Consider the following 54,838-nt stretch of genomic DNA (forward strand, 5'->3'; position numbering starts at 1 on the left):
CCCGGGGTTTCCCGGTGAGCACCCTGAACGACCGAGAGGAACAGCGCATGACACGCGCGGTGAGCACGGCGGAAATCGCGCCGAGGACCTACGCCCACGAGATCCGGGCCGCCGGGCTGAGGATCCGTGTCGGGCGGACCCGGATGGCCGTCGACGGGCTCGACCTGTCCCTCGGCACGGGTGTGCACGGCCTCCTCGGCCCGAACGGGGCGGGCAAGACCACTCTCATCCGGGCGCTGGCCACCGTGCTGCGGCCCGCCGAGGGCACCCTGGAACTGTTCGGCGAGTCCGTGGCCTCCGCGGGTGAGCACCGCTCGGTGCGCCGCCGGATCGGCTACCTGCCGCAGGAGTTCGGCTACTACAAGCGGTTCACGGTGCGCGAGTTCGTCGAGTACATGGCCTGGCTGAAGGAGGTCCCCGAGGCGGACGTCCCGGCGGCCGTCCAGCGGGCCGTGGAGCGGGTCGGCCTCGCGGACCGCGCCGACGAGCGGATGAAATCCCTGTCCGGCGGCATGGTGCGGCGGGCGGGCATCGCCCAGGCCGTCGTCAACGACCCGGAGGTCCTGCTGCTGGACGAGCCGACGGTCGGCCTGGACCCGGCGCAGCGGATGCGCTTCCGCGAGCTGCTTCAGGAGCTGGGCACGGACACCTGTGTGGTCGTCTCCACGCATCTGGTGGAGGACGTCGCGGCGGCCTGCACCGATGTGGTGCTCTTCGCCGAGGGTCGGCTGGTCTTCCAGGGAACCCCGGACACGATGGCGGCGGCGGGCGGCGACGGCCATCCCGGGGACAGTCCGCTGGAGCGCGGCTACTCGGCCCTGCTCGCCGGGTCCGCCGCCGGCTCCTCGCAGGAGAGGGGTGCCTGGTGAACTTCCGTGTACTGCGTATCGAACTGAGGCGCTCCGTCGCCCCGTGGACCGGAATCGCCGTCCTGGTGACCGGCCTGCTCTTCCTCCTCCTGATCCTCGGCCCGGGGGACAGCGCCGCGGACTGGACGGCCCAGTGGACGCCCATGGCCCTGACCGTCCGCGGCCTGCTGTACTACCTGTGGCCCGTCGCGGTGGGTCTCGGGGCCCTGCAGGGGCTGCGCGATCCCCGCTCCCGGGTGACCGAGCTGATGGCGACGGTGCCCCGGCCCGCCTGGCAGCGCGTGGCGGTCCCGGCGGTGGCCTCGGCCGTCACACTGGCATCGGCCTTCCTCGTCATCGTCGCCACGGGCGGAGCCTGGGTGGTGCTGGGCGACACCGTGTACATGCCTCCCGGCTGGCTGCCGATCGTGCTGGTGGCGGCGTTGGCCCTGGTCGCGGGGGCGCTGTTCGGCATGGGCGTGGCGCGCGCGTTGCCCTCCGTGCTCACCCCGCCGCTGACGGCGGTGGCCGCTCTCGTGATGACCGTCCTCCTCCAGCAGCACGCGGACGAGGCACTGCCCACGGGTAACGCGCCGAACCTGCTGGCGCAGCTGGCGCCCGGGGTGGCGCTGCCCCGCGAGGAACTGCTCACCCTCGCCTCCTCCGTGCACCTCGGCCAGACCCTGTGGCTGGCCGGCATGCTCGCCACCGGATTCGCCCTGCTGGCCGCCACCTCGGCGCGCGCCCGGCTGCTCGCGCCGGCTCCCGTCCTGGCGGGTGCGGTGCTCGCCCTGCTGATCCTGCCCGCCGAGCCGCGCGACACGTACGTGATCGACGAGGCCGCCGCGGAACTGGTGTGCGACGGCCCGGTGTGTGTGACGGAGATGCACCGTGACCGGCTGCCGGCCCTCGCACCGCACGGCAAGGAGACGCTGCGCGTGTTGCGGGAGGTACTGGGCGAGGACGCGCCGGACGTGGTGCGGGAGGAGACGGCGCTGCACGGGTCCACGGGGACCCGGAAGCTCATGGGCGAGGCGGTGCTCGTCGACTTCGACGACCCGGTGGTCGTACGGGCGGAGGGTGAGCAGCTGACCCGGGCCCTGGTCAGCCAGGGCCTGGCCCCGCACTGCACCGAGCGCAGCAGCCGGATGAACTCCATCGGTCTGGACGAGATCGCTCAGAGCGTCGCGGCGGGCTGGGCGCTCGGCGACTTCCGGCTGATCGACTGGGCCGGTCACTTCGACGGGCCGGAGCACCGGAAGGCCGGGCAGGCGGCGTGGGGCCGGCTGACGGCACTGCCGCCGGCGGAGCAGCGCGCATGGATCACCGACACGCGTGCCGCCGCCCTCTCCTGCGACCTGCGGGACGCGCGCGGAGTGCTGACGGGCGAGGCGTTCCGATGAGGTGGTCGATGCTGTACGCGCGGTCCCGGCAGGTGCCCGCATCGGCGGCGGCGGTGCTGGGCGCCGCCCTGGCGGTGTGGCTCCTGGCCCGGGGGGAGGGCACCGACCCCCGGCTGCCGGTGCTCGCCCTCACCGCGGCCGTGACGGCGGCCTCGATCGGCCTGGGCGGGCAGGACTCCGCGCTGGACCGCACGGCGGCCATCCGCTGGGTGTCCCGCCGCGCGGTGCACGTGCTGCTCATCGGCGTGGTGGTGGTCTCGGCGCTGCTGGCGGTGCGGGCGCTGGGAGCGGACGTGGGCGGCACCGCCTCCGTCGTCCGGAACAGCGCGGGCCTCACCGGGCTCGCCGCCGCCGGAGCGGTGCTGTGCGGCGCGCAACACGCGTGGACGCTGCCGGTCGGCTGGCTGACGCTCGCCCTTTTCCCGTCGACCCTGCCGAAGGGCGTGAACGAGGTCCTGACCTGGCTGCTGCTGCCGCCGGGCACGGCGACCGCCACGTGGGTCGCCGTGATCCTTGCCGTGGCCGGCACCGGGGCGTACGCCGTCGTCGGGCCGAGGCACTGACATCAGCCCTCGAACGGATCGGGCCCACGCACGGACGAGGCGGGTGAAACCACTGCCCTCGGTGGCGTGGCGTGGCCTCGGGGCCTTCTCGGCGGATCCGGCGAGGAGGAAGGAGCCGCCGGGACGGTCAGGGGTTCCAGAACACGGTGGTGAACACGCGCTCGAAGCGCCGTGCTGCCAGGTCCTCGCGCTGGATCACCCAGTGGACGGTGGAGCCCTCCCGATTCCTCACGTGCCTGCCGGCGTACCAGTCGGCGAGGAGCACCCAGTCGGCGGCGCCGGCCGGGACCGGTCCGTCCCAGCGGCCCGCTTCCACCGCGTCCGCGGCGGTCGAAGCGGCGATGTCGACCGGGTCGAACTCGACGGCCTCCTCGTCCGCGTACCCCCCGATCTGCAGCGGCCCCGCCGGGGCGATGCCGTCCTGGGTGTTCTCCCAGATCTCGACGAGTTCCGAGCAGTGGGGGTGCCCCGGGAGGTACACGGCTTCCCGTTCTCCGGGGGGAACGACGAATTGGTGATACGGGAGCGATACGTCGACGCTCGCCCGCAGCGGGCCTTGTGGGTAGCTCGCGAACAGTTCGTGGTACTCGTCGTTGTCCCGGGCGTTCCAGGAGCGTGTGTCCCGTCGCGTGACGGCTGCGCCTGCCGGGACATGGACCACGCTGCCCACGGGCCGGCCGTCGCCGGGCTCCGGCAGGGCGAAGAACAACAAGTGGCCGTCGGGTGGCAGGGGCAGATCCGTCGCGTCGGCCGGCAGTGCCGACAGATCGACAGAGGCGACAAAGGGGTGTGCGGGATCCGGGATGTCGGCCGGAAGCAGAAGAGGGCCACCGAACCGTCCCGCCACAGGACCGGCCTCGTCGCCGGCCGGCGTCAGCGTCGTGCAGGGGCGGGCCATGGCCAGCCACCGCTCCACGTCGTCGGCCGGTATGCCTTGTGCCGCGGCCTCTTCACGGAAGGGTCCGAACCGAGCCCGCATCTCAGGTGTCATGGGTGGACCGTAGCGGAGGGCGTTCAAGGCGCGGATGCGGGCATGTCCCGTGAACGGATGGTTCGTTGGGGGGACTGCCGAGAAGAGGAACAGGCCGCCGAAGGGCCGTGTCCGACGACCTGCCGTCACGATCACGGCCACCGGGAACGACGTCCCGCCGATCGGTGACGCGGGCTTCGGGCACGGCGGTGACATCGCCGGCCACGGGACCGGGACGGACATCGGCGTGCGGCCGGCCCGCACCGAATCGGCCCGGTGCGCCGCCGGGCGCCTCACCTGGCGGTCGGCGGCCCGCGACCGGGTGACCGCCCGCACCCTCGTGCAGGAGATCCGCGCGAAGGCGCCCGGGCACGTCGCACCGGTCTCCCTCGACGGCCCCCAGCTGATCCCGGAGCGCCTGACGAGGAGTTACGTGAACCACGGCCACCACCTTCACATCCGCTCCGGGCAGTCCGCCGCAGGTACCGGAGCACCGCACCGGCACTCCGGCGCCTTGCGTGCCCGTATTCCTCAACAGGGATGCCGGAAGCGCGAGTTGTCGTCGTCCTGGTTGTCAGACCCCCCTGCGAGAGTGTGTTCCGCCTCCCCGGTCCGGCCGTCGTCCCCGCCGGACCGGGCCAGGCAGGTGAACCCGTCGCACGACCCGATCGCAGTGGAGCGCCCATGCCCGGTACGACCGTCCCCCGCCCGACCGAGTACGCCGTCGGCGTCTCCGACGTCCTCCCGGCCGTCTTCGACACCGAGGTCGGTGTCGAAGGGCAGTGGCACAGGGCCCCGCGGCTGGCGGTCCGCCTCGACCGGGGAGGGCCGTCCGGGCAGGGAGAACCGTCCGAGCCGGTGGAGCTGGCCTGGCGGTCCGAGGGCGGCGCGGAGGCGACCGTCGTGTTCGACGAGGAGATGAAGTCCTTCCACGGGCACCGGCGCACCGTCGACGGGACACTGCAGGAGTACCGGGGGACAAAGCACCCGCACCGGCCGGCCGCCGACGAGATGGCCCTTCACCCGGTGCGTGTCTTCACCACCGAGGAGGAGAGTGCGCACGGCCCGGCGGCCGAAGGCGTGCTGCGCCTGGTCCTGGACGACGGTGGGGCCCCTGCCGAGCGGGTCACCTGGCGCGACCGGCGGGGCACCTTCATATCCGTGGCCCTGCGGACCGTGCCGTCCGCCGGCGGCACCGTGGCGGTGAAGGTGGACGAGGTGGTGGCGAGTGACGAGCACCCCGAGGCCGGTGAAGTCGCCGAGAACCTCCTCACGGCAGGGCCGGACAAGTGGCTGGGCTGGGACGAGGCCGTCACCCTGGACCTCACCCCGGCCGAGCCGGTCGCCGTCACCGCCTACACGCTCACCTCCGGGAACGACTGCCGCGACCGCGACCCCCGGAGCTGGAGGCTCCTGGGATCGATGGACGGGATGACGTGGTACACCCTCGACTCACAGGTGGACCAGGCCTTCTCCGAGCGCTTCCAGCAACGCACGTTCCCCGTGGTCAACTCCACGGCGTACCGGGTGTACCGGCTCGACATCAGAGGCAACTGGGGTGGGCTGCCCGAGACGCAGCTGAACCAGGTGCGGCTGCTCACCGCGGATCAGGACGGAATCGTCGGCGCCGTCGTGCCCGTCTCCGAGGTCACGGCCAACGACGAGTACCACGCCGCCGGGGAGGTGGCGGCCCAGGTGCTCCACTCCGGCGAAGGCAAGTGGCTCGCCCGCACCAGGCGGGCGTGGTTGCGGTTCGACCTCCCCGAACCGGCCGCGGTCTCGGCCTACACGCTCACCTCGGCCGACGACCACTGCGCGCGGGACCCGAAGGACTGGGTGCTGGAGGGGTCCCTCGACGGAGAGAGCTGGGTGCCCCTCGACCGCCGCGCCGACGAGACGTTCGCCGGGCGCTTCCTGGTGCGCGAGTTCGCCCTCGCCTGCCCGGCGGCGTATCCCCACTACCGGCTGCGCGTCACCGCGAACGAGGGCGATGCCGGTGAGGTCCAGCTGAACCGGGTGCAGCTGCTGGTGAAGAACGACGGCCGTTTCCCCGCCCCCGGCCGGTTCTCCGGGTTCCTGCGGCACGGCGACGGCCCCGCCGTCGGCTACCGGGGCAGGAGCAGCACCGGGGAGACGGAGCTGACCGATCCGGACGTGGCGGACGACAAGGTCACCGGCGCACTGGTGTCGAAGCTGGAGGAGCTCACCCGGGCGATCGAGACACTGTCCTCCCAGCTCCGGAACCGCTGACTTCCCCCGCTCCCTCGGTGGCGTGGCGTGGCCTCGGCCGGGCCGGTCACGCCACCCCCGCGCCGGCGGGCCGCCGTCCGCGCCGGCCCCCGGCCGGCACCGCGCACGCCCTCCCGTGCCGCGCACGCCCGCCTGTGCGCCTGGCTGCCGCATCACCGTGTCCGCTCACCACGAAGCTCACCCGGCGAGTGCGGACTGTGGTATTCGTATGGCGCGCTGTAATCGGTTGCTCTAGAGTCTGGCGCCTCACAGCAACCATTTCGCCGCAACTCGCGGCTTCGACGAGGGATCGGGGCCACCTTGACGGTTCCTGCTCAGCCGAACCCACCTCCAGGCCCGCCGGCTCCTGGCGGCCCGTCGCAGCCGTCCCTCAACCGGTACTCCCGTACCGGGACCACCCGCCTGCTCTGCGCGGGCCCGTATCTCCAGGCGCGTTTCCGGCGCCGTGTCGTGGAGGAGCTGGTCGAGCACGACGGGAGGGCGGTGGCGCCGTCGACCGGGGTGGACGTGGTCCCCGTACTCGCGCACGCGTTACGGGCCCGCAGGCTCGAACTGCAGGCCGGTGGCTTGATCGCGCTCCTGTGGACGCTGTTCTGGCTGGCCGACCTGTTCGGGGACGGCTTCGGCTGGATGACCTCCTGGAGTCTGGCCGACGCGTACGGTCAGAGCTATACGGAACGGCACTTCTTCCTCCTGACCGATCTGTTCGAGGAGGGGGACAACGTCCGGCGCTATCCGGGCTCCGGTGTCTGGGCGCTGAACTACGCGATCATCAGCGGACTGCTGTGGCTGGTCCGGAACGTGTCGGGGCGCGGCACAAGCGTGTACTCACTGGACGGCCTGCTGCCCCAGGGCGACGGCTGGGCGCGGTTCCTGCCTTTCGCTCCCCGGATTCTGCTGGCCCTGTACTGGGCCGCGGCGCTCGCCGCCGTGTGGAACGCCTCCGCGAACTGGATGGCCGTGGTCTTTCCGCTGCTGCTGGTGATTCCCGTGTGGAGGCATCGCAATGCGGTGGAGGCGGTGATGTGCGACCGACTCGGCGCCGAGGTGTTCGAACAGCTGCCCCGGGAGGAGCTGACCGGCCCCGAGTGGCTGCGGGAGACCGGCCTGGCCATCGACAGGGAGCAGAACTCGGGGATCGTCCTGTACGAACCGGCGCGGCCCTTCGTCGGGTCCGGCCGCGCCCTGAAGCCCTGGTCCCTCGTGATGGATCTGCGCCGCAGACCGGAAGCCGGCTCCGAGCCGCTCACCGCCGCCGGGGTGCTGAACTGCGTACGGGAGCGGCTGGCGGATCTCGGCCGGCTTCCGGAGCCCCCGTCCGGTCTGGACCGCCTCAGGGATGTGGAGATCGACGAGCTGGTCTACCTGCCGTCCGGGCCCCCGAGGCACGAGGTCGACCACGGGGAGAACGCGACGGCGACGCACCGGCTCGCGTCGATCGGGGAGGGTGGCGAGGCCCGGCGGCATTTCCTCCGGGTCCGGGTCAGCGCGTGGGAGCACCAGGTGGTGGTCTCCGTACTGGTCCGGGTGCACACCCAGGGCGAGTTGCTGGTGCTGGAGGTGGTTCCGCACGTACTGGACCCGCTCAAGCCGGAGTTCGGGCTCGTCGACGCCATCGTCGAGCGGGGCCGCGCGTATCCGGCGATCGCGGCGTGGCGGGCCCTGCTGACGGCTCCCGCCGCCGGAGCGGCGGCGGCCTTCTCCGCCGCACGTTCGCTGGAGGGCGCGGTCCGCTGGGCGCAGCGCCGTGCCGGACGCGTGGGCACGCCGGGAGCCCCTGCCGAGGGAGCCGCGGCGTCCGTGCGCGAACTGGCCTCCGTACAGGGCGATTCACCGCTCCAGCGGATGGATGTCAGCCGCTACCTGAGGACGGTCCAGGAGCGCATCGGTACGGGCGCGCTCCAGGCGCTGAGCGAGAAGGGCCATGACACCGGGCAGTTGGAGCAGCAGATCGTCCAGGTGAGCAACGGCGGCGTCTTCATCGGGACGATGAGCGGCGGTGCGGTGGCGACGGGCCGAGGCGCCAGGGCGCGGGCCGACGGAGCGCTGCAGCAGGTCCTGGGCCGTGGCGACGGCCGGTGACGGTCCGGCGGGAAGCGTCTGATGAGCCGTGGGGACCGTGGGAACGGCGGACGAGAGAGCAGGGGAGCAAAGACATGGGCGGAAGTGGCGAGGCGGGGCGTGCGGACCGGGAGCCGGGCGCCGGCGAGGAACCGACCGGTGCCGAGCCGGCGGGTGCGGATCCGGCGGGCGGCATCGTCGTCGGCGAGTTCGACGGAGGGGCCGTCGCGGCCGGGCGGCGGGCGGAGGCCGAGGACGCCGGCAGGCGGATCGGCCGGCCGCGCGGCGCGGACCTGCCCCCGCCGCCGGTCGTGGCTCCGGTCCCGGGTGGCATCGCCATCGGGCGGATGACCGGCGGTGCGGCGGCGTCGGGCCCCGGTGCGCGGTCCACCGACCGGTCGGAGCGGTTCGTCGAGGCGACGCCTCAGCTGGTCGACGCCCTGAAGCTGTTGCGTGGCGAGTCGGGTGAGCTGCGCACGGAGGCGGCCGAGGCCGAGCGGGACGTCCAGGCCACCGGCGGGGTGGGAGCAGGCCGGCTGCGGCGGCTGGCGGCGCTGGCGGGCCGGGCGGCAGGGTCCGTGGGCGGGCAGACGGCTGCCGGGGTGGCCGCCGGGGTGATCACGGGAATGCTGCCATGAGGGGGTGGGACGCCGGGGGACAGCGGTGGCAGCCGTCCCCGGCTCCGGACACCGGCCGGCCGCAGGCCGTGGAGCGTGCTCTGCGGGTCGCGGCCGTCGCGCTGGCGGTGGCTGTGGTGGGCACGGTGGCTTTCGGCGGCGGACGGCTGCTGTTCCGCGACGACGAGGCGCAAGGGGTCGAGGCGTCCGCGGAGGCCACCCCCGGCGGGACGGACACCACCGGAACGGCTCCGGCCGCCGGGGCGACCGGGGAGGGTGACGCCGGGAGCGGGACCCCCACCGCCGAGGAACCGCCGCCCGGCTTCGTCGCCGAGGAGGACACCGAGGGCTTCGGCGTGCAGGTCAGGGAGGACTGGCAACGCTGGGAGGACCCACGCCCGGAGGGCGACGTCGTCTTCTACGAGACGGACGACGGTGAGGGTTTCCTGCAGGTCTACCGGATCTCCGAGCCGGGCTACACGCCGTACGACGCCTTGGAGGAGACGGATCGGCTGGTGGGCAAGGCCAACGGGTACGAGCGTCTGAGACTGGAGGAGCCGGACCCCGCCGACGGATCGCAGGCCGCTGAACTGGAATACCGCGTGCCACGCGACAACGGGACGGTCAGGCATTCGCTGCTCCGGGCGTTCGTCGCCGAGGACGGAGTGCCATGGGTGGTCCTCGTCGCCGGGCCCGAGGACGAATGGGACACCACGTACGCGGAGGCGGCCTCGGTCGCGGCCGCCTCGTTCTGCCCGCAGGGCTACTGCCCGGCCACCCCCTGAGCCCGTGCGCCGCCCGGCGGCCCGGGAACGGCGGCATGCCCGCCCCCGCCCCCGCGCCTCACAGCCAGCCGTGCTCCCGGGCGATGCGGGCCGCGACGTGGCGGTTCTCCGCGCCCAGCTTCACCGCCGCCGCCGAGAGGTAGTTGCGGACCGTTCCGCTGGACAGCGAGGCGCGGGCGGCGATGTCCGCGACCGGGGCGCCGTCCTCGGCGTACGACAGGAGTTCCGCCTCGCGGGGCGTCAGGGGTGATTCGCCCGCCGCGATGGCGTCGGCCGCGAGTTCCTGGTCGACGTAGCGGCCGCCGGTGTGGACGGTACGGATGATCCGGGCCAGGTCGTGTGCGGACACCGTCTTGGGCACGAAGCCGCGCACCCCGGCGCTCAGCGCACGCTTCAGGGCTCCCGCCCGGGCGTGGCTGGTGACGATCATCGCGGCGCACCCGGGCACGGCGTCCCGCAGGTGTACGGCGACGGCCACGCCGTCGAGGCCGGGCATCTGGAGGTCGAGCACGGCGACGTCGGGGTGGTGCGCCCTGGCCATGGCCAGGGCTTCGTCGCCGGTCCCGGCCTGCGCGACGACCGTGATGTCGTCCTCCAGGGTGAGGAGGGAGGCGAGCGCGCCCCGGATGAGGTGCTCGTCGTCCGCCAGCAGGACCCTGATCATTCGCCGTCCTCCCAGGGGACACGTGCGGTGAGGCGGAAGTGTCCGCCGGAATCCTGTCCGGCGGTCAGTGTGCCGTTCAGTCCGGCCAGGCGTTCCTTCAGCCCGGCCAGGCCCGTGCCGGTGCCGGGGGGTGCTTCGGACCCGCCGTCGTTCTCCATCACCAGCAGGGCCTCGGCCGGTCCCGCTGTGCGCAGGGACATGGTGCAGCGGGAAGCGCCCTGTGCGTGGCGGAGCACGTTCGTCGTCCCCTCGCGCACCACCCAGCCGAGGGCCGACTGCACGTCGGAGGGCAGGCGGGCCGCGGGGCCGTACTCGATGCGGCAGTCGATGCCCCCGGCCTCCAGGACGGAGCGCGCTCCGGCGAGTTCGGTGTGCAGGTCGGCGGTGCGGTAGCCGCGGACCACCGAGCGGATCTCCCGCTGCGACTCCCGCGCGATGCGCTGCACCTCCACCATGTGCTCGACGGCCTCGGGCCGGCCGCGCTGCGCCAGCTGTGCCGCGAGTTCGCTCTTGAGCGCCACGACCGCGAGGTTGCGGCCCAGTACGTCGTGCAGGTCGCGGCCGAAGCGCAGGCGTTCCTCGGCGACGGCCAGACGCGCCTGCGTCTCGCGTGCGGCGGCCAGTTGCTCGATCAGCCGGACGCTCCAGGCGGAGGCACGGGACGCGAGGGCCATGAAGGGCACCATGACCACGGTGGCTCCGGCGACGAGGGCCAGGGACGGCCCCGCCAGCCCTGCCGCGAAGGCCCCGGTCAGGCAGCCGGCCGCGACGGCCGCCAGGAGCGCCGCTCCTGCCCTCAGCGGCAGCGCCAGCGCGGGCGGTCCGGCGAAGAACATCAGCAGCCACACCATGAGGGACGCCAGGTCGCCGCCGTCGATACGGCCGGACGACAGGAGCCCACAGCCCAGGACCGCGATGGCCACGGTCACCGCCGTGTACACCACCGTGAGCCGGACGGGCCGTGGGCCGACGGTGAGGTAGTGGTCCAGCGCGGCACGCCAGAGCAGGAACTGGAGGAGGGCGTGTACCGCGCCCAGCGCGGCCACGGTTGCCGACGAGAGCGGGCCGGTATCCGTCTGCGCCACCCAGACGGCCCACAGGCCGGCCTCGCTGACGGCGAGGAAGCCGATGCTGCCCAGGGCGTACCGGCGGTAGCGCTCAGGGCCGTCCCGGCCGCCGAGCCGCTCCACCCAGTCCTCCACGCTCATGCTCATGCTCATGGACACCGACTTCCCGCATCTGACGGCTCCCCACCCGGCAGCCGTCGTGTTCAGTGGCGCGGTCCCCAACGGAACCACCGCCGCACACCGGCGGCCGCCGCCGCCGTCCACGCCAGGGCCACGAGCAGCGCGCGGACCTGGTCCATGGCGCCGAGGTCGCCCGTCCAGCCGCCGCGCACGAGATCCATCACCGGGGAGAAGGGCAGCCAGGCGCTGATCCCGGCCACCGCGTCGGGCAGGACCTCGCGCGGCACGAAGAGCCCGGAGCCGGCCATGCTCACCATCATGAACGGCAGGAACGTCAGCTGAGCGCTCTCCGCCGTCCGGGTGAAGGCGGCCGTCAGCGCGGCCCCGATCACGAGCAGCGCCACACCCGCGAGCAGGCCGACGACCACCAGGTGCGGGGCTGCCGGTGCGGGTGCGTCCAGGACCGCCGTCAGTCCGACGGCCAGCAGCACGCACTGCACCAGCGCCAGCACCACCGCGGGCAGCGCGCCGCCGGCGAGGATCTCCCAGTCGCGCACCTCCCCCGTGCGCAGCCGCTTGAGCACCAGGCTCTCGCGGCGCGTGACGTACACGCCGACCAGGTTGGTGTAGACGGAGAAGAACAGGGCCATGGCCAGGGCTCCCGGCAGCAGGACGGTCGCGATCGCCAGCCCGGTGCCGCCCAGGTCGAGGTTCTTGACCATGCTGCGCATCGAGAAGGCCATGAGGGCCGGCAGGGCGACCGCGGTGAACAGGGCTGCCCGGCTGCGCAGGAGCAGGGTCAGCTCCGCGCGGCCGAGGGCGGCCATGCGGGCGGCGGGGCCGCGCCGTACGGGCCCGGTGGTGGTCGCCGGCCGGGCGGGGGCGGTGGTCGTCATCGTGACTCCTCGTTCTCGAGGCCCTTGGCGATCTCCATGAAGGCCTCTTCCAGTGATGCGGACCGGGCGTCGAGGGCGTGCAGCGTGACGCCGGCGTGGTGGGCCCAGGTGAGCAGTTCGGTGGCGGTGCGCTGCAGGTCCCGGGTCTCCAGGAGGACGGTCCCGTTCTCGGTCGTGTGCCGGGTCACGCCCATCGCCGCGAGCGGCGGGAGTTCGCCGAGGAAGCGGTCCCGGGGCAGCTGGAAGGTGATCCGGGAGGGGCGCTCGGCCACCACGTCGGCCACCCGCCCGGTGGTGGCGATCAGCCCCTTGTGCATGATCGCCAGCCGGTCGGCGAGCTGTTCGGCCTCCTCCAGGTAGTGCGTGGTGAGCAGCACGGTCGTGCCCTGGAGCTTCAGCTCGCGGATCAGGTCCCAGGTGTCGCGGCGGGACTGGGCGTCCAGGCCGGTCGTCGGCTCGTCGAGGAACAGCACCTCGGGCCGCCCGAGGAGGGCCAGCGCGAGGTCGAGGCGACGGCGTTCGCCGCCGGAGAGCTGCTTGACCCTCACCTTGCGCCGCTCGGAGAGACCGGTCAGTGCGAGGGCCTCGGCGGCGGGGCGGGCGCCGCTCGTGCAGCCCGCCCACATCTGCACGGTCTCCAGGGCCGTCAACTCCGGCGGGAAGCCGCCTTCCTGGAGCATCACGCCCATGCGGTGGCGTACGGCGGCACGGTCACGGAACGGGTCCCGGCCGAGCACCTGGACGGTGCCGCCGGTGGGCAGGGCCTGGCCCTCCAGGAGTTCGAGTGTGGAGGTCTTGCCGGCACCGTTGGTTCCCAGCAGGGCGAAGAGCTCTCCGCGGCCGACCGTGAAGTCGATGCCGCGTACGGCGTCGAAGTCCTGGTAGCTGCGTTTCAGTCCGACGGTTTCGATGACGGTGTCCATGCGTTCCACACTCCCGTCGGAGCGGGTGCGGGGGCAGTACGCTCTGTCATCGGCTTCGTATGACACCTGTCATACGGACCCATGACGTACCGCGCTGCCCAGGGACCCGGCACCGGGAGGGCGTGGAGGACCCGGACGTCACCGCTGGGCCCGCCACCGCACGGCTGCGAAAGCAGGAAATCCCCGGCCCGCAATTGCGGACCGGGGATTTCCTCACGTATATTGAGTGTTTCTGTGTGCCCACAGAAAAGGCCCCTCACCGGGGGCCACTAGAAACACCATATCCGGCTGGGAGCGATTTTGTCAACTCGCGAAAACGTCGAATTGCAGAAGGAGCAGGAATTCATCGACCGGCTCTACGACCGTGTCGACACGCTGCGCGGGGTCACCGCACAGCACGTCGAGGACGCGTTGACGCCGGTCGGGAACGGCCTGCAGGCCCGTCACGAGCGTGATGTGCTCGTCGCCGAGCGCTCCGGTCTGCTGGCGGCCCTGAACGCGGTGGACGGCTCGCTGTGTTTCGGCCGCATCGATCTCCAGGACGGCGCGGCGCACCATATCGGCCGTATCGGAATTCGTGAGGACGACACCGAACACACGCCCCTCCTGATCGACTGGCGGGCGCCGGTCGCCCGGCCTTTCTATCTCGCCACCGGGCATACGCCGATGGGGCTGCGCAGGCGCAGGCACCTCACCACCGAGGGCCGCACGGTGACCGAGCTGCACGACGAGATCCTCGACCTGGGGGACCGCGAACGCAGCGGCTTCGAGGACCCGAGCGGTGACGCCGTGCTGCTCGCCGCGCTGAGCTCGGCCCGCACCGGCCGCATGGGTGACATCGTGCGGACCATCCAGGCGGAGCAGGACCGCATCATCCGCGCCCCGCACCGGGGTGTCCTCGTCGTCGAGGGTGGTCCCGGCACCGGCAAGACGGCGGTGGCACTGCACCGGGCGGCCTTCCTGCTGTACGAGCACCGTGAGCTGCTGGCCAAGCGCGCGGTCCTGGTCGTGGGCCCCAACCCGGCCTTCCTGCGCTACATCGGCGAGGTGCTGCCCGCCCTCGGCGAGACCGGCGTCATGCTCGCCACCCAGGCCGAGCTCTTCCCCGGTGTCCACGCCCACGGCACGGACACCCCGCGCGCGGCAGCCGTGAAGGGCGGCGCCGCGATGGCCGAGGCGCTCGCCCTGGCCCTGCGCGACCGGCAGGCGCTGCCCGAGCCCGGCGCGCCGGTGATCATCCCGCACGACGACGGTGACCTCGTCCTCGACTGGGAGATCGCCTACGAGGCCCGGCAGGCGGCCCGCGAGACCCGGCTGCCGCACAACCTCGCCCGGCCGTACTTCACGTTCCACGTCATCGACGCCCTCACCGCGCAGCTCACCGAACGCCTCGGCGCGGACCCGTACGGCGGCCCGAACTTCCTCGGCCCGGACGACGTCGCCCAGCTCGGCAAGAGCGTCGCGGCGAGCGAGGAGGTGCACGCCGCCGTCGGGGACCTGTGGCCGCTGCTCACCCCCGAGGAGTTCCTCGCCGGCTATCTGGCGGAGCCGGTGTACGTACCGGACGAGGACGCGGAGGCCATCCGGCGCGCTCCCGGCGACGGTGACCCGGCGTGGACCCCGGCCGACGTGCCGCTCCTCGACGAGGCGGCCGAACTGCTCGGGTCCGACGACAGCGCCGAGCGGGCCGCCGCCGAGGCCGAGCGCCAGGAGCGGGTCGCCTACGCGCAGGGGGTCCTGGAGCTGTCCCGGGGCTCGGAGTCGTACGAATTCGAGGACGAGGAGTCCGAGTTCCTGGCCGCCCACGACATCATCGACGCCGAGCGGATGGCGGAGCGGCAGGAGGAGGCCGACCACCGGAGCGCGGCCGAGCGGGCCGCCGCCGACCGGACCTGGGCGTTCGGCCACATCATCGTCGACGAGGCGCAGGAGCTGTCGCCGATGGCCTGGCGGCTGCTGATGCGCCGGTCACCGACCCGTTCGCTGACCCTGGTCGGCGACCCGGCGCAGACGTCCGAGGAGGCGGGCGTCGGCTCGTGGGAGCGGATCCTGGAGCCGTACGTCGGCGACCGCTTCGAGCATGTGCGGCTGAGGGTCAACTACCGTACGCCCGCCGAGATCATGGAGCTGGCGGCCAGGGTCGTACAGGCCGAGGACCCGTCGTTCGAGCCACCCGGCTCGGTGCGGTCCACCGGCGGGACACCGTGGACGCGGGACGCCGGCACGGATCTGGCGGGCGCGGTGGCGCGGGCCGTCGAGGAGCTGACGCCCGAGGAGGGACGTCTCGCGGTGATCGCGCCGCGTGAGCTGCACGAGGAGATCGCGGCTCCGCTCGACGGGGTCACCGCGGGCGCAGAGCCCGACCTCACCCGTCCCGTGGTGCTGCTCGGCCCGCGCGAGGCGAAGGGGCTGGAGTTCGACCACGTGCTGGTCGTCGAGCCCGGCCGGTTCGGGACGAGCGACCTGTACGTGGCCCTGACCCGCGCGACACAGCGCCTGGGCATCGTCCACCGGGAGGAGCTGCCGGAGCCGCTGCGCTGAACTGTTGCACCGGGTGATCACGCTCCGGTGCTCCTCACAGGAGAACGCGTCCCCTGCGCACCCGCCTGTGCGCAGGGGACGCGTTCGGCGGGTCAGTCGCAGAAATGGCCCCACGAGTTGTCGGGGCGCCAGGTCTTCTCGCCGGTGGACGCCCCCTTCCAGCTGAAGGTCGCCACGACGCCGAAGGTCGACTTCGGCCAACTGCACGGATTGACGGTGGTGGTGCCGGCCAGGTCCTCGGTGCCGTGCCAGCCGTCGCCGTCCTTCGCGGTCCTCATCGTCACCCAGCCATTGCCGCTGAAGCGCTGGAGCTTCACGTCGGTGACCTTGACCTGGTAGCTGCCGCCACCGGCGACGTCGGTGATCTTCGCCCGCGCCCGGTAGGTGTCGGCGGTCTCGTCCCACCAGACGGTGGCACACCGCTTGACCTGGGTGCCGTAGCACTCCCACGCGCTGTCCGCGGATGCCGGCGCAGGAGTGAGGACGATCGACGCGCCGAGCGTCCCGGCGGCCAACGCGCCGATGGTGGCGGACCGGCCTGCACGCTTGAGCCCCATGAACATCCTCCCGTTGGGGTCAGTGATTCCGGGAACCGTATCCACCAATTCGCACCAGCTGGACAGACGTGCGAAGCGGTCGCATGGCTGTGACGAAGTCAGGATGCGGTTCCTCTTCCCCCACGGCTCCGGCGACGGGAGCGGCTGAAGGGCCCGGAGCTCGGGAAGCGGGACCCGGGAGCCGGTCCGGCCGGTTCACACGTTCGGGGGGCCGGAATCAGCGCTCCGCCCGACGCCCGGGCTTCGGGGTCCGGGCGTCGGGACCCGGGAGCCGGGAGCCGGGATTCGAGCGGTGCCTTTTGACCGGCAGGGAAAGAAGGGGGTCAGGGAAGACCTCCCCGACCTCCCCGACCCGTCACGGCCAGCAAGTATGACTAATCGTGACCAAGTTGCGGCGGAGCGTGGCGACTGTTTACGGTGCGGGAACCGAACGACCCCGACGCGGTGTAGAAAGCACCAGGCCGGGGTCTCACCGCACGATCGAAAGAAAGTCGATCCCGTGGTTATCCAGCAGGTTAGCTCCGCCCCGCGCACCCCCGCATCCTCGCGCCCGTACCCGATGGCCAAGCCCGGTTACGGCAAGCGCTCCATGCCTGGCCAACTCCCCCGCAGCGCGGATGACTTCGCCCTGCTTCCTGCCCGCGAGCGGTACATCGCCGGGTTCATCGACCATCTGCCCGACGGCGCCTCGATGGACGTCAAGAGCCTCGCCAAGCAGCTGCCGCTGTACGGCCAGCAGGCCGTCGGCTCCGCCCTGAGGGCACTGGCCACCGCCGGGCACCTGCGCCGCGTACGGTGCCTCGTCGGCGAGCCGGGCCAAGTGCGCTGGGTGTCGCGGACGTTCTGGTCGCGCACCGCCCGCGACAACGAGTGGTGGGCCACCACCGGGGTCACCCCGGCGCCCACCGCGGAAGTCCCCGCACCGGCGCCCCTGGCAGCCACCGCAGAGGCCCCTGCCCCGGTGCCCGCCGCCTCTCCCGCACCCGCCGTGCCCCCGCAGCGGTCCCCGGCTCCCGCCGCGCCCTCCCCCGCCTACCTCGCGCTGGCACGGCTCGGCCGCGCGGACTCCCGGCTGGCCCTGTCCGCCGCCGACTGCGCGGCCCTGGAGGCCCTGGCCGCCGAATGGTTCGCACGCGGCGTGGACACCGGCTACCTCACGCAGGCCCTCACCGCCGGGCTCCCGCCCCGGGTCGGCTCGCCGGTCGGCTTCGTACGCCGCCGCCTCACCGACAAGATCCCGGCGCACGTCCCCGCCGCGCCCGCTCCGCCCGCACCGGGCGCGCCCGTGCACCGCGTGATGCTGGAGTGCACCAAGTGCGGCACCCCGGGCCGCCCGGAAGCCCTCCCCGACGGCCTCTGCCGCCCGTGCCGCACACCCGGGCAGGGCGACACCGCCCCTGAGGCCCCTGGCGGCCGGCCCAGCGAGGAGGATGTCCGTACCCTCACCGCCGGACTCAGGGACCTGCTCAAGTCACCCTGAGCAGAGGGCAGTCACCTCTCGGACCGATCAGGCGTACGAGTTCACGCTGACCGGGCGGGTCCCGGTGTACGGCGTCCACCCCTGGAGGGTGGCGGGCAGGCCCACGCGGCTGTTGCAGTCGATCACCTGGAAGTGCAGGTGCGGCCCGGTGGAAGCGCCCGTGCTGCCCGACCAGCCGACGATCCGGCCCTGCGGGACCCAGTCGCCCGGCTCGTAGAACGACCTGTTCAGGTGTGCGTAGTGGGTGCACTGACCGTTCGAGTGCCGGATGATCACCTCGATGCCGTTCTGCCAGTACGGTGACCAGTTCGAGATGACGATGGTGCCCGCCTGCGCCGCGGACACCTCGTAGTCGACGGGGAGCCCGAAGTCCCAGGCGTACTCGTTGTAGGGGCCGGTGTGCGAGTACGTCCCCTCCGGCCCCTGGGTGACCGTGTAGGCCTCACCCGCCGGGTAGGGAAGCTCGTAGTAGTAGTCCACGGCAGCGGCCGGGGACGCCCCCGTCATCGTGATGCCCACCGCCGTCAGTAACGCACTCGCCCCTGTCGCCACGCGGCGCAGGACCCTCTTCTTCCCGCCCATGTGCGTCTCCGTTCGTGTGTCACGAGCATCGGACTCCGCGTCCCGTCCGGGGCGGAGGAGTGCCAGGATCCGGCCCCGGACGCCCTTCCTTCAAGGGCCGCCGGGCCCAGGCCCGGGCCCTCCGCCACCTCACCCGCTCTGCCGCCACTGGGCCCCGCACGGGGCCTCAGGGCCCTTGACGAACTCACGGCCGGCCTCCCCGTGTTCACGAGGTGAGCGTCGAAGGACCCGGCGAGGGGTGCCGTGAGGGCTGGTGGACGCCGCCGGAAGGCGGGCCGCGCACCGCCTTCCGGCGGCGTGGCGGCCGTCGCGGCAGGCGGACTCGGCGGCTTCGCCCGCCGCGGCACCACCGTGCCGGGAACACCGCGGCGGGCCGTCTCGTTGATCTGGGGCCCACTGCTCCGAGCCGTGAACCGAGGGAGTACCGAGTACCTTGCCCGACACCTCGTCCACCGTCACCACGCCCCCTCTCCCGCCTCTCCCTTCGATCGCCGCCCAGGCGGAACGCCTGATCGGGCTCGGGGTGCACGAGCTCGCCCGGATACCCGCCGATGACCTGCGCGCCTTCGCCGTGGCCGCCGGCCCCGGAAGCGACGGCGCCCTGCTGGCCGTGCACCCGGACCGCGTCCCGGCCTCCGCCCTCGCACCGCTGCTGCGCCGCGACGACAAGTCCGGCTTCGTCGTCACCGACATGCCCGACGTCGACCTGTTCGCCCCCACCGCCGTGGAACCGCCCGACGCTCCGCTCTACCTCGTCACCGGCGTCGACCGCGGCGACCACATGGCCAACTGGAGCCCGGAGGAGGCACTGCCCGCCCTCGGCGGGGAGGACCGCACCCCGCTGCTGCTCACCGAGGGCATCCACTGGGTGCTCCAGCAGCCGGCGGCCCTCGAACGGAACCGCTGCTTCATGACCATCGGGTCCCGGCTGCGTAAGGCGAACGGCACCATGGACGCCCGCACCCCGGCGATCTGGATCAGCAACGGCACGGGGCGGGACGGCCGCGAGCGGCGCAACGCGCCGAAGGTCGGCTGGTGCTGGTGGGGCAACCGCCACACCTGGCTGGGCTTCGCCTCGGCCACGGGCCGCAGGAGCGAGTAGCCCACCGCACCCCACCGCAACGGGCACAGGACGCCGGGTCCCGCAGGGCCGTTCCTTCCTGACGTGAGGAAGCGAAGGAGCCCAGGAGGCCGGACCGGCTGAACCGGGCCGTGGAGCACCTCGGGTCCCCCCTCGACCAGCCGCTCGACGTGGCGGGCCCGGCGCGCGTCGCGATGACGTCGGAGTGCCGCTTCCGGCGGATGTCCTCCGCACGGGCGGGTCTCCCGCTGCCGGAGTACGTCCGGCACAGACGGCTCACCGTGGCGGGCGCCGAGGTGCTCGCCGGTGACCGGCGCCGCGGTGCCCGAGGACATGGACGCCCTGGACGTCCCCGCGGGCACACGGGCCGTCTTCGAGCACTCGGGTCCCTTCCCGCAGGCGCTCCAGTACCTGTGGCGCGACGTGTTCACGCAGTGGTTCCCGCCGGATCCGTACGGGAGCAGGCCGGGCCCGAGATCCTCAGCGTGCGGCTGTCCGGGGACGGGACGCAGGCGGACGCGGCGCTGCGGATCCCCGTGGAGCGGTCCGCCGTCTGAGGGACGCCCGGACCGGTCAGTGGTCCCGCCCCAGCTTCTCCCGGATCCAGGCGAGACCGAAGTCCAGGACCTCACCGGCCTCGAACAGGTAACTGTCGGCCGCGCCGACCCTGCCGTGACGGCCGATCCCGGCGGCCAGCATGTCCCGGGCGATCGTCTCGAAGGGGTCCTGGCCGGCGGGCGTGACGGCGGAGTAGTCGAAGGCCCCCTCCGAGGAGTCGATGTCGCGGAAGCGGCGCCAGACGCGCCGCCCGCCGTCGAGGACCGGCTGCTCGTACTCCACGAAGCGCTTGCCGGGCGCGTCTGCGAGCGCCTCGGCGTGGTGCAGCAGGGTGAGGGTCTCCAGCGGCGCACCGAGCATCAGCACCCGCCCGCCCAGGGCGACCAGCCGGGCCAGCGGGCTGCCCGGCCCGTGCGGGTCGTCCCACGGGTGATCGGCCGTCAGCGCGGTGGCCGCCGCCCCGAGCGCGGCGAAGCTCACGTCGGGGTGCCGGCTGCGGACGGCCCCCGGCCAGCGGCGCAGCGCCTCCGGAAGGCGGCCGTTGTCGTGGTCCGCCTCGCTGAGCACCGGATCGTAGGCGGGGTGCCCGGCCCGTACGGCGTCCTGCCACGGCTGCGGCCAGTCGGTGAAGCCGTACGGCGGGGCGTCGTTCCAGCCACAGGTCACCATCAGGGTCCCCCGCTCCCCCACGGCCCGGAGCAGGGCCCCGACGACGGCCGGGGGGCCGCCGGCGACGTATCCGATGGCGGACATCCGCGTATGGAACATCACGGTGTCGCCCTCGCCGAGACCGAGCGCGGTCAGATCGCGGACGAGCCGTCCGCAGGTGACGGGGCCGTCGCCGCGCGCGAGCAGGGCGGCCTCGTCCGGGGGTTGTTCATCCATGGGCCGACGTTATCGCCCGTGCGCCGAGGAACGCCCCCGCACGGAGAGCCGTTGGCCTCGGGCTGCCACGCGGACGGAGAACGCCCCAGGTGAGCGGCGGACTCCTCGAAAGCGAACTCCTCGGAAAAGGGAGAGGACCGACGCAACCCTGCCCGCGTCTCATGAGTCACACGGGAGTCACCTGCTTCACCTGTTCCCCTTGCTCCGGAAGGGCTCCGTACCCTGTGATGACTCGTAACCGGCTGACCGCGCTGGCCGCGACGGCCGCACTCGCCGCCGGTGGCGGCCTGATCACCGCCACCCCGGCCTCCGCGGCCGTCACCTGCGCCTCTCCTCTCTGGACGGCGCAGTACTTCGGCAACACCACCTTCAGCGGCACGCCGAAGCTGACCGCCTGCGACTCCGCCATCGCCGAGAACTACGGGTCCGGCGACCCGGCCGGCGTCAGCCTGCCCAAGGACAACTTCTCCGTCCGCTGGTCCCTCACCCGGGACTTCGGATCCGGTGGCCCTTTCCGGCTCTCCGCCGCCACCCAGGACGGCATGCGCGTGTACGTCGACGGCGTGCGGAAGATCGACCTGTGGAAGAACGTCTCCACCACCGCCCGCAAGACCCTCGACCTGACCCTCCCGGCCGGCAAGCACACGCTCCGGGTGGACTACGTCGCCTGGACGGGCGTCGCCAACGCCGGGTTCACCTACGCCCCGCGCACCGAGGCCGCCGTCGACACGGTCAAGCCGCTCGCCCCGGCCGGCCTCACCGCCGCGTACGACCGGGTGACCGCGAAGACCACCCTGCGCTGGACCGCGAACAAGGAGCTGGACCTCGCCGGTTACCGCGTGTACCGCCGGCTGAGCCCCACCCAGTGGGCGAAGGTCAGCGGCTCGTCGCTGCTCACCTCCCCGTCCTTCGTGGACGCGACGCCCGCCACGGGCCAGACCTTCCTGTACGAGGTCCGCGCCGTCGACAAGGCGGGCCGCGAGTCCACCGGCAGCCTCGACGTCACCGCCACCGGCGTGGACCGCACCGGCCCGGCCGCACCGGCCGGTCTCACCGCCACCGGCGACGCGTGGTGGGCCACCGTGGCCTGGCAGGCAACCGCCGACGCCGCGAAGTACGAGGTGTACGCCGCCTCCGCGGCGACCGGTCCGTTCGAGCTGCTGGGCACGACGACCACGACGTCGTACCGCACCGACGCGCCCGTGAACACCACCCGCCACTACCGGGTCCGCGCCCTCGACGCGCTCGGCAACCCGTCGGCGTACGCCGCCGTCACCGGCGACGGCGTCGACCGGACGCCGCCGAAGCCACCGGCCTCCCTCAACTCCGTCGTCCGCGTCGGCTACACCGACGTGTACTGGCAGCAGCCGGACGGCTTCTTCGAGGACTTCGACAACGGAGGGGGCTACCGCGTCTACCGCTCACCCGGCAAGACCCCCGACCCGGCCGCCCTCACCCCCGTGAGCTGCGCCGAGGGAAGCGACGAGACCAGCACCGGCGGCGCCTGCCACGACCTCGACATGCCCGAGGGCACATACGTCACGTACGCGGTCACCGCGGTCGACCCGGCCGGCAACGAGTCGGCGCTGTCCGCCCCGCTCGTCGTCCGCACCGGCGACCGCGTGGCGCCCGGCCCGGTCACCGGCGTGCAGGCCGCCCCGCGCGCCGACGGCGTGCTGGTCAGCTGGGCGGCCTCGACCGAGGACGACCTCGAGCGCTACGTGGCCTGGACCGGAGCCCGGCAGGCCGACGGCACGGTCAAGTGGCTCAGCTCCACCTCCTGCCGGGAGGGCACGAGCGACCCGCTCGCGATTCTCTGCGGCGGCCTCCCGGACGGGGAGACCCACGTCCACGCGGTCGTCGCCAGGGACCGCTGGGGCAACGCGCTGTCCCCGGGCGACCCGAAGGTCACGGTCGTCGAGGCCACCGAGCTGGATCTCCGCCCCTCCGTGACGGTCCCCCGGGACTGGGAGCTCGGCGGCGTCGGCAACGGCACCGTGATCGGCGGGCCCACCGAGGACGGGCCTTCCGTCAACTGGCGGTGCGACAGCACGGCCGAGTGCGACACCGTCGAGGGCTACCGGATCAGCCGGTGGAACGCGGCCACCAAGGCGTACGAGCCGCTGCACACCGGACTGCTCCCGGTGGACACCCGCGCCTACACGGACACCACGGCCGCGCGGGGGACCACACACTTCTACGCGCTGCAGGCGGTGCGCGCCGACGGCAGCGTCGCGGGCACGCACGTGTGGAACTGCGTCTTCCAGGACCGGGTCTGACCGGCGGCGTCTCGCCGGGTCGCGGCTCCGCATCGTTCACAGGCACTCCACGGACTGCGGGAACCGCGCCGCGTGGTCCGGCCGTCCTCACGGCCGGACCACCGCGCGGGTCACGGAGAGTGCCACGCGGGAGACGCCACGTGAACGAGGAGCAGCATGACCATCCACGGCAGTACGCGACCCCGGAACGGCCGCCCGGGGAGCACCCGCGGCACGCGCACGGTTCTCCGGGACTGCGCGAAGGGGATCCTGGTGCTCACGATCGCGCTCGGGGCCACCGCGGCGTGCGGCCCGTTGTCGGACAGCGGCAGCGGATCGCCGAAGGGAGGCGGCGGGTCGTCGGGCGGCGGCAGCCAGGAAGCCAGGGAGTGGAAGGCCGGCGACTGCGCCGGACCGGACACCAGCCAGTCGAAGGACGGCTTCCAGGGACTCGGCTGCGACGACCCGAAGGCGACGGTCAAGGCGCTCGCTGTCAAGGACGGCGAGATATTCGCCGGGGCGGTCGAGTGCCCCGCCGGGACCGACGAGATCATCTCGGTGAAGGTGTCCTTCGGCGGCGACGCGGCCGGCACCGGCATCCCCGGCAAGACCATCTGCGGCCGCAACCTCTCCGGTGACCACCCCGGCGACGCGGGCGCGGGCGGTGGCCAGCTCGTGGTGGGGGACTGCGTGGACGACCAGGCGAAGGAAGTGGCCTGTGCGAGCGGCGGCGGGAACAAGGTCCTCGCCCTGACCAAGACCGCCGAGGAGTGCCCGGCGGAGGCGGACAACCCGATCGAGCTCTTCCCGAGCCCCGGCCGTCCGTACGACGCGATCTGCACCAGCAAGGCCTGACGGGACGCCGGCAAGCCTTGCCGGGACGCCACCGGAGCCTGACAGGGCGCCGGTACGGCCTGGTGGGACCCGCAGCACGGCTGGACGGGGCGCCGGGACGGCTCACCGGGACGGCCACAAGGCCTGACTGGACAACGGCCGGGTCCCGCGCCTGCGGGCGGGGGCCCGGCGGCACGGAGGGCCCGGCGGCATGGGTGCCGCACGGCGCGGACGCCGAAGTGTGCGCGATGCCTTGACGTGCTCCTGCCGGGATGGCTTTATGGGAGCGCTCCCACCTCCCATGCCGCATGCGCGTCGTCACATCGTCACGTCGTCACGTCGTTCACGTCACCCGGCACCCACTTCCTGGAGTCGCAGTGAGATCAGCAACGAGCACGGCCCGACAGAGCCCATCGGCCTTCCTCCTGAAGGGCCTGGCCGCCCTTCTCGGCGTCGTCCTGCTGGGCGCGCTCGGCCCGGCCGCGGCGCAGGCCCGGCCCGCGGGCACCGAGGCCGCGGAGACCGGCCTGCACATCAGCAACGGCCGTCTGCTGGAAGGCAACGGCAACGACTTCGTCATGCGCGGGGTCAACCACGCGCACACCTGGTACCCCGGTGAGACGCAGTCCCTGGCCGACATCAAGGCCTTCGGTGCCAACACCGTCCGCGTCGTCCTCTCCGACGGTCACCGCTGGACGAGGAACGGCCCCGAGGAGGTCGCGGGCATCGTCGACGACTGCAAGGCCAACCGGCTGATCTGCGTCCTGGAGGTGCACGACACCACCGGTTACGGCGAGGACGCCGCGGCGGGCACCCTCGACCACGCGGCCGACTACTGGATCAGCCTCAAGGACGTACTCGCGGGCGAAGAGGACTACGTCATCATCAACATCGGCAACGAGCCCTGGGGCAACACCGACCCGGCCGGCTGGACAGCCCCCACGACCGCCGCCGTCCAGAAGCTGCGCGGCGCGGGCTTCGCCCACACGATCATGGTGGACGCACCGAACTGGGGCCAGGACTGGCAGGGCGTCATGCGTGCCAACGCCCAGGCCGTGTACGACGCCGACACCACGGGTGACCTGATCTTCTCGATCCACATGTACAGCGTCTACAGCTCGGCCCAGGCGGTCACCGACTACCTGAACGCCTTCGTCGACGCCGGACTGCCCATCGTCATCGGCGAGTTCGGCGGGCCCGCCGACCAGTGGGGGGACCCGGACGAGGACACCATGATGGCCACCGCCGAGCAGCTCGACCTCGGCTACCTGGCGTGGTCCTGGAGCGGCAACACCGACCCGATCCTCGACCTCGCCATCGACTTCGACCCGAGCCGTCTGAGCTCCTGGGGCGAGCGCATCTTCCACGGCGCCGACGGCATCGCCCAGACCTCCCGGGAGGCCACCGTCTTCGGTGACGGCGGCGACCCGGACGACACGCAGGCCCCGACCGCCCCCGGCACCCCGGCCGCCTCCGCGGTGACGGCCACCTCCGCCACCCTGAACTGGCCCGCGGCATCCGACAACGTTGCCATCGCGGGCTACGACGTCGTCCGCGTCAGCGGCGCCACCGAGACCGCCGCCGTCTCCTCGACCACCACCAGCGCCACCGTGACCGGCCTCACCGCGGACACGGCGTACGTGTTCGCGGTCTACGCCCGCGACGCGGCCGGCAACCGTTCGGCCCGGTCCGCCACGGTGAGCGTCACCACCGACGGGAGCGGGCCCACGCCGGGAACGGGCTGCTCCGTCGGTTACCGGGTGATCGGCGAGTGGCCCGGCGGGTTCCAGGGTGAGATCACCATTCGTAACACCGGAACCACGGCCATCAACGGGTGGAACCTCTCCTTCGCCTTCGCCGACGGCCAGACCGTCTCCAACATGTGGGGCGGGACCCCCACACAGAACGGCTCGACGGTCGGCGTCGCCCCCGCCGGATACACGGCGACGATCGGCGCGAACGGCTCGGTCACGATCGGTTTCACCGGCACCAGGAACACCACGAACACGGCCCCCACGGCCTTCACGCTCAGCGGCAGCGCCTGCACGACGGCCTGACCGCCGTCCGGCTCCCGGCCGGCAGGGGCCCCGGCCCCTGCCGGCCGGGGCCGCCCCCTCCCGCCTCCGGCACTCCGGCACTCCGGCACTCCGGCATGAGGACTCCCCTGAACAGCGGGCCGGAACAGCCCTGATCGAGACCGAATGCGCCACGCGGCCCTCCCACGCGGGCCATTCCCCGAGCACGTGACCCACGGCCCGGGCACCATGGCGGCATGACTCACTTCACAACCCCCCTGCAAGCACTCATCGTTGTCGACGTGCAACAGGCCTTCGTCCGTGGCGAGGGCGCATTGCCCGGGGCCGCGCGCCTCGTGGACCGGACGGCGGACCTGATCGCACGGGCCCGGGCGGCCGGGGCGCTCGTCGTCCATGTCCAGAACGACGGACCGGCCGGTGCGGGCGACGAGCCGCACACCGCCGGCTGGGAGCTCCACCACCCCGTGGAGGCGGGACCCACGGAAGTGGCGATCCGCAAGACCCATGACGACGCGTTCCAGGAGACCTCGCTGGAGGGCCTGCTGGCCGCCTCCGGGGTGCGGTCGCTCGCCGTCTGCGGCCTGATGTCCGAGATGTGCGTGCAGGCGACGGCCCGCACCGCCGTGGAGCTCGGCCACCGGGTCGTCCTCCCGCACGACGCCCACGCGACGCAGGACATTCCGGCGGAGCCCGGTATCAGCGCGGCGGTCCCGGCGGCCACGGTCTCGAGGGTTGCCGCGTGGGCCCTCGGCGGGGACACCGACATCACCACCCGCGCCGCCGACGTCACGTTCACGGCCGTCTCCCCGGCTGCGGGTTGAACGAAAGATTTCGAAGCTTTCGGAGCATTGACCGAAATTTATCGGAGCGGCTAGCCTGCCGATCGAGTCCCCGGACGACGGCGAATTCGCTGTGCTCCGGCCCGGATTCACCCTGCTTCCCCCACCCGGCCAGAGGGAGCACCACCGTGATCCGAAGAGCGTCGATCCCCAGCCTGCTCGCCGCCGCCGCGCTCACCGCCGCGGTCGTCTCCCCCGCACTCGGCGCGGGGGACGGCCGCGGTCCGGGCAGCTCACCGGCGCCCGACGAGCGCAACGCCCGCTGGGTGAGCACCTGGACGTCCATGCCGCAGCTGACGGAACCGGGCAACATGCCCCCGGCGCCCTTCACCCAGGACGACTCGGTCCTGACGGACGCCACCCTGCGCCAGACGGTCCACGTCTCCGCGGGTGGTGAGCACATACGGCTGCGCTTCTCGAATGCTTTCGGTGGCGCCGTCCTGCCGATCACCAAGGTGTCCGTGGCCCTGCCGCTCGGCGGCCGGGCGGGAACCAGCGCGGTGGAGGCGGGGAGCACGCGGCCCGTGACCTTCCAGGGCCGCTCCTCGGTGTCCGTCCCGGTGGGCGCCCAGGCGGTGTCCGACCCGCTGGACTTCGCGCTCGCACCGGGCTCCGACCTGACGGCGACGGTGTACCTGGCGAACGGCCAGGCCTCCACGGCCATCACCTCGCACCCCGGCTCCCGTACGACCTCCTACCTGCGCGCAGGGAACCACGTGACCGCCGAGGACCTGCCCGGCGCGACACCCACCGACCACTGGTACTTCCTCAGCGGCGTCGAGGTCTGGTCGCGGAGCACCACATCGGCGGCCGTCGTGCTCGGCGACTCGCTCACCGACGGCCGGGGCTCCACCACCAACATGAACGGCCGCTGGCCCGACCTGCTGCACAAGCGGCTGAGGTCCGGGGCCGCCACGTCGAAGACCGCCGTCGTCAACCAGGCGGCCGGCGGGAACAGACTGCTCAACGACGGCCTGGGCCCGAACGGTCTGGCCCGGCTCGACCGTGACGTCCTGGCCCAGAGCGGCGTGGACTGGCTGGTCGTCTTCGAGGGCATCAACGACATCGGCACGGCCGCGGCGACCCCCGCCGCCCAGAAACAGGTCGCGGCCGACGTCATCGCCGCGTACGAGCAGATCATCACCCGGGCCCACACCCACGGCGTCCGCGTGTACGGGGCGACGCTGACCCCGATGGGCGGCAACACGGGGTACGACGATCCGGACGGTCACCGCGAACAGGCCCGGCAGACCGTCAACACCTGGATCCGCACGAGCGGACGTTTCGACAGCGTGATCGACTTCGACCGGACCGTCCGCGACCCGCGGGAACCCCGCAAGCTCCGCACCGAGCTGGACACCGGCGACCACCTCCACCTCAACCCGGCGGGCTACCGCACCATGGCCGACGCCGTCCCGGCCCGCCTGTTCCGCCAGGCCCCGCTCCCCCGGGGCTTCGGCTACCACTGACGCGCCCACCTGCCCGGGCCGGCGCGTCCGCGGGCCCGGCGGGGCGTCCGCCGACAGGCCGGCGCCGCGCCCCCCGTCCCGGATCGCGCCGGTGGACCACCCCCGGCGGCTCGGCCGGGAGGCGGTCCGGAGCGCCTGGAAGGGAGAACCGGCCCGAGGGGGCCGAGGCGCGCCCGGGCCACCGCCCGTACGCCCGATCCTCGCGCTCCCGCCCCCGGACCGCATCTGGATCACCGGGGACCGGGCCGCCCACGCGGCAGGTCCGCCTCGCGACCACCTGTCCCACGCCCATCTCTCCGGTCCGGTGGAAGCCGAGCCGCGGACAGAACCGCCCAGGGCCGGACCTGGGACTGCGCTCCCTGGCCGGGGAACTGCGGGAGACCGGCAGTGTGTTCGCCGGGCTTGGGGACTCGGAGATCGTGGGCGCCCACGAATCCGCCACCAAGACCGTCGTCCACCCCGGCGTCGGCACGCTCACCCTCGACCGCGACGTCCTGGTCGCCGCGGGCAGCGACCTGATCCACCTTCACCTTCCTCCACTCACCCTTCGCACCGTCATCACAATTCCGCTTCCTTTTCACGGAAGGCACTGCCCGGCCGGACCGTCGCTGCGAGCATCACCCCTCAACCGCACAGCAGCACCGCAATGCCTTGGGGGGCACATGAACACGCGCGTGACGACCGGCCGGCTCAGGATGTCGGCGGGGGCCGCCGTCCTGGCGCTCGCCCTGGCGGGATGCGGGAGCGAGGACACCGGCCAGGACGCGAAGCCCGTGGCGGCATCCGCGTCCCCCTCGCCCGCCGCCGAGCGGACACTCGCGCTCACCGACGACGCGGCGGGCACGGAGGCCGGCCAGGAGATCGCGGTCGAGGCACTGGCCAACGACCTCGTCACCCTGGAGGACGGCACCGACGCTCCGTTCCTGGACACGTACGAGAGCACCGAGTTCACCCTCACCGTGGAGAGCCCGCCCCCGCACGGAACCGTCACGGTCGACGGCACCACGCTCGTCTACACCCCCACCGGCGGATACTCCGGCGAGGACGAGTTCACGTACACCGTCGCGGTGCGGGGAGAGGGCCCGGCGGACGACAGCGCCGTGGTACGGATCACCGTCTCCGAGCCCGCCCCGACACCCACCCCGACGCCCGCGGTCGCGCGCACCCCGAAGGCGAAAGCCACGAAAGCCGCTGAGCCCTCCGTGTACTACGCGAACTGCGATGCCGCACGCGCCGCCGGGGCGGCTCCCGTCCGGCGCGGCGACCCCGGTTACGCCTCCCATCTGGACCGGGACGGCGACGGAGTCGGCTGCGAGCCGTACGGATCGTCGGGTCCGGGCGGCGGGTCCTCCAGCGGTGGGTCCTCCGGCGGCGGCTCCACCGGCGGGAGTTCGGGTGGCGGCTCCACCGGCGGGAGCGACACCTCCTACGCCAACTGCACCGCCGTACGCGCGGCAGGCGCCGCCCCCATCCACCGGGGGGACCCCGGATACGGGTCCCACCTCGACCGGGACGGTGACGGGGTCGCCTGCGAGTAGACCCGCAGTCCCCGGCACCACCCCGGCAGCCGCCTCCGGTCCTCACCGGGGCGGCTGCTCTTCTCCGATCCGCTTCGAGCAGTGAATGAGCGACTCCGGGCACCATTCGCCTGGGGTCGCGCAACCCGAACCCGCGCGACCCCCGCCCGGTCCGGCCTGCCCGACGTCATCGGCGCCCGGGCCATGACCTGAACCGACGCGCAGCGCCTCGTCAGCCCTTCAGGGCGTAGGCCGAGTTCGGCCCCGCCTCGATGGAGCTGACACCCGACAGCACCGAGTTCGGAGCCGTCCGTCCGCTGCCCCAGGCGATGACCTTGCCGTTCTTGAGCGCCAGGCTGTACCACTCACCGGAGGCGATCGCCGACACCCCGGACCGGGCCTCGGCGGGCACGGTGGTCTGGCCGTAACGGTTGTCGCCCCAGGCGATGACCTTGCCGTCCTTGAGCGCCAGGCTGTGGAAGATGCCGGCGGCGACGTCGTCCACGCCGGACTGCGCCTCGGCCGGCACCGCGGTCTGGCCGAAGTAGTCGTCGCCCCAGGCGATCACCCCGCCGTTCTTCACGGCGAGCGCGGTGTAGACGCCCCCGGCCAGCGCGGTGACGCCCGCCTGGGCCTCGGCGGGGACGGTCGACTGTTCGGGGTTGTGATGGCCGAACGCGATCACCTTCCCGTCCTTCAGTGCCAGGCTCACCCAGGCACCGGCCGCTATCGCGTCCACGCCGGACCGGGCCTCGGCGGGCACGGTGGTCTGGCCGTACTCGTTGCTGCCCCAGGCGATGACCTCGCCGTCCTTGAGCGCCAGGCTGTGATCGTTCCCCGCCGCGATCGCGTCCACGCCCGACTGCGTCCCGGCGGGCATCGTCAGCTGGCCGTCGAAGTCCGCCCCCCAGCCCAGTACCCGGCCGTCCTTCAGGGCCAGGCCGTGGTGGTAGCCGCCGGCGATCGCCTCGACCCCCGACTGCGCCTCGGCCGGGACCGTGCCTTCGCCGTAGTCGTTGTTCCCGCCCCAGGAGACGACCGAGGTCGCCGCCACGGCGGACGGTTCGGCCGCCGTCACGGGGGCGGCGGACAGTGCGGACAGGAGGCCGCTCATCACCAACGCCGCTCCGAAGCGGTGGAGTCGGACGATTCCGTTCGGCATGGATCAACCCTCGCAAGGTCGTCGTGGAACCCGTGTGTGATCGCCATCCAAGTGCACCGACCCTGCTCCCAGGGGGAGTTAACCAGCCAACAACGGGGGTGAGAGAGGACGGAGAGGCCTTCCGCCCCACCGCCGCGACCTCATGGCAACCGGGGCCGCACTTTTCCAATCTGCTTCAAGCAAGCTATAAATGAGCAACTTCGAGCACCATTCGCCTGGGTTCACGCAGCCCGCATTCGCGAAGGACGCCCATGCCGCTCATATCCACCGGTCACATCACGCACGGCGCCTGGACCGACGCCACCGGCGTGGGGGCCTTCAACGTCGTGCAGATCGAACACGCGCAGGCCATCGCGGGCGGGGCGGAAGCGGCGGGACGGCCGGTGATCCTGCAGATCAGCGAGAACACCGTCCGCTACCACGGCGCCCTCGAACCGATCGGGCTCGCCTCGCTCGCCGTCGCACGGGCGGCCCGCGTACCGGTGGGCGTACACCTCGACCACGCCGAGTCGGCGGATCTGGTGCGCGAGGCCGTCCGGCTCGGTTTCACCTCCGTCATGTTCGACGCGTCGGCACTCCCCTACGCCGACAACGTCGCCGCGACCCGCGAGATCACCGCCTACTGCCACGGCCACGGGGTCTGGGTGGAGGCGGAACTCGGCGAGATCGGCGGCAAGGACGGGGCGCACACCCCGGGCGTGCGGACCGACCCGGAGGAGGCGCGGGCCTTCGTCGAGGCCACGGCCGTCGACGCGCTTGCCGTGGCCGTGGGCAGTTCGCACGCGATGCTGACCCGCGACGCCGTCCTCGACTTCGCGCTCATCTCCCGGCTGCGCGAGGCGGTAGGGGTCCCGCTCGTCCTGCACGGGTCCTCGGGCGTCGGGGACACGGGCCTCGCGGCGGCGGTCGGTGCCGGCATGACGAAGGTCAACATCTCCACGCACCTGAACAAGCTGTTCACCCGGGCCGTCCGCGCCCACCTGGACACCCACACCGAGACCGCCGACCCCCGCGCGTACCTCGGCCCGGCCCGCGACGCGGTCGCCGCGGAGGTGGCGCGCCTGCTGGACGTGCTCGCCCGGCCCGGGCGATAGGGTTCGCTGCGAGCGAGGAGGACCAGGTGGCGGCACACACACGATGGACCCGGCTGCTGGAGATACTCAGCGACCAGGGCCACCTCGACGTGGTCGAGGCCGCGGACCAGCTCGGCTGTTCCGCGGCCACCGTCCGCCGCGACCTGGACGAGCTCGCCCGGCAGAACCTGCTGACCCGCACCCGGGGCGGCGCGGTGGTGAGCTCGGTCGCCTACGACCTGCCGCTGCGCTACAAGGCGGCCCGCAGGGCCGACGAGAAGCAGCGCATCGCGAGGGCCGCGGCGGAGCTGGTCCCGGCGGGCTCCACCGTAGGTCTCAACGGCGGCACGACGACCTCCGAGGTGGCCAGGGAACTGGCGCTGCGGCCGGAACCTCCGGGCGGGGGTGTGGCCCTGACCGTGGTGACGAACGCGATCAACATCGCCAACGAGCTGGCGGTCCGCCCCCAGGTGAAGATCGTCGTCACCGGCGGGGTGGCCAGGCCCAACTCGTACGAGCTCGTCGGCCCCCTGGTCGACTCCGTCCTGCGCACCCTCGCCCTGGACTACACGATCCTCGGTGTGGACGCCGTGCACCCCCGCTTCGGGGCGGCCACGCACGACGAGTCGGAGGCCGGTGCCAACCGCGCCCTCGCCGAGTGCGCGGGCACGGTGATCGTGGTGGCCGACTCCTCCAAGCTCGGGCGCCGGGCCTTCGCCCAGGTGTGCGAGACCAGCGCCGTGTCGGTCCTGGTCACGGACGAGGACGCCCCCGAGGACGTCGTCGAGGAGTTCACCGGCCTCGGGATCGACGTGCTGCGGGTGTGACCCGGCCGCCACCGGTCAGCGGCAGCCGTCCGGGGGTCCCGCATCCACGTGTCGATGCGGTCGCGGGTGCCGGTCAGCCCGGTGCGGCGCCTCTCGGGGTTCGGCGTGGAGACGTCACCGCCCGGCGTCGTACGCAGGGTGCCGATCCAGGCGGTGGGCTCCCCGAAGCGGCCGGGCCCCTTCTTGCCGGCCTTCCTCGCCTCGTCCGGACGGTTCAGCTCTCCGCCGACCCGGCCCAGGAAGTACCCGGCCCAGGAAGTAGGCACAGTTCCCGTCCCCGGGGGTGCAGTTGCCGTCCAGCGTCGCCTGGAGCCCGGCGAAGGCGGCACGGACCAGTTCCGGCGCGTCCGGGTCCGCCTGGATGACGAGCGTCGGCGTCGGTGAGGGCGCGGGCATCAGAGGCACCTCATCAGCCTTCGCCTCAGCCGCCGCGGCGACCGGAGGGTCCACGTCCGGGACGTCACCGCCCGGCCCGCCGGTGGTGGCCGCCGCGCCGCAGCCCACCAGGAACGCCCCCGGAACCACGGCCGGCACCGCGGCACGCAGGCCGGTACGGACCGACGTCACCATGAGGCCCCCTCGTCGGCGTGCCCGGACCCCACCCCCGCCCGGCAGGCCGCTCGGCCCTCCGCTCCGGCCCGCCGCACCCCTCCACGAGGCCATTTGCATATACATGCGAATGAATGCATACTCTTCCTATGTCTAAGGTTCTCACCTCCCTGCCCACCGGCGAGCGCGTCGGCATCGCTTTCTCGGGCGGCCTCGACACCTCGGTCGCGGTCGCGTGGATGCGCGACAAGGGTGCCGTCCCGTGCACCTACACCGCCGACATCGGCCAGTACGACGAGCCCGACATCGCCTCGGTGCCCGGCCGCGCGAAGACCTACGGCGCCGAGATCGCGCGCCTGGTCGACTGCCGGGCGGCACTGGTCGAGGAGGGGCTGGCCGCGCTCGCCTGCGGCGCGTTCCACATCCGCTCGGGCGGCCGTGCGTACTTCAACACCACGCCGCTCGGCCGTGCCGTCACCGGCACCCTGCTGGTCAGGGCGATGCTCGAGGACCACGTACAGATCTGGGGCGACGGCTCCACGTTCAAGGGCAACGACATCGAGCGGTTCTACCGCTACGGTCTCCTCGCCAACCCCCGCCTACGCATCTACAAGCCGTGGCTCGACGCCGACTTCGTCACCGAGCTGGGCGGCCGCAAGGAGATGTCGGAGTGGCTGGTGGCCCACGGGCTGCCCTACCGCGACAGCACCGAGAAGGCCTACTCGACCGACGCCAACATCTGGGGCGCCACACACGAGGCCAAGACGCTGGAGCACCTCGACACCGGTGTGGAGACCGTCGAACCGATCATGGGTGTCCGGTTCTGGGACCCGTCGGTCGAGATCGCCACCGAGGACGTCACGATCGGTTTCGAGCAGGGCCGCCCGGTCACGATCAACGGCAAGGAGTTCGCCTCCGCCGTCGAGCTGGTGACGGAGGCCAACGCCATCGGCGGCCGCCACGGCCTGGGCATGTCGGACCAGATCGAGAACCGGATCATCGAGGCCAAGAGCCGCGGAATCTACGAGGCGCCGGGCATGGCCCTGCTGCACGCCGCGTACGAGCGCCTGGTCAACGCCATCCACAACGAGGACACCGTCGCCCAGTACCACAACGAGGGCCGGCGCCTGGGCCGCCTCATGTACGAGGGCCGCTGGCTGGACCCGCAGGCGCTGATGGTCCGTGAGTCCCTGCAGCGCTGGGTCGGCTCGGCCGTCACCGGCGAGGTCACGCTGCGGCTGCGGCGCGGCGAGGACTACTCGATCCTGGACACCACCGGCCCCGCGTTCAGCTACCACCCGGACAAGCTGTCCATGGAGCGCACCGAGGACTCGGCGTTCGGTCCGGTGGACCGCATCGGCCAGCTCACCATGCGCAACCTCGACATCGCCGACTCGCGCGCCAGGCTCGAACAGTTCGCGAACCTCGGCCTCGTCGGCACGTCCCAGCCCTCGCTGATCGGTGCCGCACAGGCGGCGGCGACCGGTCTGATCGGCGCCATGCCGGAGGGCGGCGCCCAGGCCATCGCCTCGCGCGGCGAGGTCTCCGGTGACGACGAGCTGCTGGACCGCGCCGCGATGGAGTTCGGCACCGACTGACGGCGCCCGGACCGGTCGGACGGCCGGGTGACCGGCCGCCCGGGCCGGGACCTTATCCTCGGATTCACGGCGGACACGCCGGCGGACACGCAGGAAAGCGAAGGTGGCGGCAATGGCGAAGGTCCCGGCAGCGGCAGTGGCGGCGAGCGGTCTGGTCGGCGGGTACGGAATCGCCCGCTGGACCGGGAAGCGCCCGCTGGGCGGCGTCGCACTCGCCGCCGCCGGATCGGCCGCGGCGTACGAGTGGAACCGGCAGGCGGGCGCCCGCGCGGCCACGGGCCTGACCGTCGCCTACGTCGCCGCCTTCGCCGGGTCGCACGCCCTGGCCAAGAAGGTCGGCGCCTGGCCCGCGGTGTTCACCGTGGCGGGCGGGGTCGCCGCCGCGTCCTGGGCGGTCACGCGGTGCAGCGCCCGCTGACCGGCGCACCACCGGCGGCGAAGGCCGGCCGCTGACACCACGCACCGGCGGACGAGGGCACGCCCCACCGGAGCAGGGGACCGGGCGCGGCGGCACGGCACCGCGCCCGTGTCCGGCCCGGGGACCGGACACGGGCGCCGCGGGACGCGTGCCGGGACGGCTTCCCGCGAGGCCCGGGGGCCTGCCCGTGCGACAGGACGGGCACGCCTTCGGTCAGCCCCCCAGCGCGTGGGACACCGAATGGATCGCCAGGCCGGCCAGGGCACCGACCACGGTGCCGTTGATCCGGATGAACTGCAGGTCGCGGCCGATGTGCGCCTCGATCTTCTTCGACGTCTGGTCCGCGTCCCAGCCGGCCACCGTGTCGCTGATCAGCGAGGTGATCTCCGTGCGGTACGTCGTGACGACATAGGCCGCCGCGTCCTCCAGCCAGCCCTCCAGCTTGGCCTGCAGCCGCTCGTCCGAGGCCAGCCGGGCGCCCAGGGACATCAGCGACGCCCGGGCCCGCAGCCGCAGCTCGCTCCGCTCGTCCTCCGCCGCCGCGAGGATCATCGTACGGACGGAGGACCAGGCGGAGGCGATGACGTCCTGGACCTCACCGCGGCCCAGGATCTCCGACTTCAGCCGTTCCACCCGGGCCCGGGTGTCCGTGTCCGTCTGGAGGTCCGCGGCGAAGTCCGTCAGGAACGTGTCGATCGAGTCACGTGCCGGATGTCCCGGCATGTCGCGCATCTCCGTGACGAAGCGCAGCAGTTCCTTGTAGACCCGCTCCCCCACCCTCTTGTCGACGAACCGCGGGGTCCAGCCGGGTGCCCCGCCCTGCACCGCGTCCATCACGGAGTCACCGTGCAGGACCAGCCAGTCGTGCGCCCGTACGCAGACGAGGTCGACGACCCTGCGGTGGCCGCCGTCCGAGACGATCTTCTCCAGCATCTTGCCCATCCCCGGGCCGACTTCCGCCGCGTCCGCCCGCCGGGTGATCGCCTCCCCGACCACCGCCTGCACGTCGGAGTCCCTCAGCACCGTCAGCGCACCGCGCAGCGCGGTGGCCAGTTCGGCGGTGACCCGGTCCGCGTGCTCCGGGTCCGCGAGCCAGGCGCCGAGCCGCGAACCGATGCCCAGGGCGTGAATGCGGTCACGCACGACGTCTCCGGAGAGAAAATTCTCCCCGACGAAGGAACCGAGTGACTCTCCCAACTGGTCCTTCTTGGTGGGAATGATGGCGGTGTGGGGGATGGGGAGACCGAGCGGGCGGCGGAAGAGCGCCGTGACGGCGAACCAGTCCGCGAGCGCACCGACCATCCCCGCTTCGGCAGCCGCTGCGACGTAGCCCGGCCAGCCGTCCACACCCGAGTTCTCCGCCCAGGTGGCGAGGACGTACACGAGCGCGACGAGCAGGAGCAGACCCGTGGCGGTGGCCTTCATCCGGCGCACTCCGCGCCGCTTCTCCTCATCGGCGGCGGTGTACGCGAAGCCGCCCGCCGCCGGCCCCGGCCGCCGGCCGGACCCCCCGGAGGGCCCCGCGCCGCCGGCCCCGGGTTCCAGCTCCGGCCGTCCGCCGGGTGCGGGCCCGTCGCCCGGTGGCGCGGCTCCAGGCCGTTCGGAGCCGTGGTCCTCCGGCCCGGATGCCGTTCCCTGTCCCGCGTCCTGTTCCATCCGCTCCACCCGTCCGCGTACGCGTCACGCCGTGCCGTACGCATTGTCCCTACCTCACCTACTCCTGGGCCGCACGTCGAGTTCCCCAGGGCCTGTCGCATCATGGGAGCAACCCGGACACCGGGTCGAACACCGCAAGGAGAACCACCGCAGATGCCCAGGCGCCAGGGGTACGCCCTGCTCACCGCCCTCGTAGCAGGAACCGCCACGCTCGCCGCCGCCGTGGCGTTCGGTACGGCGCTCGTCACCGACGAGCGGCAGGCTCCGCCCAGCGGGGCCGGGGCCCACGCGGCGGCCCGTCATCCCGCCGCACCGGCCGTCTCCACCGGCACCTGGGTCGCCACCTGGACCGGGGCTCCCGTCAGCGCGGAGCCGAATTCCGGGCAGGGCTATCCCGGCCGCACCATCCGCAACATCGTGCACACCAGTGTCGGCGGCGACGCCGCCCGCATCACTCTGTCCAACCTCTTCGGCGCCGTCCCGCTCGTCATCGACCAGGCGGCCGTCAACACCCGCCGGGTGACCTTCGGCGGTCTGCCCACCGTCACCGTCGCCGCGGGCCGACAGGTCGTCAGCGACCCGGTCGTCGTGCCCGTCGCCCCCGACACCGACCTGGAGGTGACCCTCCGCACCCCGTACGCCGGCGGCCCCGTCACCCAGCACCCCAACACACACCAGACGTCCTACCTGGCCGACGACGACGGAACCTGGAGCACCACCAGGTGGCGCTACCTGACGGCCGTCGACGTCCGCAACAAGACCTCGCCCGGCGCGATCGTGGTGATCGGCGACTCCCTCACCGCGGGCAGCGGCTCCACCACCGACGCCGACAACCGCTGGACCGACGTCCTCTCCGACCGCCTCCGGCACGCCTACGGGGTCGCCAACCAGGGCATCGCCGGCAATCGTCTTCTGCGCGACAGCCCGCTCACCCGCAACGGCGTGAAGAACGTCGGCGGCCCGAGCGGCGCCCACCGCTTCGAGCGTGACGTCCTGTCCGTCGCCGGAGCGAAGACCGTGATCATCGCGCTCGGCATCAACGACGTGCAGCAGTACCCCCAGGAGCCGGACCCCCGGCGCATCACGACCGGGCTCCGCGCCCTCACCGAGCGCGCACACGCCCAGGGCCTGCGGGTCGTCGGAGCGACGCTGACACCCTTCCAGGGCTACGCGACCTGGACCCCCGAACGCGACAGCGTGCGCCTGGCCGTCAACGAGGAGATCCGCGCCGGCCGGATCTTCGACGCGTTCGTCGACTTCGACCGGGCCGTACGCGACCCCTACGCGCCGAACCGGATCCTGCCCGAGTACGACTCGGGCGACCGGCTGCACTTCAACGACGCCGGTTACCGGGCCCTGGGCCACGCCATCGACCTCGGCGCGGTGGACGGGACGCCGAAGGCCGACGCCTTCTGACACGAACGGCATCCGGCCTGGCCACCCCCGGCCGGGCGGCCGCCACACGCAGCACGGGCGGGCGAAGCGAAACGGACCGCCCGCCCGTGCGGCCGGCCCACGCCGCCGTCGCGGGCCGGCCGCCGTCGGACCGCCCCGCTCAGCCGAGCTCCTTGCGCCCGTCCCCCGTGTCCGGCTTCTCCAGCCGCAGCCGCTCCGCCTCCTTGAGCCGCTGCCGCTGCGCCTTGCTCCACTTGCGGTCCACACCCACCCCGCCCATCAGCGCGAATCCGGTCACCCGCACCCGCGGGGCGCCCGGCTCCGGTTCACCCGCGTCCTTCGTCTGCTCGTCGAAGCCGCCCATGATCCCGATGCCGTTGACGTGCAGGTGCACATTCGGCGGGACCTTCACCTGGATACCGCCCATGACGGTGAAGCAGCGGATCACGACCTCGCGGTCCTCGAAATTCGCCTCGCGCAGATCGATGTCACCGCCACCCCACATCGCGAACGCGGTGAACACCCGCCCCACCGTCCAGCTGCCCTTGCGGCCGAACCCGCCCCAGAAGGCGAACGCCCCCGTCGAAGTCGCGGGGCCACCGATCCGCCGTGACCAGTCCACCGGCGAGGACGCCCCGCGCGCCGCGGGTGACAGGCCCGCCGACGACGCCACAACCGCACCCGGCACCGGGATATCACTGACGATCGGCTCCAACTCGCCGTGCGTACGCGCCTTGTACGCCGCGTCGAGCCGCTGCTCGAACTCGTCCATATCCAGCCGGCCCTCGGCCACGGCCTCCCGCAGGGCCTCGGCGACCCGCTCACGTTCCGCGTCGGAGGCCCTCATGTCCGGGTTTTCATTTGTCATACCGCGCACCCTATAGAGCAATCGCGGGACGGTCCTGGAGAGCAGAACCCGACACGTACATCTTCGCGATCACGCTTTCGATGTCCGGCTCCCTCACCGACAGATCGACCAGGGGACAGTCCGCCGCGATACGTGCCACCAGCGGCGCGGCCGATGCCCCCGCCGGGAACGCCAGCCACTGCCGGGGCCCCTCCACCTTCACCACCCGCACCGGCAGCTCCGGCCCCGGCTCGATCGGCGGCATCTCCCGCTCCAGGTCCACGACCAGCATGCGCTCGCTCCCGCCCGCCTCGTGCAGCCCGGCGAGCGCACCGTCGTACACCAGACGACCGTGGTCGATCACCATCACCCGCTTGCACAACTGTTCGATGTCGGTCAGATCGTGCGTGGTCAACAGCACCGTCGTGGACCGCTCCGTGTTCAGATCCCGCAGGAAATCCCGCACCTTGGCCTTGGAGATCACATCGAGCCCGATCGTCGGCTCGTCCAGATAGAGCACCTCCGGGTCGTGCAGCAACGCCGCCGCGATGTCCCCCCGCATCCGCTGTCCCAACGACAGCTGACGCACCGGCACCTCCAACAACGCCCCCAGATCCAGGAGTTCGACACAACGGTCCAGATTCTCCCGGTAACGGCTGTCAGGGATCCGGTACATCCGGTGCATCAGCCGGTACGAGTCACGCAACGGCAGGTCCCACCACAGCGTCGTACGCTGCCCGAACACCACACCGATCCGGTGCGCCAGCTTCGTACGCTCCCGGGAGGGGTCCACGCCCGCGACCCGCAGCCGCCCGCCGCTCGGCGTGAGAATGCCCGTCAGCATCTTGATCGTCGTCGACTTGCCCGCCCCGTTCGGGCCGATGTAACCCACCATCTCCCCCCGCGGCACCCGGAAACTGATGCCGTCCACCGCGCGCACCTCACGCCGTTCGCGGCGCAGGAAGCCCGTCCTGCGGCGTACGTCGAAGACCTTCTCCACGCCGTCGAGCTCGATGAAGTCCATGTCGTCCACGCCCACTCCTCAGCTTCCCGTACTGCGGTACGCCCGCAGCCCCGCCCGCCACGCCAGCCCCGCGAGCACCCAGCACCCCGCGGCCACCACCGGCGGCAGGAACGCCACCCATCCCGGCAGACCGACCGGATAGTCCCGGCCCAGCACGTACAGGGCCGGCAACCAGCTCACGAACGCCAACGGCACCACGAACGTCACCCCCCGCACCAGGTCCTTCGCGAAGATCGTCGGCGGATACTGCAGCAGCGTCGTCCCCCCGTACGTGAACGCGTTCTGCACCTCCGAGGCGTCCTGCGCGTAGAACTGGAACGCCGCCCCCACCACGAACACCGCCCCGAAGATGGCCGCACCGCTCAGCACCATCGACGGCAGCATCACCACCTTCAGCGGCGTCCACGCGATGTCGAGCGTCCACAGCGCATAGCCCAGCACCAGCAGACCCTGCGTGATCCGCCCCACCCTGCGCAGCGCGAACCGGTCCGCCGCCACCTGCGCCAGCACCGGGACGGGCCGCACCAGCAGCGTGTCGAGCGTCCCGTCCCGCACCCGCCGCCCCAGCCGGTCCATCGACCCCAGCACCAGATCGGACAGCCCGAACGCGGTCGCCGACGTCCCGTACAACAACGCGACCTCCGGCAGGGTGAAACCGCCCAACGCGTCCACGTGCCCGAACATCAGCATGATCGTGACGAAGTCGAATCCCGTCACCAGGAAGTTCCCCACGGCCGTCATCACGAACGACGCGCGGTACGCCATCGTCGAGCGCAGCCACATCGCCACGATCAGCCCGTACGCCCGCACCCCCTCCACCAGCCGCGACCGCTCGGCGAACACGGCCTCCGGCTGCCGGGCCACCCGTCCGGCCCGCACCTCAGCCACCCTGGACCACCACCCTCCTGGTCGCCACCGACTGCAGCAACCGCCCCGCCAGCAGCAGCACGGCCGCCCAGCCGGCCTGGAAGGCGTACGCCCGCAGCAGCCCCCAGCCCGCGTGCCTGCCGAGGAACACATCGGCCGGCACCTGGAGGAGCGACGACCACGGCAACGCCCGCGCCACCTCTCCCAGCACACCGGGGAACAGCGGCAGCGGCAGCAGCATCCCGGAGAAGAACAGCCCGGCCAGCCCGGCGATCTGCATCGCCCCCGCCCCGTCCAGCAGCCAGAACGCCGAGAGCGCCACCAGGAAACGCACCGCGAAACTCACCACGACGCCGAGCGCCACGGACACCAGGAAGGCGAGCCACGTCCAGGGCGAACCGGGCAGCGCCAGATCGAAGACCAGGGCCCCCAGCACCATCGGCACGATCCCGCGCCCCAGCAGATGGAACGCCGCCCGGCCCAGGTCTCCCGCCAGCCACCACAGCTGGAGATCGGCGGGCCGGTAGAGGTCGACCGCGATGTCACCCGTACGGATCCGCTCCATCAGCTCGCTCTCGAAACCGCCGCCCATCATCGCGCTGGTCATCAGCAGCGCCTGTCCCAGCCACACGTAGGTCAGCGCCTGGGACATGTCATAACCGCCGAGATGCGGACGCTCGTCCCACAGGGCGGTATAGGTGTACGCCAGGACGAAACCGAAGACGGTGTTGGTGAACACACCAGCGAACGTCGCCACTCGATAGGTGGCATGCCGCCGGAACCCGCCGACCGCCACCACGGCGTAGAGCCGCACCTCGCCCCCCTTTTCCACCAAAGCGCACGACCCTAGTGCGCGGCGGCCGGCCGCCGCGACCCCATTTCCGCGGAGGATCCTGAGGTTATCCGCCCGAAAAGTGCACTATAGGAAAATCATCCGCAGTCGAGGAGCCTCCACAGTCATGAGCCACGAGCCACCGCAGCACGGCGGAGACCCTGGTCAGCAGGGCTCCGAGGGCTGGACCCCCCGAGACCCCTCGGCCGCGGTCCAGGCCCCCGGCCCCCAGCACCCGAACGGCGCACAAGCCCCCGGAGGGCGCACGAAACGCCCCAAGCGGCCCAAGCGCACCGGCTGGCGCCGCGTCATCCCCACCTGGCGCACGGTCCTCGGCGGCGTGCTCCTCCTCGCGCTGCTCCTCGTCGGCGGATTCATCGCCGGCTACCGGACCATCGACATCCCCGCCGCCAACGCCAGCGCGACCGCCCAGTCCAACGTCTACCTGTACGAGGACGGCACCGTCATCGCCCGCGACGGCGAGATCAACCGCGAGAACATCCCCCTCCGCCGTGTCCCCCGCACCATCCAGCACGCCGTACTCGCCGCCGAGGACCGCGACTTCTACTCCGAGGACGCCATCGACATCAAAGCCACCCTCCGCGCCGGCTGGAACACCGTCACCGGCAAAGGCAGACAGGGCGGCTCGACCATCACCCAGCAGTACGTCAAGAACTACTACCTCGGCCAGGAACAGACCCTCGTCCGCAAAGCCAAGGAGTTCTTCATCTCCATCAAACTCGACCGCGAACAGAGCAAGGACGACATCCTCGAGGGCTATCTCAACACCAGCTACTTCGGCCGCAACGCCTACGGCATCCAGGCCGCCTCCCACGCCTACTACGGCAAGGACGTCGAAGACCTCGACACCGGCGAGGGCGCCTACCTCGCCTCCCTCCTCAACGCCCCCAGCTCCTACGACGTCGTCGCCCACCCCGAGAACAAGAAGGCCGCACTCGCCCGCTGGGACTACGTACTCGACGGCATGGTCGAACACGACTGGCTCACCCCCGCCGACCGCGACGCCATGGCCTTCCCCGTCCCCGGCGAGGTCAAGCCCGCCACCGCCCTCTCCGGCCAGCGCGGATACATCGTCCAAGCGGTCGAGGACCACCTCACCCACAACAAGATCATCGACGAGGACACCCTCTCCACCGGCGGCTACCGCATCACCACCACCCTCCAGAAGAAAAAACAGGACGCCCTCGTCGAAGCCGTCGAGGACAACGTCCTGTCCAAGACCAGCGACGAACGCGAAGCCGACCGCAACGTCCGCGCAGGCGGTGCCTCCATCGACCCCGCCACCGGCCACGTCGTCGCCCTCTACGGCGGCATCGACTACACGAAGCAATACGTCAACAACGCCACCCGCCGCGACTACCAGGTCGGATCCACCTTCAAACCCTTCGTCCTCGCCGCCGCCCTCGCCAACGGGTCCACCACACAGAAAGACCGCGCCATCACCCCCAACACCCGCTACGACGGCAAGAACAAACGCACCGTCCAGAGCGCCACCGGCTCCACCGGCTACGCGCCTGCCAACGAGGACGACGTCGACTACGGCTCCATCACCGTCCGCGAAGCCACCGACAAATCCGTCAACGCCGTCTACGCCCAGATGGCCCAGGACGTCGGCCCCAGCACGGTCAAGGACACCGCCATCGCCCTCGGCATCCCCCAGGACACCCCCGACCTCACCGCGACCCCCTCCATCGCACTCGGCCCCGCCACCGCCAGCGTCCTCGACATGGCCTCCGCCTACGCCACCCTCGCCGACCACGGCAGACAGCGCCCCCACACCCTCGTCACCAGGATCAGCAAGAACGCCACCGAACTCGACCTCCCCACCAGGAACACCCGGCGGGCCATCAGCCGCGAAGCCGCCGACACCACCACCTCGGTCCTGCGCAGCGTCGTCGACGGGGGCACCGGCACCGCCGCCCGAGCCGCAGGCCGCCCCGCCGCCGGCAAGACCGGCACCGCCGAGGAGGACAAGGCCGCCTGGTTCGCCGGCTACACCCCCGACCTCGCCACCGTCATCGCCGTCATGGGCCAGGACCCCGACACCGGCGTCCAGAAACCCCTCTACGGCGCCCTCGGCCTCGCCCGCATGAACGGCGGCGGCGCCCCCGCCCAGACCTGGGCCGCCTACACCCGGGCCGCTCTGGAAGGCAGCGAAGTGCAGGGCTTCGAACTGGAAGCCGACGAAGGCCCCGAAGAGTCCGAGGAACCCGACCCGGACGCGAGCGACGAGAGCACGGAGGGCGAGGACACAGAAGAAGCCGGAAGCACCACAGGCCCCCAGGAAACCGGCGAGAACCCCACCGGCACCCTCCCGGCACCACGGGACCCCGGCAACCCCTCCCCCGCCCACGCCCCCACACGCGCCGGCGACCGGGAAACCGGCACGAGGAAACCCGCCGAACGGAAACCCGCCGGGAAGAAACCCACCGAGGAGAAAACCGCCGGGAAGAAATCCACCGCCCCGGACGGCAACCGCCCCACCGACGAGCGGAACAGGACCCGCACGGCCCACCCCGGCCCCGCCCGCCCCTGAACGCTCAGTGCCCCGACGTGGCCTTCAACCCCACCACGGCCACCAGCAGCAGACAGACGAAGAAAATACGGGCGGCCGTCACCGGCTCGTTCAGCACCACCATGCCCAGCACCGCCGCGCCCGCCGCACCGATCCCCACCCACACGCCGTACGCCGTCCCGATCGGCAGCGTCTTCGCCGCCTGCGACAGCAACATCATGCTGGCCACGATCCCCAAGCCCGTGAACACACTCGGCCACAGCCGGGTGAACCCCTCGGTGTACTTCATCCCGATCGACCAGCCCACTTCCAGCAGACCGGCAACGATCAACAGAACCCACGCCACGACGGCACCTCCACGACGACACACGCGAACAACACGGGTGCGTCGTCTTTGCGGAAACCCGGTACGGCGCGTCTCGTCGGGGCCACACCACCGTAGCAACAAACAGCCCGAAGGCCTGGTGACAACGATCACCAGGCCCGCTCACCCCGTACCTGCCTACAAATACAGCCCGGTCGAATCCACCGACCCCTCGAACCGGTCCGCCGCCACCGCATGCAGATCCCGCTCCCGCATCAGCACGTACGCCACCCCCCGCACCTCCACCTCGGCACGGTCCTCCGGGTCGTACAACACCCGGTCACCGGGTTCCACGGTCCGCACGTTCTGACCGACCGCCACCACCTCGGCCCACGCCAGACGCCGGCCGACGGCGGCCGTCGCCGGAATCAGGATGCCGCCGCCCGAGCGCCGCTCACCCTCGGGCGAATCGGACCGGACCAGCACACGATCGTGCAGCATCCGGATCGGCAGCTTGTCGTCGGTGTTGCTCATGCCGTTGTCGCTCACGCCACGAAACCTACCTGCCCCCGGCCGCCCCGCACGCCCCAGGGCCCACCCGGGCACACCCCGGAACCCGCCGGACGCACGCCCCGAAGACCGCCCAGGGCCGCTCTCAGCGCCTCTTGCGCCGCGCGGACACCGTCAGCAGCACCACCGCACCGGCCACCACCAACGCCGCCGGCACCAGCCGCTCCAACCGCGGCGAACCGTCCTCGGCCACGAACTGGGCCCTCACGTCCGAAACCGAACGGTTGACAGCCACGAACGCACGCCCGGCCGTCCGGTCCACCGTCGACGCGACCCTGGCCTTCGCGTCACCCATCATCGTCCTCGGGTGCATCCGCACCCCGATCTCGTCCAGCACCACCGCAAGCTGCTCACGCCTGCTGATGATGTCCGCCTCGATCTGCGCAGGGGTCCTGGCATCCGACACTGCGCCGCCTCCGTGGTCCTCGTCGGGTCAACCTTCATCGACAGTCTGTCAGCTCGACCGCCCCCGCACCCGGCGGCACCCCCTATTACGCTCGGTGCCACACAGCCCGCGTGCCACTCGAGGAGAAACATGAGCGAGCGACTCCAGCCCGGCGACACCGCCCCCGCCTTCACCCTTCCGGACGCCGACGGCAACGAGGTCTCGCTCGCGGACCACAAGGGCCGCAAGGTCATCCTCTACTTCTACCCCGCGGCACTCACCCCCGGCTGCACCAAGCAGGCCTGCGACTTCACCGACAACCTGGAGCTCCTCGCCGGAGCCGGATACGACGTCATCGGCGTGTCGCCCGACAAGCCGGAGAAGCTCGCGAAGTTCCGCGAACAGGAGAAGCTCGAGGTCACACTGGTCGGCGACCCCTCCAAGGAGACCCTGGAGGCCTACGGAGCCTTCGGCGAGAAGAAGCTCTACGGCAAAGTGGTGACGGGCGTGATCCGTTCCACGTTTGTGATCGACGAACAGGGCAAGGTGGAGAAGGCCCTCTACAACGTCAAAGCGACCGGCCACGTCGCCAAGATCATCAAAGACCTCGCGATCTGAATCCGGTTCGTGGGGATCCTGGCCGAAAACGATGTGACCGAGATCGCAATCGTCCACTGATCCGGTTTGCAACCGCCATGACCGCGCAGAAGCCTTTCCTGGAACACCGTTCGACGAAAGGAACCGGCCATGGCGGCCTCCGATCCCCACCAGGCGGCCGACCCTGATGCGGTCAAACGCCACCCGGCGCTCTTCCGGGCCATCCGCAAACGCCAGAACCCCCGGCTCCGTCGGACCGACATCACCGTCACCGACGACCAGGCGGTCAAGCGCGCGGTGAAGGCGGCGTCACTCGGTAACGCCATGGAGTGGTTCGACTTCGGCATCTACTCCTACCTGGCCGTCACCATCGGGCACGTCTTCTTCCCCTCGGGGAACGACACCACCCAGCTCCTCTCGTCGTTCGCGACCTTCGCCGTGGCCTTCCTCGTCCGGCCGCTCGGCGGCATGTTCTTCGGCCCCATGGGTGACAAGATCGGCCGCAAGAAGGTCCTGGCCCTCACCATGATCCTCATGGCGGTCGGCACCTTCGCGATCGGCCTCATCCCCTCCCACGGCACCATCGGCGTCTGGGCCGCGGTCCTGCTCATCTTCTTCCGGATGCTCCAGGGCTTCTCCACCGGCGGCGAGTACGGCGGCGCCTCCACCTTCATCGCCGAGTACGCCCCCGACAAGCGCCGCGGCTTCTTCGGCAGCTTCCTCGAGTTCGGCACCCTCGCCGGCTACGTCGGCGCCGCCGGCCTCGTCACCCTCCTGTACGCCCTCCTGGACACCAGCCAGATGGAGTCCTGGGGCTGGCGCATCCCGTTCCTCGTCGCCGGCCCCCTCGGCCTGGTAGGCCTCTACCTGCGACTGCGCCTGGACGAGACCCCCGCCTTCCAGAAGCTGGAGGGCGGCACCGCCCACGCCACGGAGGCCGCCGACCACGTCGAGTCCACCGCCAAGGGCGACCTCGCCAAGATCTTCCGCCAGTACTGGCCGACGCTGATCCTCTGCATCGCCCTGGTCGGTGCGTACAACATCACCGACTACATGCTGCTGTCGTACATGCCGACGTACCTCTCCGACGAACTCGGCTACAGCGAGACCCACGGCCTGCTGATCCTGCTCGCCGTCATGGTCTTCCTGATGCTGATCATCAGCCAGTTCGGCAAGCTCTCCGACCGCTTCGGCCGCAAGCCGCTGCTGATGGCCGGAATGCTCGGCTTCCTGTTCCTGTCCCTGCCGGCCTTCCTCCTGATCCGCCAGGGCAGCATCCCGGCGATCGTCATCGGCATGCTGATGCTCGGCCTCTCCCTGGTCTGCATGCTGGGCACGATGTCCGCCGCCCTCCCGGCCCTGTTCCCGACCAACGTCCGCTACGGCTCCCTCTCGGTCGGCTACAACCTCTCGGCCTCGATCTTCGGCGGCACGACCCCGCTGGTGATCACCGCCCTGATCAGCTGGAGCGGCTCGAACCTCATGCCGGCGTACTACGCGATGGCGGCGGCCCTGGTCGGCGTGATCGCGGTGGCCTGCATGAAGGAGACCGCCAACCAGCCCCTGGCCGGCTCCCCGCCCTCGGTGGAGACGGAGGAGGAAGCGGCGGAACTGGTCCACTCCCAGAGCCCGGACCCGAAGTTCTGACACATCCCGCACGAAGGGCCCGTACCGCTTTCCCCGAAGCGGTACGGGCCCTTCCGTTCCTGTGCCCGAACCGCCACGCCGTCACCAGCACGTGGTGCCGAAGGGGTACACGCCGACCAGCACACCCCCAAGACTCGCTTACCACCTCGACAGCCCGCCCGGTACGATGGCAGGCGGCTGGCGGCGGTGGTGCAATGGCGACACAGCAGACTTAGGATCTGTGGCCCGTGAAACGGCTTGAGGGTTCGAATCCCTTCCGCCGCACCACGAACGGCCTGCGCATCGAAGAAATCGATGCGCAGGCCGTTCTGCATCTGGAGACTCAGCCCACCAGCTCCCGCACCACCGGCACCAGCGCCCGGAACGCCTTGCCCCGGTGGCTGATCGCGTTCTTCTCCGCAGGGGTCAGCTCCGCGCAGGTCCTGCTCTCGCCCTCCGGCTGGAGGATCGGGTCGTAGCCGAAGCCGTACGCGCCGGCCGGGGTGTGGCGCAGGGTGCCTTCGAGGCGGCCCTCGACCACGCGTTCCGTGCCGTCGGGGAGAGCCAGGGCCGCGGCGCAGGCGAAGTGGGCGCCGCGGTGGGGGGTGCCGATGTCGGAGAGCTGGGCGAGGAGCAGGTCCAGGTTGGCCCTGTCGTTGCCGTGCGCGCCGGCCCAGCGGGCCGAGAAGATGCCGGGGGCTCCGCCGAGTACGTCCACGCAGAGGCCGCTGTCGTCGGCGACGGCCGGGTGGCCGGTGGCCCGGGCCAGGGCGTGGGCCTTGAGGAGGGCGTTCTCGGCGAAGGTGACGCCGGTTTCCCTGACGTCGGGGACGTCGGGGTACGCGTCCGCGCCGACGAGGTCGTGGGTCAGGCCCGCGTCGGCGAGGATCGCGTGGAGTTCGGAGATTTTCCCGGCGTTGCGGGTGGCGAGGATCAGGCGCGTCATGCGTCGATTATCGCCGCACGGTCACGGGGTGCAGACCTTGCCGATCTCGGTGGCGGCGTCCGTGACCGGGGTGATGTCGGGGGTGGCGTCGCCCTTCTCGATGGAGTCGCGGACGTGGGTGACGCCGGTCCGGAGGTCGTCCACGGCCTTGTTCAGGTCGGCGTTGTCCGTGGTGTCACCGAGGTCCTTGAGTTCCTTGTCGATCTGGTCCAGGGACTCCGAGGCCTGCGTCGGGTCGTTGGTGGCGTCGGAGACGGCCTGCTGGAGGCTGTCGACACTGGTGGCGATGGCGTCGGCGGTGCGGACGCAGTCCATGGCCTTGTCGACGGCGGCGCAGCCGACGGCGGCGGTGAGGGTCAGCAGGGTGGCCGTGACGGCGAGTGCGGTGCGGTGGTGGCGGCGCGAGGCCATGATGCGGTCCCTCCCCGGGGGTGGATACGTGGACGGACGCACGGTTCGACCCGTGCGCCCGTACCCGTTACGACGCTGTGCGCTGCGTATTTGGTTGCTTCTTTACCCGCCGAGTGTGCGGGCGAGTGCCTCTCCCTGGAGTTCGGCCAGGTCGGTGCAGCCGGCGGTGGCGAGGTCGAGGAGGGCGTTGAGTTCGGCGCGGTCGAAGGGTTCGGCCTCGGCGGTGCCCTGGACCTCGACGAAACGGCCGTCGCCGGTGCAGACGACGTTCATGTCGGTGTCGGCGCGGACGTCCTCCTCGTAGCAGAGGTCGAGGAGGGGGACGCCGTCGACGATGCCGACGCTGATCGCGGCGACGGTGCCGGTGAGGGGCTTGCGCCCGTGCTTGATGATCTTCTTGCCCTGGGCCCAGGCGATGGCGTCGGCGAGGGCGACGTAGGCGCCGGTGATGGCGGCGGTGCGGGTTCCGCCGTCGGCCTGGAGGACGTCGCAGTCCAGGACGACGGTGTTCTCGCCGAGGGCCTTGTAGTCGATGACGGCGCGCAGGGAGCGGCCGATGAGGCGGCTGATCTCGTGGGTGCGGCCGCCGATCTTGCCGCGTACGGATTCGCGGTCGCCCCGGGTGTTGGTGGAGCGGGGCAGCATGGAGTACTCGGCGGTGACCCAGCCTTCGCCGCTGCCCTTGCGCCAGCGCGGGACGCCTTCGGTGACGGAGGCGGTGCAGAAGACTTTGGTGTCGCCGAAGGAGATGAGTACGGAGCCTTCGGCGTGCTTGCTCCATCCGCGTTCGATGGTGACGGGGCGGAGCTGTTCGGGGGTGCGGCCGTCGATGCGAGACATGACGTCGAGCCTATCGGCTGGGGTGGCCGGGTCCGTTCGGGTGGATCGCGCGGGGGGGGAGGCGCGGATGCACACAGGCCCCGCTCCGCCGGCGGGGGCGGGGAGCGGGGCCTGTGTGCGGACCTTGGTGGGGCCGGCCGGTCAGCCGGTCACATCATGTCTTCGATGTCGGCGGCGATGGGGTCGGCGTCGGTGCCGATGACGACCTGGATCGCGGTGCCCATCTTGACGACGCCGTGGGCTCCGGCAGCCTTGAGCGCGGCTTCGTCGACCTTGCTGGGGTCGTGGACCTCGGTGCGGAGGCGGGTGATGCAGCCTTCGATCTCGTCGATGTTCTCGATACCGCCGAGGCCGGCGACGATCTTCTCAGCCTTGCTGGCCATGTCCTTCTCCCTGGTCTGTGCGTGCGTGGGGCGGCCCACCATGGGTCCGTTTCGTCACGTTAACGCACGGTTGGCCCAACTTCACGGGCGGGTAGCCACGTGGTCCTCGATGATGACGATCACCGGCACCGTGCCTTCCGGCGGGGCTCCGCGCCGTACTCCAGCTGGTCTACACCAGTTTCCGACGACCGCCAAACCCGAGGTGCTCCGGGAGGATGCCGATGAGTGCGAACGCGGCGACAGAACCGCACCGGAAGTGGTGGAACGGGCCGGTCCAGGGGTTGCAGAAGGTCGGCCGCAGCCTGCAGTTGCCGGTGGCCGTCCTGCCCGCGGCGGGTCTCCTCGTCAGCCTCGGCAACCTCTTCGACTCCTATCTGGGCGGCGCCTTCTGGGACAAGACCTCCAAGGTCCTGCTCAGCGGCGGAAACGCCATCCTGGACGGCACCGTCGGGCTGCCCCTGCTGTTCTGCATCGGTGTCGCGATCGGTTTCGCGAAGAAGGCGGACGGTTCGACGGCGCTGGCCGCCGTGGTCGGCTTCCTCGTCTACCGGGGCGTACTGGCGGCGTTTCCCGTGGACGGGAGTGTGACGGAGGCGCTCCCCGAGGGCGAACCGCAGAATCCGGGGGTCCTGGGCGGCATTCTGATCGGCCTGCTCACCGCGGTCGTGTGGCAGCGGTTTCACCGCACGAGGCTGGTCGACTGGCTGGGCTTCTTCAACGGGCGCCGCCTGGTGCCGATCCTCATGGCGTTCCTCTGCGTGGTCCTGGGCGTGCTGTTCGGTCTGCTGTGGCAGCCCGTCGGCGACGCGCTCACCTGGTTCTCCAAGCAGCTGATCGATCTCGGCGCGTGGGGGGCGGCCATCTTCGGTTTCGCGAACCGGTTGCTGATCCCGATCGGCATGCATCAGTTCCTGAACACGTTCTTCTGGTTCCAGGCGGGTGAGTTCACCGGCGACGACGGCAGGACCGTGCAGGGGGACATCTCCCGGTTCTTCGCGGAGGACCCTTCGGCAGGCCAGTTCACTTCGGGGTTCTTCCCCATCATGATGTTCGGTCTGCCCGCCGCGGCCATGGCCATCGCGCACACGGCCCGGCCGGAGCGGCGCAAGGAGGTGACGGGACTGATGGTGTCCGTGGCGCTGACGTCGTTCGTGACGGGCGTGACGGAGCCCCTGGAGTTCTCGTTCATGTTCGTCGCGCCGCTGCTGTACGGCGTGCACGCGGTCCTCACCGGAATCTCGATGGGTGTCACCTGGGCGTTCGGTGTGCACGCGGGGTTCAGTTTCTCGGCGGGGCTGATCGACTACGTCGTCAACTGGCACCTGGACACGAAACCGTGGCTGATCATCCCGATCGGGCTGTGCTTCGCGGTGCTCTACTATGTGGTCTTCCGGTTCGCGATCACGAAGTTCAACCTCCAGACCCCCGGGCGCGAGCCCGTCGAGGAGGAGGAGAAGCTCGAGGACGACCTGACGAAGTAGGACCTCGCAGGCCCTTCGCGCGGCCCTCGGACCCGGCGGTCCGAGGGCCTTCGCCATGTCACCGAGGGTGGCGGCGGAACTACGCGGCACATGCGAGGGAATCGCAGGTTCCTTATCCAACCCTCACCGTGCTAAAACTGGTCTACACCACTCAGTGGTCCAGACCACGCGGCCGATTCCCCCGCCGCGTTCCTCGAGTCGCCGCCTCCCTTCTACCGATGACATGGGCGGCACCTTGCCCCATGGAGGAAGTTGATGAGTACGGATACCGCTGCGGCGGCACCCGAGAAGAAGAAGGGCGCGGGCGTCATGGCCGTCATGCAGCGCATCGGCCGCAGCCTCATGCTGCCGGTCGCCGTGCTGCCGGCGGGCGCGCTCCTGGTCCGCCTCGGCAACCCGGACATGCTCGGGCGCGACTCGTTCCCGGACTTCGTCGTCAAGATCGCCGGCTTCATGGCGGCGGGCGGCAACGCGATCCTCGACAACATGGCACTGCTGTTCGCCGTCGGTATCGCGATCGGCTTCGCCAAGAAGTCGGACGGTTCCACCGCTCTCGCGGCGGTCACCGGTTACCTGGTCTTCAAGAACGTCCTCGCCACCTTCACCGACAGCAACCTGCCCAAGGTCGCGAGCGTGGCGGACGGCAAGATCGTCATGAACGAGGCGCCGGTCAACGCCGGCGTGCTCGGCGGTGTCGTGATGGGCATAGTCGTCGCCCTGCTGTACCAGCGCTTCTACCGGACGAAGCTGCCCGCCTGGGCCGGCTTCTTCGGCGGCCGCCGCCTGGTCCCGATCCTCTCCGCCTTCGCGGGTCTGCTGATCGGTATCGTCTTCGGTTACATCTGGCCGGTGCTCGGCACCGGGCTGCACAACTTCGGTGAGTGGCTGGTCGGTTCGGGCGCGGTCGGCGCCGGCATCTTCGGTGTCGCCAACCGTGCGCTCATCCCTGTCGGCATGCACCACCTCCTCAACTCGTTCCCGTGGTTCCAGGCCGGTTCGTACGAGGGCAAGAACGGCGACATCGCCCGCTTCCTGGCCGGTGACCCGACCGCCGGGCAGTTCATGACCGGCTTCTTCCCGATCATGATGTTCGCCCTTCCTGCGGCCTGTCTCGCGATCGTCCACTGTGCCCGTCCGGAGCGCCGCAAGGTCGTCGGCGGCATGATGTTCTCGCTCGCCGCCACCGCGTTCGTCACCGGTGTGACCGAGCCGATCGAGTTCACCTTCATGTTCATCGCGCCGGTGCTGTACGCGATCCACGCGGTGCTGACCGGCGTGTCGATGGCGCTGACGTGGGGCCTGGGCATGAAGGACGGCTTCGGCTTCTCGGCCGGTGCGGTCGACTTCTTCCTGAACCTGGGCATCGCCACGAAGCCCTGGATGCTGGTGCTGGTGGGCCTCTGCTTCGCGGCGGTCTACTACGTGGTCTTCCGGTTCGCGATCACGAAGTTCAACCTGCCGACGCCGGGCCGTGAGTCCGACGAGGAGCTCGCGGAGCTCCAGAAGGCCGAGGCCAAGTAGTCCGGCCCGCCCTCCTGCAGCACGAAGCCCCCGTCTCCCGCGCACCGCGGGAGACGGGGGCTTCTGCGTGGCGGGGGGCCTAGACCTCGTAGACCGCGCCGGGTACGGCCAGCTCGACGGGGCCGTCGTAGACCTCGCGGGCGTCGGTGAGGTTGCGTGCGGCGTCCGTCCACGGGGGGATGTGGGTGAGGACGAGGCGTCCCGCTCCGGCGCGTGCGGCGTACTCGCCTGCTTCGCGGCCGTTGAGGTGGAGGTCCGGGATGTCCTCCTTGCCGTGGACGAACGACGCTTCACAGAGGAACAGGTCGGTGCCTTCGGCGAGTTCGGCCAGTGCGTCGCAGGCGCCGGTGTCGCCGGAGTACGTGAGGGCACGCCCGTCGTGCTCGACCCTGATGCCGAAGGTGTCGACGGGGTGGCGGAGCTTCTCGGTGCGGACCGAGAAGGGGCCGATCTCGAACGATCCGGACTTCAGCGTGTGGAAGTCGAAGACCTCGCCCATGGCGTGGTCGGACGGGGTGTCGGCGTGGGCCGTGGTGAGCCGCTGCTCGGTGCCCTCGGGGCCGTACACGGGGATCGCGGCCGGGCGTCCGCCGTCGAAGCGGTAGTAGCGGACGACGAAGTACGCGCACATGTCGATGCAGTGATCGGCGTGGAGGTGGCTGAGGAAGATGGCGTCGAGGTCGTAGAGACCCACATGGCGCTGCAGCTCGCCCAGGGCGCCGTTGCCCATGTCGAGGAGCAGCCGGAAGCCGTCGGCCTCTACGAGGTAGCTCGAGCATGCCGAACCCGCGGACGGGAACGAGCCGGAGCAGCCGACGACGGTGAGCTTCATGGAGCGTGAACCTCCGAGACGTGGGAACGGGGAGGGTTCGTGCGGTCCGTCGAGCGTAAGGCGCGAAACCGGTGGTCGCTCCTCCACGGCCTGCCGTTGTGGGGGAACTCACCTGTGCTGTCACCGGTTCGACGGAAGGCCGGGTGCCGCCGGAGCCGGGTACGGTCGGGTGATGAACACGTGGTGGTGGGTGGCACTGGCCGCCGTGGTCCTGCTGGCGCTCGTGGCGACGGTCTCCGACGGACGGGGCCGGGGCGGGCGCGGACCGCGTCGGCCGGGTGGGCGCAGGCGGCCGCCGGGGCGTGTGCCGGAGCGGAAGAGGGGGCGGCCGCACGGGGGCCCCAGGCCGGGGGA

The 54,838-nt window shown here is 71.7% G+C and carries 51 protein-coding genes, 1 tRNA gene, 2 pseudogenes and 1 riboswitch (2 of these 55 running past the window's edge); of the genes and pseudogenes, 31 read left to right on the plus strand and 23 right to left on the minus strand.

Annotated features, from left to right (window positions below; translation table 11 throughout):
* The 4 genes in view from ACF1FZ_RS05540 to ACF1FZ_RS05555 are tightly spaced (at most 29 nt apart) and all read left to right on the plus strand, a layout consistent with a single transcriptional unit that may run on beyond the window.
* Nucleotides 1–18 carry the final stretch of a zf-HC2 domain-containing protein gene (locus tag ACF1FZ_RS05540; protein WP_391772064.1) on the plus strand. It extends 816 nt beyond the left edge of the window, so only the last 18 of its 834 coding nucleotides appear in the window; its start codon lies off the left edge, out of view; its stop codon occupies nt 16–18.
* A 29-nt stretch (nt 19–47) separates the two neighbouring features.
* A complete protein-coding gene (locus ACF1FZ_RS05545) occupies nt 48–869 on the plus strand; it encodes an ABC transporter ATP-binding protein (RefSeq protein ID WP_391772065.1) in 822 nt (273 codons plus the stop codon).
* Nucleotides 866–2,251, plus strand: a complete 1,386-nt coding sequence (locus tag ACF1FZ_RS05550) for a hypothetical protein (RefSeq protein WP_391772066.1) — start codon at nt 866–868, stop codon at nt 2,249–2,251. Before ACF1FZ_RS05545 ends, ACF1FZ_RS05550 begins: the two co-directional genes overlap by 4 nt.
* Nucleotides 2,248–2,814, plus strand: a complete 567-nt coding sequence (locus ACF1FZ_RS05555; protein ID WP_391772067.1) for a hypothetical protein — start codon at nt 2,248–2,250, stop codon at nt 2,812–2,814. Before ACF1FZ_RS05550 ends, ACF1FZ_RS05555 begins: the two co-directional genes overlap by 4 nt.
* A gap of 127 nt (nt 2,815–2,941) precedes the next feature.
* Here ACF1FZ_RS05555 and ACF1FZ_RS05560 read toward each other — a convergent pair whose 3' ends face one another.
* The gene (locus tag ACF1FZ_RS05560) at nt 2,942–3,805 is read right to left on the minus strand and encodes a DUF1963 domain-containing protein (protein WP_391772068.1); all 864 of its coding nucleotides are present in this window, start codon (nt 3,803–3,805) and stop codon (nt 2,942–2,944) included.
* 663 nt (nt 3,806–4,468) lie between these two features.
* On the opposite strand from ACF1FZ_RS05560, the gene ACF1FZ_RS05565 reads away from it, so the two are divergent.
* The 4 genes from ACF1FZ_RS05565 (at nt 4,469) to ACF1FZ_RS05580 (ending at nt 9,497) form a co-directional block, all read left to right on the plus strand.
* Nucleotides 4,469–6,034, plus strand: coding sequence for a coagulation factor 5/8 type domain-containing protein (locus ACF1FZ_RS05565; protein WP_391772069.1), 1,566 nt, complete (start codon nt 4,469–4,471; stop codon nt 6,032–6,034).
* Nucleotides 6,035–6,334: 300 nt separating this feature from the next.
* Nucleotides 6,335–8,116 carry a hypothetical protein gene (locus ACF1FZ_RS05570; protein WP_391772070.1) on the plus strand — a complete coding sequence of 594 codons (1,782 nt, stop codon included), beginning with the start codon at nt 6,335–6,337 and terminating at the stop codon, nt 8,114–8,116.
* A 74-nt stretch (nt 8,117–8,190) separates the two neighbouring features.
* Nucleotides 8,191–8,733: a hypothetical protein gene (locus ACF1FZ_RS05575; RefSeq protein ID WP_391772071.1), complete on the plus strand. Its 543-nt coding sequence runs from the start codon at nt 8,191–8,193 to the stop codon at nt 8,731–8,733.
* Nucleotides 8,730–9,497 carry a hypothetical protein gene (locus tag ACF1FZ_RS05580; RefSeq protein WP_391772072.1) on the plus strand — a complete coding sequence of 256 codons (768 nt, stop codon included), beginning with the start codon at nt 8,730–8,732 and terminating at the stop codon, nt 9,495–9,497. The genes ACF1FZ_RS05575 and ACF1FZ_RS05580 overlap by 4 nt, the downstream gene beginning before the upstream one ends.
* A 58-nt stretch (nt 9,498–9,555) precedes the next feature.
* On the opposite strand, the gene ACF1FZ_RS05585 is transcribed toward ACF1FZ_RS05580, so the two are convergent.
* The 4 genes from ACF1FZ_RS05585 to ACF1FZ_RS05600 are packed head-to-tail and all read right to left on the minus strand — an operon-like array spanning nt 9,556 to nt 13,167.
* Nucleotides 9,556–10,161: a DNA-binding response regulator gene (locus ACF1FZ_RS05585; RefSeq protein WP_391772073.1), complete on the minus strand. Its 606-nt coding sequence runs from the start codon at nt 10,159–10,161 to the stop codon at nt 9,556–9,558.
* Nucleotides 10,158–11,381 carry a sensor histidine kinase gene (locus tag ACF1FZ_RS05590; RefSeq protein ID WP_391772074.1) on the minus strand — a complete coding sequence of 408 codons (1,224 nt, stop codon included), beginning with the start codon at nt 11,379–11,381 and terminating at the stop codon, nt 10,158–10,160. The genes ACF1FZ_RS05585 and ACF1FZ_RS05590 overlap by 4 nt, the downstream gene beginning before the upstream one ends.
* A 50-nt stretch (nt 11,382–11,431) precedes the next feature.
* On the minus strand, nt 11,432–12,244 hold the full coding sequence (locus tag ACF1FZ_RS05595; protein WP_391772075.1) for an ABC transporter permease: 813 nt from the start codon (nt 12,242–12,244) through the stop codon (nt 11,432–11,434).
* Nucleotides 12,241–13,167: an ABC transporter ATP-binding protein gene (locus ACF1FZ_RS05600; RefSeq protein WP_391772076.1), complete on the minus strand. Its 927-nt coding sequence runs from the start codon at nt 13,165–13,167 to the stop codon at nt 12,241–12,243. Before ACF1FZ_RS05600 ends, ACF1FZ_RS05595 begins: the two co-directional genes overlap by 4 nt.
* A gap of 324 nt (nt 13,168–13,491) precedes the next feature.
* On the opposite strand from ACF1FZ_RS05600, the gene ACF1FZ_RS05605 reads away from it, so the two are divergent.
* The gene (locus ACF1FZ_RS05605; RefSeq protein ID WP_391772217.1) at nt 13,492–15,708 is read left to right on the plus strand and encodes a HelD family protein; all 2,217 of its coding nucleotides are present in this window, start codon (nt 13,492–13,494) and stop codon (nt 15,706–15,708) included.
* Nucleotides 15,709–15,800: 92 nt separating this feature from the next.
* Here ACF1FZ_RS05605 and ACF1FZ_RS05610 read toward each other — a convergent pair whose 3' ends face one another.
* On the minus strand, nt 15,801–16,265 hold the full coding sequence (locus ACF1FZ_RS05610; RefSeq protein WP_391772077.1) for a hypothetical protein: 465 nt from the start codon (nt 16,263–16,265) through the stop codon (nt 15,801–15,803).
* 499 nt (nt 16,266–16,764) lie between these two features.
* Here ACF1FZ_RS05610 and ACF1FZ_RS05615 point away from each other — a divergent pair, with 499 nt between their 5' ends.
* Complete coding sequence (locus ACF1FZ_RS05615) at nt 16,765–17,745, plus strand: MarR family transcriptional regulator (protein WP_391772078.1); 981 nt, start codon at nt 16,765–16,767, stop codon at nt 17,743–17,745.
* 27 nt (nt 17,746–17,772) lie between these two features.
* Here ACF1FZ_RS05615 and ACF1FZ_RS05620 read toward each other — a convergent pair whose 3' ends face one another.
* Nucleotides 17,773–18,327, minus strand: coding sequence for a M23 family metallopeptidase (locus tag ACF1FZ_RS05620; RefSeq protein ID WP_391772079.1), 555 nt, complete (start codon nt 18,325–18,327; stop codon nt 17,773–17,775).
* A 433-nt stretch (nt 18,328–18,760) separates the two neighbouring features.
* Here ACF1FZ_RS05620 and ACF1FZ_RS05625 point away from each other — a divergent pair, with 433 nt between their 5' ends.
* Both ACF1FZ_RS05625 and ACF1FZ_RS05630 read left to right on the plus strand, forming a co-directional pair.
* Nucleotides 18,761–19,429, plus strand: a complete 669-nt coding sequence (locus tag ACF1FZ_RS05625) for a DUF5701 family protein (RefSeq protein ID WP_391772080.1) — start codon at nt 18,761–18,763, stop codon at nt 19,427–19,429.
* A 98-nt stretch (nt 19,430–19,527) separates the two neighbouring features.
* Nucleotides 19,528–19,965, plus strand: a pseudogene (locus tag ACF1FZ_RS05630) (GyrI-like domain-containing protein).
* Between the two features lie 16 nt (nt 19,966–19,981).
* On the opposite strand, the gene aac(3) reads toward ACF1FZ_RS05630, so the two are convergent.
* Nucleotides 19,982–20,851 carry an aminoglycoside 3-N-acetyltransferase gene (gene aac(3) / locus ACF1FZ_RS05635; RefSeq protein WP_391772081.1) on the minus strand — a complete coding sequence of 290 codons (870 nt, stop codon included), beginning with the start codon at nt 20,849–20,851 and terminating at the stop codon, nt 19,982–19,984.
* A gap of 227 nt (nt 20,852–21,078) precedes the next feature.
* On the opposite strand from aac(3), the gene ACF1FZ_RS05640 reads away from it, so the two are divergent.
* The 7 genes and pseudogenes from ACF1FZ_RS05640 to ACF1FZ_RS05670 all read left to right on the plus strand — a co-directional run bounded on the left by ACF1FZ_RS05640 (nt 21,079) and on the right by ACF1FZ_RS05670 (nt 29,825).
* On the plus strand, nt 21,079–23,130 hold the full coding sequence (locus ACF1FZ_RS05640) for a PA14 domain-containing protein (protein WP_391772218.1): 2,052 nt from the start codon (nt 21,079–21,081) through the stop codon (nt 23,128–23,130).
* A 156-nt stretch (nt 23,131–23,286) separates the two neighbouring features.
* Nucleotides 23,287–23,964: a hypothetical protein gene (locus ACF1FZ_RS05645; RefSeq protein ID WP_391772082.1), complete on the plus strand. Its 678-nt coding sequence runs from the start codon at nt 23,287–23,289 to the stop codon at nt 23,962–23,964.
* Nucleotides 23,965–24,320: 356 nt separating this feature from the next.
* Nucleotides 24,321–26,000: a cellulase family glycosylhydrolase gene (locus ACF1FZ_RS05650; RefSeq protein ID WP_391772083.1), complete on the plus strand. Its 1,680-nt coding sequence runs from the start codon at nt 24,321–24,323 to the stop codon at nt 25,998–26,000.
* Between the two features lie 215 nt (nt 26,001–26,215).
* A complete protein-coding gene (locus ACF1FZ_RS05655; RefSeq protein ID WP_391772084.1) occupies nt 26,216–26,800 on the plus strand; it encodes a cysteine hydrolase family protein in 585 nt (194 codons plus the stop codon).
* Nucleotides 26,801–26,946: 146 nt separating this feature from the next.
* A complete protein-coding gene (locus tag ACF1FZ_RS05660) occupies nt 26,947–28,287 on the plus strand; it encodes an SGNH/GDSL hydrolase family protein (RefSeq protein ID WP_391772085.1) in 1,341 nt (446 codons plus the stop codon).
* Nucleotides 28,288–28,637: 350 nt separating this feature from the next.
* Nucleotides 28,638–28,799 (plus strand): annotated as a pseudogene (locus tag ACF1FZ_RS05665) (transcriptional regulator); the annotation flags it as partial.
* A gap of 150 nt (nt 28,800–28,949) precedes the next feature.
* Nucleotides 28,950–29,825: an excalibur calcium-binding domain-containing protein gene (locus ACF1FZ_RS05670; RefSeq protein WP_391772086.1), complete on the plus strand. Its 876-nt coding sequence runs from the start codon at nt 28,950–28,952 to the stop codon at nt 29,823–29,825.
* Between the two features lie 211 nt (nt 29,826–30,036).
* Here ACF1FZ_RS05670 and ACF1FZ_RS05675 read toward each other — a convergent pair whose 3' ends face one another.
* On the minus strand, nt 30,037–30,966 hold the full coding sequence (locus tag ACF1FZ_RS05675; protein WP_391772087.1) for an RCC1 domain-containing protein: 930 nt from the start codon (nt 30,964–30,966) through the stop codon (nt 30,037–30,039).
* Nucleotides 30,967–31,217: 251 nt separating this feature from the next.
* Between ACF1FZ_RS05675 and ACF1FZ_RS05680 the strand changes: the two genes are divergently transcribed.
* Complete coding sequence (locus ACF1FZ_RS05680; protein WP_391772088.1) at nt 31,218–32,060, plus strand: ketose-bisphosphate aldolase; 843 nt, start codon at nt 31,218–31,220, stop codon at nt 32,058–32,060.
* 26 nt (nt 32,061–32,086) lie between these two features.
* Entirely contained in the window at nt 32,087–32,866 is a 780-nt protein-coding gene (locus ACF1FZ_RS05685; protein WP_391772089.1) for a DeoR/GlpR family DNA-binding transcription regulator, read from the plus strand.
* Nucleotides 32,867–32,980: 114 nt separating this feature from the next.
* On the opposite strand, the gene ACF1FZ_RS05690 is transcribed toward ACF1FZ_RS05685, so the two are convergent.
* Nucleotides 32,981–33,436, minus strand: a complete 456-nt coding sequence (locus ACF1FZ_RS05690; protein WP_391772090.1) for a hypothetical protein — start codon at nt 33,434–33,436, stop codon at nt 32,981–32,983.
* 128 nt (nt 33,437–33,564) lie between these two features.
* On the opposite strand from ACF1FZ_RS05690, the gene argG reads away from it, so the two are divergent.
* On the plus strand, nt 33,565–35,013 hold the full coding sequence (gene argG / locus ACF1FZ_RS05695) for an argininosuccinate synthase (RefSeq protein ID WP_391772091.1): 1,449 nt from the start codon (nt 33,565–33,567) through the stop codon (nt 35,011–35,013).
* Nucleotides 35,014–35,125: 112 nt separating this feature from the next.
* A complete protein-coding gene (locus tag ACF1FZ_RS05700) occupies nt 35,126–35,431 on the plus strand; it encodes a hypothetical protein (protein WP_391772092.1) in 306 nt (101 codons plus the stop codon).
* A 213-nt stretch (nt 35,432–35,644) separates the two neighbouring features.
* Here the strand turns inward: ACF1FZ_RS05700 and ACF1FZ_RS05705 are convergent, their stop codons facing one another.
* A complete protein-coding gene (locus tag ACF1FZ_RS05705) occupies nt 35,645–37,087 on the minus strand; it encodes a DUF445 domain-containing protein (protein ID WP_391772093.1) in 1,443 nt (480 codons plus the stop codon).
* A gap of 153 nt (nt 37,088–37,240) precedes the next feature.
* Between ACF1FZ_RS05705 and ACF1FZ_RS05710 the strand changes: the two genes are divergently transcribed.
* Nucleotides 37,241–38,503, plus strand: coding sequence for an SGNH/GDSL hydrolase family protein (locus ACF1FZ_RS05710; protein WP_391772094.1), 1,263 nt, complete (start codon nt 37,241–37,243; stop codon nt 38,501–38,503).
* A 139-nt stretch (nt 38,504–38,642) separates the two neighbouring features.
* Here the strand turns inward: ACF1FZ_RS05710 and ACF1FZ_RS05715 are convergent, their stop codons facing one another.
* The 4 genes from ACF1FZ_RS05715 to ACF1FZ_RS05730 are packed head-to-tail and all read right to left on the minus strand — an operon-like array spanning nt 38,643 to nt 42,034.
* On the minus strand, nt 38,643–39,329 hold the full coding sequence (locus ACF1FZ_RS05715; RefSeq protein ID WP_391772219.1) for a DUF1707 domain-containing protein: 687 nt from the start codon (nt 39,327–39,329) through the stop codon (nt 38,643–38,645).
* A 31-nt stretch (nt 39,330–39,360) separates the two neighbouring features.
* Nucleotides 39,361–40,353 (minus strand): ATP-binding cassette domain-containing protein, encoded by a 993-nt coding sequence (locus ACF1FZ_RS05720; RefSeq protein ID WP_391772220.1) that lies wholly within the window; start codon nt 40,351–40,353, stop codon nt 39,361–39,363.
* 18 nt (nt 40,354–40,371) lie between these two features.
* Nucleotides 40,372–41,241: an ABC transporter permease gene (locus tag ACF1FZ_RS05725; protein ID WP_391772095.1), complete on the minus strand. Its 870-nt coding sequence runs from the start codon at nt 41,239–41,241 to the stop codon at nt 40,372–40,374.
* Complete coding sequence (locus tag ACF1FZ_RS05730; RefSeq protein WP_391772221.1) at nt 41,234–42,034, minus strand: ABC transporter permease; 801 nt, start codon at nt 42,032–42,034, stop codon at nt 41,234–41,236. Before ACF1FZ_RS05730 ends, ACF1FZ_RS05725 begins: the two co-directional genes overlap by 8 nt.
* Before the next feature lie 145 nt (nt 42,035–42,179).
* Here ACF1FZ_RS05730 and ACF1FZ_RS05735 point away from each other — a divergent pair, with 145 nt between their 5' ends.
* Entirely contained in the window at nt 42,180–44,609 is a 2,430-nt protein-coding gene (locus ACF1FZ_RS05735; RefSeq protein WP_391772096.1) for a transglycosylase domain-containing protein, read from the plus strand.
* Between the two features lie 4 nt (nt 44,610–44,613).
* Here ACF1FZ_RS05735 and ACF1FZ_RS05740 read toward each other — a convergent pair whose 3' ends face one another.
* From ACF1FZ_RS05740 to ACF1FZ_RS05750, 3 genes are all read right to left on the minus strand, one after another.
* Nucleotides 44,614–44,934: a multidrug efflux SMR transporter gene (locus ACF1FZ_RS05740; protein WP_014156030.1), complete on the minus strand. Its 321-nt coding sequence runs from the start codon at nt 44,932–44,934 to the stop codon at nt 44,614–44,616.
* A gap of 36 nt (nt 44,935–44,970) precedes the next feature.
* Nucleotides 44,971–45,036, minus strand: a riboswitch (guanidine-III (ykkC-III) riboswitch).
* Between the two features lie 54 nt (nt 45,037–45,090).
* The gene (locus tag ACF1FZ_RS05745; RefSeq protein ID WP_099173024.1) at nt 45,091–45,426 is read right to left on the minus strand and encodes a co-chaperone GroES; all 336 of its coding nucleotides are present in this window, start codon (nt 45,424–45,426) and stop codon (nt 45,091–45,093) included.
* A 121-nt stretch (nt 45,427–45,547) separates the two neighbouring features.
* Nucleotides 45,548–45,868, minus strand: a complete 321-nt coding sequence (locus ACF1FZ_RS05750; protein WP_391772097.1) for a DUF3618 domain-containing protein — start codon at nt 45,866–45,868, stop codon at nt 45,548–45,550.
* A gap of 129 nt (nt 45,869–45,997) precedes the next feature.
* Here ACF1FZ_RS05750 and bcp point away from each other — a divergent pair, with 129 nt between their 5' ends.
* The 3 genes from bcp (at nt 45,998) to ACF1FZ_RS05765 (ending at nt 48,358) form a co-directional block, all read left to right on the plus strand.
* A complete protein-coding gene (gene bcp, locus ACF1FZ_RS05755) occupies nt 45,998–46,465 on the plus strand; it encodes a thioredoxin-dependent thiol peroxidase (protein WP_391772098.1) in 468 nt (155 codons plus the stop codon).
* 129 nt (nt 46,466–46,594) lie between these two features.
* Nucleotides 46,595–48,091 carry a glycine betaine/L-proline transporter ProP gene (proP, locus tag ACF1FZ_RS05760; RefSeq protein ID WP_391772099.1) on the plus strand — a complete coding sequence of 499 codons (1,497 nt, stop codon included), beginning with the start codon at nt 46,595–46,597 and terminating at the stop codon, nt 48,089–48,091.
* A gap of 180 nt (nt 48,092–48,271) precedes the next feature.
* Nucleotides 48,272–48,358, plus strand: a tRNA-Leu gene (locus ACF1FZ_RS05765).
* 55 nt (nt 48,359–48,413) lie between these two features.
* Here ACF1FZ_RS05765 and rdgB read toward each other — a convergent pair.
* From rdgB to ACF1FZ_RS05785, 4 genes are all read right to left on the minus strand, one after another.
* Complete coding sequence (rdgB, locus tag ACF1FZ_RS05770) at nt 48,414–49,016, minus strand: RdgB/HAM1 family non-canonical purine NTP pyrophosphatase (RefSeq protein ID WP_391772100.1); 603 nt, start codon at nt 49,014–49,016, stop codon at nt 48,414–48,416.
* A 21-nt stretch (nt 49,017–49,037) separates the two neighbouring features.
* On the minus strand, nt 49,038–49,427 hold the full coding sequence (locus tag ACF1FZ_RS05775) for a hypothetical protein (RefSeq protein ID WP_391772101.1): 390 nt from the start codon (nt 49,425–49,427) through the stop codon (nt 49,038–49,040).
* 102 nt (nt 49,428–49,529) lie between these two features.
* The gene (rph, locus tag ACF1FZ_RS05780; RefSeq protein WP_391772102.1) at nt 49,530–50,267 is read right to left on the minus strand and encodes a ribonuclease PH; all 738 of its coding nucleotides are present in this window, start codon (nt 50,265–50,267) and stop codon (nt 49,530–49,532) included.
* Nucleotides 50,268–50,416: 149 nt separating this feature from the next.
* The gene (locus ACF1FZ_RS05785) at nt 50,417–50,650 is read right to left on the minus strand and encodes a glucose PTS transporter subunit EIIB (protein ID WP_014156020.1); all 234 of its coding nucleotides are present in this window, start codon (nt 50,648–50,650) and stop codon (nt 50,417–50,419) included.
* A gap of 221 nt (nt 50,651–50,871) precedes the next feature.
* On the opposite strand from ACF1FZ_RS05785, the gene ACF1FZ_RS05790 reads away from it, so the two are divergent.
* Nucleotides 50,872–52,131 carry a PTS transporter subunit EIIC gene (locus ACF1FZ_RS05790; RefSeq protein WP_391772103.1) on the plus strand — a complete coding sequence of 420 codons (1,260 nt, stop codon included), beginning with the start codon at nt 50,872–50,874 and terminating at the stop codon, nt 52,129–52,131.
* 255 nt (nt 52,132–52,386) lie between these two features.
* Nucleotides 52,387–53,652, plus strand: coding sequence for a PTS transporter subunit EIIC (locus ACF1FZ_RS05795; RefSeq protein WP_391772104.1), 1,266 nt, complete (start codon nt 52,387–52,389; stop codon nt 53,650–53,652).
* Between the two features lie 79 nt (nt 53,653–53,731).
* Here ACF1FZ_RS05795 and ACF1FZ_RS05800 read toward each other — a convergent pair whose 3' ends face one another.
* Complete coding sequence (locus ACF1FZ_RS05800; RefSeq protein WP_391772105.1) at nt 53,732–54,484, minus strand: MBL fold metallo-hydrolase; 753 nt, start codon at nt 54,482–54,484, stop codon at nt 53,732–53,734.
* A 172-nt stretch (nt 54,485–54,656) separates the two neighbouring features.
* Between ACF1FZ_RS05800 and ACF1FZ_RS05805 the strand changes: the two genes are divergently transcribed.
* Nucleotides 54,657–54,838, plus strand: partial view of a type II toxin-antitoxin system PemK/MazF family toxin gene (locus ACF1FZ_RS05805; protein ID WP_391772106.1) — the start only. Its footprint extends 289 nt past the window's final position; 182 of the gene's 471 nt are visible here — the first part of the coding sequence; it begins with the start codon at nt 54,657–54,659; its stop codon lies off the right edge, out of view.

This window comes from Streptomyces sp. NPDC014623, assembly GCF_043088245.1.
In the GTDB taxonomy this organism is placed as follows: Bacteria; Actinomycetota; Actinomycetes; order Streptomycetales; family Streptomycetaceae; genus Streptomyces.

What these genes read in the sequence shown, in the direction of transcription:
- ACF1FZ_RS05620 (WP_391772079.1), bottom strand. Translation starts at nt 18,327, where the DNA reads ATGGGCGGGAAGAAGAGGGTCCTGCGCCGCGTGGCGACAGGGGCGAGT.
- ACF1FZ_RS05610 (WP_391772077.1), bottom strand. Translation starts at nt 16,265, where the DNA reads ATGGGGCTCAAGCGTGCAGGCCGGTCCGCCACCATCGGCGCGTTGGCC.
- ACF1FZ_RS05690 (WP_391772090.1), bottom strand. Translation starts at nt 33,436, where the DNA reads ATGGTGACGTCGGTCCGTACCGGCCTGCGTGCCGCGGTGCCGGCCGTG.
- rph (WP_391772102.1), bottom strand. Translation starts at nt 50,267, where the DNA reads ATGTCTCGCATCGACGGCCGCACCCCCGAACAGCTCCGCCCCGTCACC.
- ACF1FZ_RS05595 (WP_391772075.1), bottom strand. Translation starts at nt 12,244, where the DNA reads ATGACGACCACCGCCCCCGCCCGGCCGGCGACCACCACCGGGCCCGTA.
- ACF1FZ_RS05790 (WP_391772103.1), top strand. Translation starts at nt 50,872, where the DNA reads ATGAGTGCGAACGCGGCGACAGAACCGCACCGGAAGTGGTGGAACGGG.
- ACF1FZ_RS05715 (WP_391772219.1), bottom strand. Translation starts at nt 39,329, where the DNA reads ATGAGGGCCTCCGACGCGGAACGTGAGCGGGTCGCCGAGGCCCTGCGG.
- ACF1FZ_RS05600 (WP_391772076.1), bottom strand. Translation starts at nt 13,167, where the DNA reads ATGGACACCGTCATCGAAACCGTCGGACTGAAACGCAGCTACCAGGAC.
- ACF1FZ_RS05705 (WP_391772093.1), bottom strand. Translation starts at nt 37,087, where the DNA reads ATGGAACAGGACGCGGGACAGGGAACGGCATCCGGGCCGGAGGACCAC.
- ACF1FZ_RS05720 (WP_391772220.1), bottom strand. Translation starts at nt 40,353, where the DNA reads ATGGACTTCATCGAGCTCGACGGCGTGGAGAAGGTCTTCGACGTACGC.
- rdgB (WP_391772100.1), bottom strand. Translation starts at nt 49,016, where the DNA reads ATGACGCGCCTGATCCTCGCCACCCGCAACGCCGGGAAAATCTCCGAA.
- ACF1FZ_RS05640 (WP_391772218.1), top strand. Translation starts at nt 21,079, where the DNA reads ATGACTCGTAACCGGCTGACCGCGCTGGCCGCGACGGCCGCACTCGCC.
- ACF1FZ_RS05745 (WP_099173024.1), bottom strand. Translation starts at nt 45,426, where the DNA reads ATGAGCAACACCGACGACAAGCTGCCGATCCGGATGCTGCACGATCGT.
- ACF1FZ_RS05585 (WP_391772073.1), bottom strand. Translation starts at nt 10,161, where the DNA reads ATGATCAGGGTCCTGCTGGCGGACGACGAGCACCTCATCCGGGGCGCG.
- ACF1FZ_RS05575 (WP_391772071.1), top strand. Translation starts at nt 8,191, where the DNA reads ATGGGCGGAAGTGGCGAGGCGGGGCGTGCGGACCGGGAGCCGGGCGCC.
- ACF1FZ_RS05735 (WP_391772096.1), top strand. Translation starts at nt 42,180, where the DNA reads ATGAGCCACGAGCCACCGCAGCACGGCGGAGACCCTGGTCAGCAGGGC.
- ACF1FZ_RS05565 (WP_391772069.1), top strand. Translation starts at nt 4,469, where the DNA reads ATGCCCGGTACGACCGTCCCCCGCCCGACCGAGTACGCCGTCGGCGTC.
- ACF1FZ_RS05590 (WP_391772074.1), bottom strand. Translation starts at nt 11,381, where the DNA reads ATGAGCATGAGCATGAGCGTGGAGGACTGGGTGGAGCGGCTCGGCGGC.
- ACF1FZ_RS05655 (WP_391772084.1), top strand. Translation starts at nt 26,216, where the DNA reads ATGACTCACTTCACAACCCCCCTGCAAGCACTCATCGTTGTCGACGTG.
- ACF1FZ_RS05545 (WP_391772065.1), top strand. Translation starts at nt 48, where the DNA reads ATGACACGCGCGGTGAGCACGGCGGAAATCGCGCCGAGGACCTACGCC.
- ACF1FZ_RS05775 (WP_391772101.1), bottom strand. Translation starts at nt 49,427, where the DNA reads ATGGCCTCGCGCCGCCACCACCGCACCGCACTCGCCGTCACGGCCACC.
- ACF1FZ_RS05700 (WP_391772092.1), top strand. Translation starts at nt 35,126, where the DNA reads ATGGCGAAGGTCCCGGCAGCGGCAGTGGCGGCGAGCGGTCTGGTCGGC.
- ACF1FZ_RS05555 (WP_391772067.1), top strand. Translation starts at nt 2,248, where the DNA reads ATGAGGTGGTCGATGCTGTACGCGCGGTCCCGGCAGGTGCCCGCATCG.
- proP (WP_391772099.1), top strand. Translation starts at nt 46,595, where the DNA reads ATGGCGGCCTCCGATCCCCACCAGGCGGCCGACCCTGATGCGGTCAAA.
- ACF1FZ_RS05670 (WP_391772086.1), top strand. Translation starts at nt 28,950, where the DNA reads ATGAACACGCGCGTGACGACCGGCCGGCTCAGGATGTCGGCGGGGGCC.
- ACF1FZ_RS05710 (WP_391772094.1), top strand. Translation starts at nt 37,241, where the DNA reads ATGCCCAGGCGCCAGGGGTACGCCCTGCTCACCGCCCTCGTAGCAGGA.
- ACF1FZ_RS05785 (WP_014156020.1), bottom strand. Translation starts at nt 50,650, where the DNA reads ATGGCCAGCAAGGCTGAGAAGATCGTCGCCGGCCTCGGCGGTATCGAG.
- ACF1FZ_RS05675 (WP_391772087.1), bottom strand. Translation starts at nt 30,966, where the DNA reads ATGCCGAACGGAATCGTCCGACTCCACCGCTTCGGAGCGGCGTTGGTG.
- ACF1FZ_RS05680 (WP_391772088.1), top strand. Translation starts at nt 31,218, where the DNA reads ATGCCGCTCATATCCACCGGTCACATCACGCACGGCGCCTGGACCGAC.
- bcp (WP_391772098.1), top strand. Translation starts at nt 45,998, where the DNA reads ATGAGCGAGCGACTCCAGCCCGGCGACACCGCCCCCGCCTTCACCCTT.
- argG (WP_391772091.1), top strand. Translation starts at nt 33,565, where the DNA reads ATGTCTAAGGTTCTCACCTCCCTGCCCACCGGCGAGCGCGTCGGCATC.
- ACF1FZ_RS05560 (WP_391772068.1), bottom strand. Translation starts at nt 3,805, where the DNA reads ATGACACCTGAGATGCGGGCTCGGTTCGGACCCTTCCGTGAAGAGGCC.
- ACF1FZ_RS05580 (WP_391772072.1), top strand. Translation starts at nt 8,730, where the DNA reads ATGAGGGGGTGGGACGCCGGGGGACAGCGGTGGCAGCCGTCCCCGGCT.
- ACF1FZ_RS05800 (WP_391772105.1), bottom strand. Translation starts at nt 54,484, where the DNA reads ATGAAGCTCACCGTCGTCGGCTGCTCCGGCTCGTTCCCGTCCGCGGGT.
- ACF1FZ_RS05795 (WP_391772104.1), top strand. Translation starts at nt 52,387, where the DNA reads ATGAGTACGGATACCGCTGCGGCGGCACCCGAGAAGAAGAAGGGCGCG.
- ACF1FZ_RS05645 (WP_391772082.1), top strand. Translation starts at nt 23,287, where the DNA reads ATGACCATCCACGGCAGTACGCGACCCCGGAACGGCCGCCCGGGGAGC.